We start from the raw sequence: 40854 nt of genomic DNA, 5'->3' as shown, positions 1-40854 counted from the left end.
TCTTTTCTTCTTCATCGGCATATCCATGACGTTTACACCTCATGATATGCCCCGCCCACGAAATCACGGATAGGTCCAAAAAAGCCCGCAATCGCGGGCTTCAGCTTACTCGCGCACCGACTGTTACGCCGGCGTGCAATCCCGCAGCATCGGGCTACCGATCAGGCGGCCATCACCTTCGCAGGTCCACGTCACCTTCTTGCCTTTCTCGAGCGACGCCGCAAGTGCTTCATGTTCTTTGCTCAAGTACGCGTTGACGGGCATGAATTCGTTACTGGACCGCAGCTTCACCACGATATTGTCGAACGCATCCTTATCGATGCTCTGAATCGTTCCGCTCACCGACAGGGCCTTGCCCTTGTATTTTTGGTCTGCGGCAACTTCGTTTTTCTCGTATGCAGTGAAGAGCGCTCCAGCGGTCACACCGACTTTCTCAACCGGCTTGGATGCCTCGCTTACCGAGTTCGAGGCAGTCGAACCGGTTGCTGCGTTCGACGCTGTCGACGTTCCCGTGGTCGGCTTCTCGCCAAAAATGGCTCCCACGATCCCGATAGCGAAAACGACACCGACGACGATGCCAAGCACTTTGAGCAGTTTCTTCATAGGTCCCTCGGATAGGTAGCGCGTTGCGCCTGTTGGAAATTGGTATAGGAGGTCATCGGCGAGTCGCATCGGCTTTCTGCCATGCTGCCCCGCCCTCGACGGCGACGCACTGCCGGCGAACACCGGCCTGCATGACGACGCTGCCTGGTGAATAGCGATCGCCGCCGTACTCGCAATGCTGCGCAGGCTCTGCGGCCTGGGCTTGCGAGGGCGTATTAGGTTGGTGCGCCCCGACATACTGCACGGCCGCAATGACAGCAGCTGCAGTTGCCACGATCGACACGGCAGGCCAAACCCATCGGTGCTGTTGTTGAGTTGGTACCGGTGCGGGCCGTGGTGCGGGTGATGGCGCTAGCGCGGAAGTCGGAGCCTGCGCCGCCACATCCACCCGAGACGGTTCGGGCGCTCGAGCCGATGCAGTGACAGCCGGCGGTACCGGAAGCTCTTGACGTGACTCGCTCGGCACGACTGATTGCGACGAGGCGGCCGTCGCCGCTTTGTCTTCCCGGTGTCCAGGCGCAGTAGGTGCCTGACCTAGCGTGCCGTTCCGTATCCAGCCGTCGAGGTACTTGATTGCCCGCTCGTACACATTGCGCGGCATCTCATCCATTCGCTCGAAGTCGAACACCGTCATGAGCCGGCGGTACACCATCAACTTATCGGTGCCCGTCTTCTCTTCGATCTCGAATGCTTTTCGCGCGATCGCATTGCGCTGCTTGTCGCTGATGAATTTCGGCACGAGCGGCTTCGATTCACTGCCGTGGAAGTGCACATTGACGTTCGTTTGCGCGCTGTTGCTCTTCACATCCCCGCCGGCGACTTGCCCGACATCACCACTGAACTTCTGATTCATTGACTTCTTTTTCTCCTACGGCTGGCCCTGCCGTGTAGTGCACTTTCGCTACAGTCAACTCTCTCGCTTCTTCTTCCGCCCTGCGCCGCTCATGTTGATTGAGAAGGGGCCTGTCACATCACCAGTGACGTGCTGCCCGACGCTAGCGCCCTGAAAATTCTGATGAACCGTCGTGGCCTTCTTGGCAGACGGTGCAGCGGTGACTGGCTGCGTCATTCCCCCGATCATGCCCAGCACGCCGGCGCGCCCCTGCGCGTCGAGCGAGCGGTATCCCGCCAACAAGACATGTTCGTCCGCCGATAGCTCCAACGTGCTGTGTTGCCCTGTCAGGACATAGAGCACGTCGACCCCAGCTTGGGCTACGGCAGACAAATACCCCCAATCAGGCGAACGATCGCCGCTCTCGTAGCGGCTTTGGGCGACGTTGGTCGTCCCTGCTCGGTCGGCAAGCTCGGCCTGTTTAAGGCCGAGCCGCTTTCGTTCCGCTTTTAAACGCTCACCAAAAATTTCCATACGGGCAAGTTTTCCGTTGCAATTTGCCAAATTGGCAATTACACTTAGCTTGTGCAAGGTTAACGAAGGGAAAGTATACCGCCATGCTTCGCAAGAAAGCTCCCATCACACGCTCTCCGCGCGGCGTCCTATCCAGCAAGCCCGTCTACATGCGGCTTATGCCGGATGAACGCCGCGCGCTAGAAGAACTGTCCACGTTTCTGAACCGGTCGACGTCGAGCGTCGCCCGTCTCATCTACCTCGAGGGCGTTGAACGGTACCGCGCCAAAGTTACCGGCTCCACGGCTCAACCGCACTCAACCTCTTTTGCCAGGCGTTGAGTCATGCAACCACCCGCCCTAATCGAACCTGCGTTGCGCCATGCGTTGCATGGTCCTAAACGTCACGAAGTACAAACAGCGCTCGGATGGGACGACTCCGAAGTCAGCCGCTTTTTGAGCGGCGGCAAGGGCATCGTCATCGACAAGATTGACACGCTAGTTGCCGCCGTTGGCTTCGTTTGTGTGACCCGCAAATATCTCGACGCTGTCGCGACCTTGGGTGAAGTCGGCATGTTCTGCCAATGCGCGCGCCAAGGTCGCGGCGAATGCAGCCGCCCGTAGGAGCATCCCGAATGAAATTGAAGTGCCATCACTGCGGCAGCCGCGCCGTCATTCGAACCAGCCGCACGCTGTCCGCTCTCGTTCGCGAGGCGTACTGCCAGTGCACGAACATCGAATGCGCGACGACCTACAAGATTCACGTCGCGACCGTCCATACGATCGCGCCGAGCCTCAATCCGAATCCGCACGTGTACGTGCCGATCGGCAAGGTTGATCGGCTTCCGACCGATTCGCGACAGCTCCCGCTGCTCGACGCCTAAGCCCTAACCCCCTTTTCGCTGAACACCCATCGCGCCCGCTCTGCGGGCGTGAGGGACTCCTTTTGCCTGAAATTTCTTGGAGGCCGTATGCAAACGCTGATCCCCGCACCGATCGCCGCACTCGCTCAATCGCTGTCCTACGACGAGCGCGTCGCCTACCTCACGAAGATCTCCGCTGCCGACGTACGCGCCGATGTGTTCGTCGCGTACGCCCGTGCCTTGGGCTTCGTCGTGTCGTGGGACCTGGCGCGCGGCACACCGGTGCTCGACTGGATGCACTGACGCAATGCGCGCGCCCCTCACCGAACTCGACCTGCGCGCGATGTGGCGCCGCCTGCGCATGGTCGGGAATTTCGACGCCCTGTGTCCGGCCGCGCGCCACGCCTTCGAATGCACGGCCAACGTATGGCGTGATCGCGAACCCGCGCCCGAGCGGCCGGCCGTCGACGGGAAACGCCGCGCCGCGAACGACTTCGACTGAACCATTCGCGCCGGCCGCCGGCGCACTCACCTGGAAACCACACCATGAAGCCCTACGTTTTCGGCATCGGCGTGCTGCTGATGCTTTCGCTCTCCCTCACCGGCGTCTACTACCTGGCCGCCGACGTGCTGCGCCTGTTCGACGTTCGGCTCGCGCGGCCGATCGCTTTTGTGATCGGTGTCGTCGCAATGATCGTCTTGGTCGCGGCGCTGGCCTGGACCGTTCCGCCGCGGGGCTGACACGATGACGAACGAGCCCACCATTCGTTACGAGCTGCTGACTTCGGCCGGCCTGCGCACTGTCGCAGGCGATCACGTCGCAATCCCGAACGACGCCGGCGCCACGTTCGGCATTCACATCGAGTCGCACCTGCACGACGGCCACCCCGATAAGTGCATCGTCACGCACCTGATATCGGGCATCCGCATCGGCCACGGCGCGACGCGTACAGCAGCCCTCGCGAACGCGACGTCGAATCTCGAACGCAACCGCAAGCGCCTGCGCACCATGCTCGACCAGGCGATCACCTCGCGCTACGAGCTGCAGCACGCCGTTCAACGCCTGCAACAGAACCATCACGACATCCTCGGAGGCGCAGCAGCATGACGCACACGACTACCCCTCACGACGCCGCACTCGCCGCTTCCATCGCGGCGGCCGCCGACGTTCTTCGCTTCGACCACGAGCCCGGCGGGCTGCAGCGCGTCGCGGTGCTCGCGCTGTTCGTCAGCATCCTCGGCGATCGCCTGGCGCTTGCCTTCCCCGCGTCGGCCGGCGCGCTCCGCGCGCTCGTCGACAGCCCCGCGACACCCGGCAATCCTGCCGCCCTCTCCCTGCATCAACCGCAACAGCAATAACGATGGCCTCGATCGACGAACTGAAACAACGCATCGACCTGCACGACCTCGCCGATCGCCTCGGCTTGAAGCGCGGTCGCGGCGGCGACCGCGCGCTGTACCACTCGCCGCAGCACGACGACAAGAGCCCGTCCCTGTCGATCTACGTGGACCACCCGAAGCACGGCACCGGCTGGCGCGACCACAGCGCCGACGTCGGCGGCTCGTGTATCGACCTAGTCATTCACACGCGCGGCGGCACGGTCGCCGACGCGGTGCGCTACCTGCACGACGCGTACGGCATCCCGCTCGACCGCCAGGCGCCGGCCGAGCGCCGTGAGAAAACGACCGTCGAATACATCGCCGATCGGTGCTTCGCCGAGCGCGACCACGTGCGCGATTACCTCATCGGCCGGGGCATTTCCGCAGCCGCGATCGACGCGGCGATCGCCGCGCGCTCGCTCGGCTTCAACACGTGGACCAGCTCGAAGATCGCCGCCGGCGAAGTCGGCCACGCCGGCCCGGCCGCCGCGTTCATCGTGCGCGCGCCTGGCGACGCGCGCGTCGTCGCCGTCGACATGCGCTACGTCGACCCCGCGCTCAACGGTGGCGTCAAAACGCAGACCCAGGGCGACAAGGCCGGCTACGGCTGGACCGCCGATCCTCGCCGGCTCGACAAGGCGAAGCGCGTGTTCATCGTCGAAAGCGCGATCAATGCGCTGTCGATCGACACGTGCGCGATGCCTGGCGCGGGCGCGCTCGCGCTGCGCGGCCTGGCGAACGTCGACGGCATCGACTTCACGTTCCTGCGCGGCAAGCAGGTCGTGATCTGTCTGGACAACGACGAGCCGTTCGCTGAGGGCCACCCGCGCGCCGGCCGCCGCCCTGGGCCGGAAGCCGCCTGGGCGCTCTACGAACGGCTCACGGCGCTGAACATCAGCGCCGTGCTCGTCGACCAGGCGAATTGGTTCGCGGACCTCGCGGACGGTGAGAAGGCCGTCAAGCCGATCAACGACGTGAACGACTACCTGCAACTGCGCGGCCCGGCCGATCTGCAGCGCGCACTCGACCAGCTCGAGCCGTGGCTTATCGCCGGCCTCGCCGGCGACGCCACACGTCGTGGCCGGCCGCGCATCTTCCTGCCGTCGCACGACTTCGCGCAGTACTGGCGTTTCCGCGTCCGGCCGGACTTCACCAGCTACATCACGAAGATGGACAAGAACGAGGAAAGCGGCGTCGAGACGCCCGTCATGACGGACCTGTGCGGCTTCCGCATCGCCGGCATCAGCCGCGTGTCCGTGGCGAGCGCGACGTCGACGATGACGGGCGACGCTGACCAGGCACCGACCGTCTATTTCGCCGTGTCCGTGCAGGCGCCGCGCCACGGCGCGCAGCTCGTGCGCCGCGTGATGCTCGACGACCAGCTCCACAACGTCGACCAGTGGGGCAAGTTCGGCCCGATCTGGGCGCCGGCGCCGTTCAAGCGTATGGTCAACATCCTCGAGCGCGGTGCCGACCTCGGCGCGCGCCAGGCCGCAAACTTCGTCGGGCTCGCCTGGCGCGACGGCCGCCTGATCGTCAACGAAGGCCCGGACTGCTACTTCACCGAAGCCGACAAGCAGTGCCCGTATCACAACCTGACGTTCCCGACCGGCCCGGCCAGTGACGCGCGCCGCGTCATCGCCGCGTACCAGGCCACGTTCAAACAGAACGCCGCGACGATTCCGCTCGTATGGGCGCTCGGTGGCCACCTGAAGGCGTTGCTCGGTTTCTGGCCGCACATCACGATCCAGGCGAACAAAGGCGCCGGCAAGTCGACGCTCATCAAGCGCCTCGAGCGCTCGCTCGCGTTCACGATGTTTTCCGGACAGTCGCTGCAGACCGAGTTCCGCCTGCTGACCAGCATCAGCCATACGAGCCATCCGGTCGGATGGGAAGAGCTGTCCGCGCGCCGGCAGGACGTGATCGACAAGGCCGTCGGCCTGCTGCAGGAGAACTACCAGTACACCGTGACACGTCGCGGCACCGACATGACGGAATACCTGTTGTGCGCGCCCGTGATGCTGGCCGGCGAAGACGTGCCCGTGCGCAGCCTGCTCGGCAAACTCGTGCGCACGACGCTGACCGGCAAGCGCGGCCCGCTGATGCCGGACGATCTGCCGCGCTTCCCGGTTCGGCAGTGGCTCGAATTCCTCGCCGGCCTGGACAAGCGCGCCGTGTCCGACCAGTACGCGACGCTGCGCGACAAGGCGCTGGCCAACTGCCGCGCGAGCGGCGAGGACGACGGCGCGAAGCGGATGGCCGGCAACTATGCGGCCGTCGCGCTCGCCTGGCGCTACCTGTGCGAGTTCGCCGGCATGGATCCGAGCGAAGGAGACTTCCCGCGCGACCTGCTCGCCGAAATGAACGGTCACATCGCCGAGACGAGCGCCGATCGCGAGCCGTGGGTCTGGATCATGGAAACCGTGCTGTCGGAGATCGACGGCGGCAATTACAAGCACCCGTACACGTTCGACATGGTCGACGGCGAGTTCTGCCTGCTGATGCGCACGGGCCACGTGATGGACCACATCGCCCACACGAGCGCGCTGCGCGACAAATGGAACGGCCTACCGGTGAAATCCGACCGCGTGTTCAAGGCGCAGCTTAAGCACGCCGGCGTCGTCGTCGGCGAGAAGGAAGTCGAACGTCGCATCTACACGCGCCGCGTGCCGTACCTCACGCCGATTTCGCTCGAACGCCTGGCCGGCTTCGGTCTGCACGTATCCGTCCGCGAAGACCTGGCCACCGACGCGACCGAGCAGCGGGGTCGAGCATGACCCGCTCTCAGCCGATGCGGCCGCCGTGCGGCCGTACCCCTTCCCTCATTCTTTCCGGCCGCGCAGCGGCCCTGTATTCGGGTTTCCGGTGCGTGCGTCGATGCGCGCAGCAATCGGCGCACGTCGTCACGCGGCCGCCGTGCTGTCCGGTTCCCCCCGTACCCCCGCAAGTCGAAACGGCCGAGCAACTACGCGGGCCTTGAGGGAGAGGGGGCGCGCGGGCCGGTTTTTCCACCGGGAACGGGCAGGCAGCGCACGCGAATCGTGGTTTTCGGGGCTGTCCGCTCGTAAGTCTTTGATTGTTGAGAAGAGTGCCACCATGAATCGCATTGGAATTGCCACTAGTCGGGGCGTTTTTGCCACTAGTCCGGTTTTTGCGCCGGCCGCCGCCGTCCCATTTTCTCTTCTCTCTAATTCATTGAAAAAGAAGAAGAAAGAATACGTAGAAGGGGCGGAAATTGACCGAAAAGCCATGCCACGAGTCGCGCGCGTTTTGCCACGAGTCGCGGGCGCTGCCTATTTATTAGGCCACGAGTCGGAAGGGGGTGCCACGGGTTTTTCATGGCAACTAGTGGCGCGCACAACCATTAAAAATCAAAGACTTATGAGAATTTTTCGCATGAACCACGAGTCCACGAGTTGCGCTGCGTGTCCCCTCTTTACGCACTGAAAATCACCATGCAAGAATATTCAGGCCGTGGCCCGCAGCGCGGCGCCGGCGCGTATCTGGGCCGACAAGAACTGCGCGAACTCACCGGCACGCCGCAGCGCGCGCGCCAGATCCTGTGGCTCGCTCAACAGGGATGGCCGCATGTCGTCGACGTGCACGGCCGCGTGTTGGTCGCACGCGCTTATCACGACAAGCAGATGGGCATCATCGAATCGAAACACGCACGCGCTCCGCAACCTGCGACGCCGGCATCGCTTAACCTCGGCGCCGTGTGATGGGTCGCAAGGCACAAACCTCGGGGGCAATCCCGCGCTTGCGGTCGCGCAAAAACGCAGATGGGAGACTGCGCTACTACTACGACCACGGCGTGGTCGACGGTCGGCGGTTTCTCGAGCCTCTCGGCACCGACCGCGTCGTCGCGCTTCAACGATGGGCCGAGTTGGAAGGCCGGCGCGCGCCGGCGTCCGAAGCAACGCGGCACACGTTCGCGATGCTCGAGCAGGCATACCGCCAGCGCGAGCTGTCGCAGAAATCAGCGGCAACGCAACGCATGTATGACCTGTTCCTGTCGAGACTGGCAGCCGTCATCGGTGATCGCGAACTCGACACGCTCACGCCGGCCGACGTGGCAGCAATCTGGCGAGCGACGTCGGAAAAGCGCGGCGTCGTGACAGCGAACCGCACGAAGGCTGTGCTGTCGCTCGTCCTAAACTGCGGCCGGCTGTGGGACATGATGACGATCGCGAATCCATGCGCAGGGGTACGCGGGAAGAAGGAGGCGGGCCGCCAGGACATCCTCATCGACGACGAGCTGTATGCATCGGTCTATGCGGTCGCCGACCAGCCGCTTCGCAATGCGATGGACCTGGCCGATCTCTGTGCACAACGCCCGTCCGATATCCTGGGTGTTTTGCGATCGAACATCGTGAAAGGCAACCTGATCTTCCGCACCCGCAAGACCGGCGCTTTCGTGACCATCCAGATCACGGGCGAGCTCGCGGCCCTGATCGACCGACTGCTCGCATGGCGTGGCTCAAAGGTCGACGTCTCGCCGTATCTGCTGCGCGATGAAGAAGGCTATCCGCTCACGAAGGGCAAGCTGCGGTCGCGCTTCGACAAGGCGCGCGAACTGGCCGGCATCGAGAAGGCGAAATTTCAGTTCCGCGACCTTCGCGCGCGCGGCGTAACGCACAAGACGATCGACGAAGGGCTCGAAGCAGGGCAACGCTTGGCAGGCCACAGCGGACCAGGCATGACAGCGCGCTACGTGCGCGGTGCTCGCCCCGTAAAGCCGTCGCGCTGATCAGCTTGTTGCCGGCGCCGACGTCCTGGCAGCATCGGTGCGCGGCGTTGTAGCGCGTCGAGCAGGAACAACAGCCCGCGCTTCAGTGGGCTCGCGACAGGCTTCTCGACGGCGATGTGCACCAGCAGCGCAGCCCCGATCGCCGCAACGATCATCGCCCAAAACATCACCCCCTGGTCGACGGCCTGGCCGACTTGATTGAACAGCATGTAGCCGACGTTCTGGTGGATCAAGTACAGCGGATAGCTGACCGCACCGAACCAGACCCATCGAGGGCTGGCAAGAATTGGCACGCAGCGCAATGCGAGCGCGAGCATCACAACGAAGAACGAGGTCATCACGACCGCCACGATAGCTGGATTCAGCCCCTTCCCGAAGTTCTCGCCGAAGAACGGCAGAAGCTGGAATTCGTGGTACAGCGAAAGCGCCCAGGCAGCGCAAACGAGCGCGACACGCGATCGCGACAGACCCCGCGCACGGATGAGAAAGCACGCGGCGCCGGCGATGAAGAAGCCGGCGTAGTCGGTCACCAGGAAGCTCTTGAGCTTGATGAATGGGAACAACTCCACCAGCACCGTAGCAATCAGCCAGGCAAACAGCCAGCGTTCTGCCCGATGGATCTGGCCGATGATGAGCAAAATTCCGACAAGGCGATAGAACCGCAGCTCCGCGCCGAGTGACCAGTACGCGCCGTCGATAGGATCGGCGCCGAATCCGCCGCCGAGCGTGACCATGTTCACGATGTATTGCGGCCACGTCGCGACGAATCGATCGCCGCCGATCGCGAGCGTCACGAGAAACGTGATCGTGCAGCAGACCCAGAAGGCGGGCAGCAAGCGCGACGCGCGCGACGCAATGAACCGTTTGATACTCCCGTCGCCCGCCGTCATCAGGATCACGAAGCCGCTGATCATAAAAAACAGGTGCACGCCAAGGAAACCATACTGAGCGACCGGCTCGAGCATCGGATAGTGCATCGTCGTCAGATCGTCACCCGCATGGCCTCGGAACGCGTAGTGAAAGAACACGACGGCGACCGCGGCAACAAAGCGGAGTAGGTCAAGCTCGGGAATACGGGAAAACTTCACGGTCTGGTGTTGTTGGATTTGTCGTTGTGGACTGCGCCGGCCCGGCAACAGTTTGACCTCGCACGCCGGTCTATTCGTGCGCGCCCGCTATGTTAAACGAGCTGGTCTGCGAGCACCGCCGCACCGTTTTGGAAACGTGAGGGGTGTTTTGGAAACGCGAAGGGGCTACGCAAACATCGCGTAACCCCTTGCTGGATATGGTGCCGGCTGCAGGACTCGAACCCGCCACCTGATGATTACAAATCAACTGCTCTACCAGATGAGCTAAGCCGGCGTAAGCGCGAGATTCTACCTCATTTCACGATCTTGAGGCGAGGTCTGCTGCCACCTTTCGAGCCGTCGCCGTCGGTTTTCGGCGGTTCGTCGGCCCCTTCGGACGGCTCCTCGTTCGCGCCGACATCGACGACAGGCGTCAACACGGCAGGCGAGTCGTCACGCGGCGCCTCATCGGCCGGCGCGGCATCGTCTTCGAACGCACCCGAATCCTCGCCCTCACCCGCCACAGCATCGACCTGAAACGCCATCCCTTGCCCGTTCTCCCGCGCGTAGATCGCGAGCACGTTGGCCACCGGAATCTCGATCTTGTGCGCCTTCCCGGAGAACCGGGCGGTGAACTCGATCCACTCGTTACCCATCTGCAGCTGGCTCGTCGCCTCGAAGCTGATGTTGAGCACGATCTCGCCGTCACGCACGAACTGACGCGGCACGCGCGTCGAGTTGTCGACCCTCACCGCGATGTGCGGCGTGTAACCGTTATCGGTGCACCACTCGTACAGCGCGCGCAGCAGATAGGGCTTCGTTGAAATCTCTTGCATCACAATCCTCGAACCCGGAGCGGGCACGCGGCACGCCGCGCCGCCCGCTCCGTCATGCCTTCATTGCATCATCAACGACGCATGACCTTTTCGGACGGCGTCAGTGCTTCGATATAGGCCGGGCGGCTGAAGATCCGCTCGGCATACTTCATCAGCGGCGCGGCGTTCTTCGACAGCTCGATGCCGTAGTGATCCAGACGCCACAGAAGCGGCGCGATCGCGACGTCGAGCATCGAGAACTCCTCGCCGAGCATGTACTTGTTCTTCACGAAGATCGGCGCGAGCTGCGTCAGGCGATCGCGGATCGCGAGGCGTGCCTTCTCGTGATTCTTCTCCGCTGCCTTGCCCTTCTCGTTCTCGAGCGTGCTGACGTGAACGAACAGCTCCTTCTCGAAGTTGAGCAGGAACAGGCGTGCACGTGCGCGCTGCACCGGGTCGGCCGGCATCAGTTGCGGGTGCGGGAAGCGCTCGTCGATGTATTCGTTGATGATGTTCGATTCGTACAGAATCAGGTCGCGCTCGACCAGAATCGGCACCTGACCGTACGGGTTCATCACCGAGATGTCTTCCGGCTTGTTGAACAGGTCGACGTCACGGATCTCGAAATCCATGCCCTTCTCGAACAGCACCAGCCGGCAACGCTGGGAGAACGGGCAAGTTGTGCCGGAATACAGAACCATCATATTTGCGTTTCCTCAAAAAAGCCGAGGGCCGGCACGCGGCGCAACCCCTTTCACGGGTTCCGCCTTGCGCCGGCCCCACGCCGGTCAGGCGTGTTTACTTGATATCTTTCCAGTACGCGGCATTGAGCCGCCAGGCCAGGAAAGTCAGGACACCGAGAAAGATCAGCACCCACACGCCGAGGCGTTTGCGGGTCTGCTGGGCCGGCTCGGACATCCATGTCATATAGGCCACCAGGTCGGCCACCGCAGCGTCATAGTCCGGCGGCGACAACGTCCCCGGCGTGACCTGCTGGAAGCCGACGAGCGTGTGGACCTTCTCGCCCGTCTCCTCGTCCGTCTTGTCTTCGAATTTGGCAGTGCGCTGCCCCTGCAGTTGCCACAATACATGAGGCATGCCGACGTTCTCGAACACCGCGTTGTTCCAGCCGGTCGGCCGCGTATCGTCGCGGTAGAAACTCCGCAGATACGTGTACAGCCAGTCGCGGCTGCGCGCCCGCTCCTCGACCGACAGGTCGGGTGGCATGGTGCCGAGCCAGTTCTTCGCGTCTTCGGGCCGCATCGCGACGGACATCGTGTTCCCAACCTTGTCGGTCGTGAACAGGAGATTCGTTTCGATCTCCTTCTGGGATATGCCCAGATCCGTCAGACGGTTGTAGCGCATCAGGTTCGCGCTGTGGCAGTTCAGGCAATAGTTTACAAACAATTGCGCGCCGTGCTGAAGCGAAACGAGATTTTCCGTGTTATCGGGCGCCCGGTCGAGCGGAAAATTACCTTCCGCGCGCACGGCCGGCGCCCCCAGCAGCGCGACGGCCGTCGCCCCGATCAGCGCGAGCGTCGAAAGCAGTTTCTTCATGTCGTTCTCTCCTCGCTCACATTAATGGGGCTTGAAGCGCACCCGCTCCGGCGGCTGCTTGAACGTGCCAAGCGGCGTCCAGACGGGCATGCCGAGGAAGAACGCGAAGTAGATCAGCGCGCAGCCCTGCGCAATCAGCGTCGAGACCGGCGATGGCGGCCGTGTGCCGAGGAACGCGAGGGTGAGGAACGCCACGACGAAGATCCCGAGGAACACCTTGTGGAACAGCGGCCGGTAGCGGATCGACTTCACCGGGCTGCGGTCGAGCCACGGCAGGAAGAACAGCGTGATCACCGCCGAGCCCATCACGACGACGCCCCAGAACTTCGACTCCGTCAGGAACATGAACACGACGATGGCCGCGGCCAGTACCGGCAGGCCGACCTTCCACTTGCCGCGCGCGCGGATCAGCGCGAGCACGCCCAGCAGTGCGATCACGATCATCAGCACGATCTTGAACGGGTCGGTGGTCGCGCGCAGCATCGCGTAGAACGCAGTGAAGTACCAGACCGGCGCGATCTCGGGCGGCGTCTGCAGCGGGTTCGCCGGGACGAAGTTGTTCGACTCGAGGAAGTAACCGCCCATCTCCGGCGAGAAGAACACGATCAGCGCGAACACCATCAAGAACACGCAGACCCCGAAGAAGTCGTGCACCGAGTAGTACGGATGGAACGGGATGCCGTCGAGCGGAACACCGTTCGCATCCTTCTTCGCCTTGATCTCGATGCCGTCCGGGTTATTCGACCCCACTTCGTGCAGCGCGACGAGGTGCGCGATCACGAGACCGACCAGCACGAGCGGAATCGCGATCACGTGGAACGCGAAGAAGCGGTTCAGCGTGACGTCGGACACGACGTAGTCGCCGCGGATCCACAGCGACAGGTCCGGGCCGACGAACGGAATCGCCGAGAACAGGTTCACGATCACCTGCGCGCCCCAGAACGACATCTGGCCCCACGGCAGCAGGTAGCCGAAGAACGCCTCGGCCATCAGACATAGGAAGATCGCGCAGCCGAAGATCCACACAAGCTCGCGCGGCTTGCGATACGACCCGTACATCAGCCCGCGGAACATGTGCAGGTACACGACGACGAAGAACATCGATGCACCGGTCGAGTGCATGTAGCGGATCAGCCAGCCCCACGGCACCTCGCGCATGATGTACTCGACCGACGCGAACGCGAGCGTCGAGTCGGGCTTGTAGTTCATCGTCAGGAAGATGCCCGTGACGATCTGGTTGACGAGCACCAGCAGCGCGAGGGAGCCGAAGAAGTACCAGAAGTTGAAGTTCTTCGGCGCGTAGTACTCGGAAACGTGCTTCTTCCAGGTGGACGTGAGCGGGAAGCGCTGGTCGATCCAGCCGGTGAGACCTGTGGTGGAGACTTCCTTGTTGTCGACGGCCATCACGCTTCTCCTTTCTCGTCCTTGCCGATCACGAGGGTCGTCGCCGACGTGAACATGTAGGGCGGGATGTCGAGATTCTGAGGCGCCGGCTTGTTCTTGAATACGCGACCGGCGAGGTCGTAGGTCGAACCGTGGCACGGGCACAGGAAACCGCCCGGCCAGTCGTCCGGCAGGTTCGGCTGCGGACCGGGCGTGAAGCGTTGGCTAGGCGTGCAGCCGAGGTGCGTGCAGACGGCCATCACGACGAGAATGTTCTTGCGATCGGTGCGCGCGCGATATTCGTTCGCGCAATACGCGGGCAACGGCATCGAATACGGGGATTTCGTGGTCGGATCGGCCACTTCCTTGTCGGCCTTGACCACATCGGCCAGCATCGAATCGGTGCGATTCAGGATCCAGACGGGCTTGCCGCGCCACGGCACCGTGACCATCTCGCCGGGCTTCAGGCCGCTGATGTCGACCTCGACCGGCGCACCGGCCGCTTTCGCTCTCGCGGACGGCGCAAGCGACGCCGCGAAAGGTACAACGGTGGCTACACCTCCCACGCCACCTGCTACGGATGTCGCAATCAGCCAGGTACGGCGGCCGCTGTCGACGCGTTTCTCTTCCTTGTCTCGCATCACACGCCCCACTTCTGAGTTGGATTTTCCGTCACGACTTTCCATTCCGCCGCTAGTTTGCGCGAATGGAGTCGTCATTTACAAGGCCCGGAGATGAAAATCCCTTCGAAGTGGTTGATAGTTAAGGGTTTTCCCGCACTATCGGAGCAATTAAATCATTTCTCTTTTAAGCGTTCGCTACATTGTGGAATTTCGATGCGCTGCCGCAAATCCGTCGTTCAGACCGGATTATGAATATCGATAAAAAGGTGTTCGATATCGAATTCCTCGGACAAGTGACGCCCCAGCGCCTGGATTCCGTAGCGCTCGGTTGCGTGGTGCCCTGCCGCAACGAACGCGACGCCGCTCTCGGCGGCCGCGTGCGTGACGGATTCCGACACCTCCCCCGTCAGGAACACGTCGGCGCCAGCATCGATCGCGGCATCGAAATAGCTTTGCGCGGCGCCGGTGCACCACGCGATGCGGCGCAGCTGCATGTCCGCATCGCCGAGCACGAGCGGCGTGCGGCCGAGCGTGCGCTCGACCTTCGCGACGAAGTGCTCGAGCGTGACGGGCATCGGCAGCGTCGCCATCCAGCCGAGGTCGCCGTCGCCGAAACGCTGCTCGCCGATTAGACCGAGCTTCTGGCCGAGTTGCGCATTGTTGCCGAGCTCGGGATGCGCGTCGAGCGGCAGGTGGAACGCGAACAGGTTCAGGTCGTTCGCGAGCAGCAGCTTCAGGCGCTGATACTTGCGGCCCGTGATCTGCGGCGCCTCGTTGCGCCAGAAATAGCCGTGATGGACGAGCACCGCATCCGCCCCCCATTCGAGCGCGGCTTCGAGGAACGCGACCGACGCCGTCACCCCGGTGGCGATCTTCCCGATCTTGCGGCGCCCCTCGACCTGGAGGCCGTTCGGGCAATAGTCCTTGAAGCGCGCGGTTTCAAGGGTATTGTTCAAGTACAATTCAAGTTCGATCCGATCCATATAAACCTCTAATCCATTCAGATGCTTAGACGCTTCTGGCTGTTCTTCGCGCAGGCGGTGACCGTACTGCTCGCGCTGATGTTCATCGTCGTGACGCTCAAGCCGCAATGGCTGCAACGGCAAGGACAGCTCGGCAAGCAGCTCGCCACGCCGATCGTTGCGTTGCGGGAAGTGGCGCCGGGCATCGGCGGCGCGCCGGCGACCACCTCGTACGCCGAGGCCGCGCAAAAGGCGATGCCCGCCGTCGTCAACGTATTCTCCAGCAAGGACGGCTCGCTGCCGCCCGATCCGCGGGCGAAGGATCCGCTGTTTCGCTACTTCTTCGGCGACCGCAACGCACGCAAGCAGCAGGACGAACCGGCCGCCAACCTCGGCTCCGGCGTCATCGTGAGCCCTGAAGGTTACATTCTAACGAACCAGCACGTCGTGGACGGCGCCGACCAGATCGAAGTCGCGCTCGCCGACGGCCGCACCGCCACCGCGAAGGTGATCGGCAGCGACCCCGAAACCGATCTCGCCGTACTGAAGATCAACATGACGAACCTGCCGACGATCACGCTCGGCCGTTCCGACCAATCGCGGGTCGGCGACGTCGTCCTCGCGATCGGCAACCCGTTCGGCGTCGGCCAGACGGTCACGATGGGGATCATCAGCGCGCTCGGCCGCAATCACCTCGGCATCAACACGTTCGAAAACTTCATCCAGACCGACGCGCCGATCAACCCCGGCAACTCGGGCGGCGCGCTGGTCGACGTGAACGGCAACCTGCTCGGCATCAACACGGCGATCTATTCGCGCTCGGGCGGCTCGCTGGGCATCGGCTTCGCAATCCCTGTATCGACCGCGCGCACCGTGCTCGAAAGCATCATCACGACGGGCTCGGTCACGCGCGGCTGGATCGGCGTCGAGCCGCAGGACGTCACGCCGGAAATCGCCGAGTCGTTCGGGCTCCAGCAGAAGTCGGGCGCGATCGTCGCGGGCGTGCTGCAGGGCGGCCCGGCCGACAAGGCCGGCATCAAGCCGGGCGACATCCTCGTGAGCGTGAATGGCGACGAAATCACCGACACAACAAAACTGCTGAACACCGTCGCGCAGATCAAGCCGGGCACGTCGACCAAGGTGCACGTCGTGCGCAAGGGCAAGGAGTTCGACCTGAACGTCGTGATCGGCAAGCGCCCGCCGCCGCCGAAGCAGGCGCTCGACGAACAGGACGGCGACAACGAGTGACATCCGGCCGGCGGCGCGTCTGCGCCGCTTGCACGCAGCAGGGGGAAACGAAAAACCCCCAAGGGCTGGAATGATGTCCAACGCTTGGGGGTCGACTCGATTCGGCTGCCCTTCCGCTTTGCAGCGAAACGCTTTCGTCGCGGTGAAGCCATGTTCCCGCCCGCACCGCCTGCCCTTCCGGCCGCTCGCCGGCTTCGATGTTTTGCCTAAAGGCCGCATCGACGGTGGCCAGCGTGCCGGCCACCGCGCACCGTTTTCCTGCTCAACTGGCGGTGCCGTTCTCCGGCTCGGGTGCTTCCGTCGGCTTCGGCACGAAGAACCGCGCGGCCAGCAGCCCGACCTCGAACAGCACGATGAGCGGCAGCGCGAGCATCAGCTGCGAGAATACGTCCGGCGGCGTGACGACCGCCGCGACGACGAACGCGCCGACGATCACGTACGGCCGCATCTCCTTCAGCTTCTTCAGTGTCAGCACGCCCATCCGGACGAGCAGCACGACGATGATCGGCACCTCGAACGTGACCCCGAATGCGATGAACATCCCGAGCACGAAGCTCAGGTAGTTGTCGATGTCGGTCGACATCTCCGCGCCGAGCGGCGCGTTGTAGTGCGCCATCACGCGGAAGATCGTCGGGAACACGAGGAAGTATGCGAACGCCATCCCGCAGAGGAACAGGAAGTAGCTGCTGCCGACAAGCGGCATGACGAGCCTCTTCTCGTGCTGGTACAGGCCCGGTGCGACGAACGCCCAGATCTGGTACAGCACGATCGGCAACGCGATCACGAGCGCGACGAGCATCGTGACCTTCATCGGCACGAAGAACGACCCGGTGACGTCGGTCACGATCATCCTGCCGCCCTTCGGCAGGTTTTCCATCAGCGGCCGCGCGAGCAGCCGGAAGATGTCGGGCGCCCAGTACACGAGCCCGAGGAACACGACGATCACGGCCAGCCCCGCGCGAATGATGCGATCGCGAAGCTCGACGAGATGGGAAATGAAGGTTTCTTCCGGGGCGTCGCCCGGGTTCTGCTGCGGGTCGCTCACACCGGCCCTCGGTAGGATTGACGAGCGAGCATGCGCTCGGCTCAGAGAAAGCGCGTCGGCCGGCGCAGGCTGGCCGGCTGGTGGCGCGCGACACGCGCGGCGCCCGACTGCACGTGCGTGCGGCGGGTCGTCGCGCGCTTGTACCAGACAGGCATCGCCGCCTGCTTCACACGCCAGTTGCGGCGCTTGCGCGCAAGCGCGGCCGTACTGCCGCGCCACGACGGCGCCGCGGGCGTGTCGGAGCCGTAGGTGCCGGCATCGACCGAGCCTTCGTTAAGACCGCCGACCGCGGAATGCCACGTGTCGTTCAGTTCCTTCTCGTGCTCGCGCAGATTGTCGTGAATCGTCGTCTCGACATTACGCGCGGCCGACTCGAAATCGGTCTTCATCGTCCGCAGCGCGTCGAGTTCGATTTCGCGCGAGACCTCGGACTTCACGTCGTTGATGTACCGCTGCGCGCGGCCGAACAATGCGCCGGCCGTACGCGCGACGCGCGGCAGGCGCTCGGGGCCGAGCACCACGAGCGCGACGACGCCGATCAGCGCCATCTTCGAAAGACCGAGATCCAGCATCGCGTATGCCTGTCAGCTTGCCGGCGTTACGCCTTGTTCGAGTCGGAACGCGTCGTTTCCTTCGCGTTGACGTCGACCGTGCCCGTGCGCGGCAGTTGCTGCGCATCCGCCGGTGTCTCGCCTTCCTTCATGCCGTCCTTGAAGCCCTTCACGGCGCTGCCGAGGTCGTTGCCGATGTTGCGCAGCTTCTTCGTACCGAAAACCAGCGCGACGATCAGCAGCACGATCAGCCAGTGCCAAATGCTCAATCCACCCATGATGAAACCTCTCCTCAACCATGCCGCGTGGCGGCGCAAATCGCCGGCGGCACGCCGGCTTCGACTATCGATGCGGGGAAACGCCCCGCTACGTCAACCCATCCGCAGCCACGGCCGCGGACCGGCCAGGATATGCGCGTGCAGGTGGTAAACCTCCTGCCCGCCGCCGGGGCCCGTGTTGATCACCGTGCGAAAACCGGTTTCGCCGCCCGTGTAGGCCACGCCGAGCTGGTCGGCCAGACGCGCGACGAGCAGCATCAGCCGGCCGAGCATCGGCGCATCGGCCTCGCTCGCCGCCGACAGCGTCGGCAGGTGCCGGCGCGGAATCACCAGCACGTGCGTGTCGGCCGCCGGGCGGATGTCGCGGAACGCGACGAATTCGTCGTCCTCGTGCACCTTCTCGCTCGGGATCTCGCCCGCCGCGATCTTGCAGAACAGGCAATTCGGATCGTGACTCATGTTGCTCCTGCGAAACGCCCCGCGCGCCGGTCAGAACCAGGCCTGCGGATCGAGCGTCTTGTTGTCGTTCAGGTACAGCCAACCCTTGATGATACGGTACAGCGTCCAGATCCACGTGACAAACATGATCGCGAATCCCACCACCACGAACATCAGCGCGAAGCCGATCACGTACGCGATCAGCGCGCGCCAGAACGTGCGGATCTGCCACTCGAAATGGTCGGCGTACGGCGTGCCGGCCACGTCGCCGCGCTTCACGTAGTTGATGATGATCGCGATGATGCCGGTTACGCCGCCCGTCAGCCAATGAATCGCGTAGAGGCCGTACAGCACGTGCGTCAGCGTGCGCAAGCCGTTCAGCCGCTCGGCGTCCGCTGCGCCCGGCAACGACGGCGTCGGAAACTCGCTCGGCGTATCGGTCATGATGCTACCCCCGTTAGATGACAATTCTTACAGCTTACCGCACTGTCGCCGGCGCGGCAGGCCGCGAGCCGTCACCCCCCGTTTTCCTCGCGCTCGCGGCGCTTGCGCAGCGCCTTTTCCTCGATGCCCGACAGCCCTTCGCGGCGCTCGAGCTCGGCGATCACGTCGGCCGGGCTCAGGTCGAAATGCGACAGCATCACGAGGCAGTGGAACCACAGATCGGCCACTTCGCCGACCAGCGCCGCGGGCGCGCCGCCCTGGCGCACGTCCTTCGCGGCCAGCACGACTTCGGTCGCCTCTTCGCCGATTTTCTTCAGCACCGCGTCGTCGCCCTTGTGAAACAGGCGCGATACGTACGATTGATCGGGGTCGCCGCCCTTGCGGCTATCGATCACGGCCGCGAGGCGCAGCAGCGTGTCTTCGGTCGATTGCGTCATTTGTAGATGTGTTCGGGATCTTTCAGCACCGGATCGACCGCGACCCAGTCGCCGCCGTCCACCGTGCCTTCGAATTTCTGGAAGAAGCACGAATGCCGGCCGGTGTGGCATGCGATGCCCGACACCTGCTCGACCTTCAGCAGCACGACGTCCTCGTCGCAGTCGAGCCGCACCTCGTGCACGTGCTGCACGTGGCCCGACTCCTCGCCCTTGAACCACAGGCGCTTGCGCGAGCGCGAATAATAAACCGCGCGCTGCGTCTCGATCGTCTTCGCGAGTGCCTCGCGATTCATCCACGCGAACATCAGCACGTCGTTCGTCGACGCTTCCTGCGCGATCACCGGCACGAGGCCGTTGTCGTCCCAGCGGACCTTGTCGAGCCACGCGGGCAGCGCTTTCGTTTCCGTATTCATCACAGCCTCACCGGGATGCCCTGGTCGGACATGAAGCGCTTCGCCTCGCCGACCGTGTGCTCGCCGTAGTGGAAGATGCTCGCGGCCAGCACCGCGTCGGCGCGGCCGTCCTTGATGCCGTCGGCCAGGTGCTGCAGCGAGCCGACGCCGCCCGACGCGATCACCGGCACCGGCACCGCGTCCGACACGCCGCGCGTGAGCGCGAGGTCGAAGCCCGATTTCGTACCGTCGCGGTCCATGCTCGTGAGCAGGATCTCGCCCGCGCCGAGCTCGGCCATCTTGCGCGCCCATTCGATCGCGTCGAGGCCCGTGTTCTTGCGGCCGCCGTGCGTGAACACTTCCCAGCGCGGCGTCTCGCCGTCGGCCGATACGCGCTTCGCGTCGATCGCGACGACGATGCACTGCGAGCCGTACTTGTCGGCCGCGTCGCGCACGAGCTGCGGGTTCGCGACCGCCGACGAATTCATGCTGACCTTGTCCGCGCCCGCATTCAGCAGGCGCCGCACGTCCTCGACGGCGCGCACGCCGCCGCCAACGGTCAGCGGAATGAACACCTGCGACGCGACGGCTTCGATGATCGGCAGGATCAGGTCGCGCTGGTCGGAGGTCGCGGTGATGTCGAGGAACGTCAGTTCGTCGGCGCCCTGGTCGTCATAGCGGCGGGCGATTTCGACGGGGTCGCCGGCATCGCGCAGCTCGACGAAGTTGACGCCCTTGACGACGCGCCCGGCGGTCACGTCCAGGCAGGGGATGATGCGTTTAGCTAGAGCCATGATGTTGCGCCAAAGGCCGCGATGGGACGGCCGGTTACGGAAGCCTCGCGCGAGGCTTCCGGTCGGGGCCGCCCGCAGGCGGCCCCGGCGAACGGGACAACCGCGCTTACGCGTTGTCGAGTTCGCCGTTCAGTTCGTCCGCGCGCTTTTGCGCGGCCGCGAAATCGAGATCGCCGGAGTAGATCGCACGGCCGCAGATCACGCCTTCGACGCCGTGCTCTTCCACTTCGCACAGGCCATCGATGTCCGAGAGGTTCGACAGCCCGCCGCTGGCGATCACCGGAATGCCGACCGCCTGAGCGAGCTTCACGGTCGCCTCGATATTGATGCCTTGCAGCATCCCGTCGCGGCCGATGTCGGTGTAGACGATCGATTCGACGCCGTAGTCCTCGAACTTCAGCGCGAGATCGATCACTTCGTGGCCCGTCAGCTTGCTCCAGCCGTCGGTAGCGACCTTGCCGTCCTTCGCATCGAGGCCGACGATGATGCTGCCCGCGAACGCGGTGCACGCATCCCGCAGGAAACCCGGGTCCCTCACGGCCGCCGTGCCGATGATCACGTAGGACAGGCCGGCGTCGAGATACTTCTCGACCGTCTCGAGGCTGCGGATGCCGCCGCCGAGCTGTACGGGGATTTCGTCGCCGACCTCGTCGAGGATCGCTTCGATCGCCTCGAGGTTCTTCGGCTTGCCGGCGAATGCGCCGTTCAGGTCGACCAGATGCAGCCGCCGGGCGCCGAGATCGACCCACTTGCGGGCCATCGCCGCCGGGTCCTCGGAGAAAATCGTGGCCTGGTCCATATCGCCCTGTTTGAGGCGCACACACTGACCGTCTTTGAGATCGATGGCCGGAATCAGCAGCATAGCAATCGGGTGTCGTCGTGGAAGAAGAAAAGAATCCGGCGCGCACCGGTCGATCCGGTACCGCGCCGCCTCGCTAGTTTAGTACAACTCTTTCGGCGCTTTCGTGTGCGCGCGTCGTCCGACAGGCCGTTTCGGCCCGCCGACTGTGGCACGCACGCGACGCTCACGGCTTCCAGTGTACGAAGTTGCGATACAGACGCAACCCGACTTCCGCGCTTTTCTCGGGGTGGAATTGGGTCGCGAAGAGGTTGTCCCGCGCGACCGCGGACGTAAACGGCGCGCCGTATGCCGTTTCGCCGACCGTGTGTGCCGGGTTGTCCGGCCTCACGTAATAGCTGTGTACGAAGTAAAAGTACGCGTCGTCGGGCACGCCGTCCCACAGCGGGTGCGGCTGCGACTGGCGCACGCGGTTCCAGCCCATCTGCGGCACCTTGAAGCGCGAGCCGTCATCCTGCAGCCGGCCGTCGAGCTCGAAGCGCACGACCTTGCCGGGCAACAGGCCCAGGCCCTTCGTGTCGCCTTCCGCGCTCCAGTCGAACAGCATCTGCTCGCCGACGCACACGCCGAGCAGCGGCTTCGTGCGCGAGGCCTCGATCACCGCGTCCTGCAGCCCCGATTCGCCGAGGCAGCGCATGCAGTCCGGCATCGCGCCCTGGCCGGGCAGCACGACGCGGTCGGCCGCGCGAATCGCGGCCGGCGTGTCGACGATCGCCACGTCGGCGGCCGGTTCGGCCTTCTTGAGCGCCTGCGCGACCGAGCGCAGGTTGCCCATCCCATAATCCACAATCGCAATCGAAGTTTTCATCTCAGTGCAGGCAGTAGCGCCCTCAGTCCGTTGACGATGAATTCCACCGCCAGCGCCGACAGCATCAAACCCATCAGCCGCGTGGCGATGTTGATGCCGGTGCGGCCGATCCAGTTCGCGATCGGCTCGGCGAGCCGCATCGCGACGAAACACAGAAAAGCCAGGGCCGCGCCGATCGCGACCAGCCCGGCCCGCTCATACCAGTGATGCGAGTTCGCCGCATAGATGATCACCGTGCTGATCGAGCCGGGGCCCGTGAGCAGCGGAATCGCCAGCGGCACGACCGCGATGTTGTCCTTCGACTCGGCCTCGTAGCGCTCCTCCGGCGTCGATCGCGTGTTGCCGATCTGCGCGTTCAGCATGTTGATCGCCATCAGCAGCATGATGATCCCGCCGCCCACTTCGAGCGAGCCGACCGAAATGCCGAAGAAGTCGATGATCTGCTGGCCGAGCAGCGTCGTCACCGTCATCACGCAGAACACCGACACCGACGCGATCCGGATCGTGCGGCGCCGCTCGCCGTCCGTTTGCTGCGCGGTCAGGCTCAGGAAGAACGGCACCGCGCCGACCGGGTTGATCAGCGCCAGCAGCGAAATGAACGATTTGAGCAGATCCATCGCAAGCCGGCGCGTCGCGCCGAAGCCGTGAGGTTGTCCTGGGCGTGCGCCCGTCCGGAAGGTTAGAGGCTGCCCTTCGTCGACGGAATCTGCCCCGCCGCGCGCTCGTCGAGCTCCACCGCCGCACGCAGCGCCCGGCCGAAGGCCTTGAACACCGTTTCGAGCTGATGGTGCGCGTTGATCCCGCGCAGGTTGTCGATATGCAGCGTGACGCCCGCGTGGTTCACGAACCCGCGGAAGAATTCGATCGACAGGTCGACGTCGAACGTACCGATGCGCGCACGCGTGAACGGCACGTGGAATTCGAGACCCGGCCGGCCCGAGAAGTCGATCACGACGCGCGACAGCGCCTCGTCGAGCGGCACGTACGAATGGCCGTAGCGGCGAATGCCCTTCTTGTCGCCGATCGCCTTCGCGACGGCCTGGCCGAGCGTGATACCGACGTCCTCGACCGTGTGGTGGTCGTCGATATGCGTATCGCCATGCGCTTCGACCTCGAGATCGATCAGACCATGGCGCGCGATCTGATCGAGCATATGGTCGAGAAACGGCACGCCGGTGGCCAGCTTCTGCCGGCCCGTACCGTCGAGATCGAGCTTCACACGGATCTGCGTTTCGCTGGTATTGCGAACGACTTCCGCCACACGCATGGCAATTCCTTGATTGAGTCTGATGTAAATGGGGATTGATCGTCGCGCGCCGCCGCGCCCTGGGCTCAACCGGGCAGCGCGAGTTTCAAGGCAGCCAGCAGGCGTGCGTTTTCGTCGGGAGAACCGACGGTCAACCGCACGCATTCGGCCAGCAACGGATGCATTTTACTCACGTTTTTGATCAGCACCCGCTCGGTGAGCAGCGCATCGAACACCGCCGCCGCGTCCGGCACGCGCACCAGCAGGAAATTGCCGGCGCTCGGGAACACCGTCGTGCCCGGCAGCGCGGCCACGGCCTGCGCGAGGCGCGTGCGTTCCGCACGCAGTTCGGCCGCCTGCGCATCGAGCACGTCGAGGTGGTCGAGCAGGAAATCGGCGCTCGCCTGGGTCAGCACGTTGATGTTGTACGGCGGGCGCACCTTGTCGAACTCGGTCAGCCAGGTGGGCAGCCCGGCAAGATAGCCGAGGCGGATGCCGGCCAGGCCGAGCTTCGACACCGTGCGCATCACGACGACGTTGTCGAACTCGGCGGCGCGCGGCAGCCACGAGCGCTCCGCGAACGGCTGATACGCCTCGTCGATCACGATCAGGCTGTGTTGCGCGGCCGCGATGATCCGCTCGACGTCGGCTTCGTCGTACAGCGTGCCGGTCGGGTTGTTCGGGTACGCGAGATAGACGAGCGCGGGCCGGTGCTCGGCGATTGCCGCGATCATCGCGTCGGCGTCGAGCGTCAGGTCTTCCTTGAGCGGCACGCCGACGAATTCGAGCTGCGCGAACTTCGCGGACAACTCGTACATCACGAAGCCCGGCACCGGCGCGAGCACCTTCGCGCCCGGCTTCGCGCATGCCACCGACATCATGCTGATGATTTCGTCCGAGCCGTTGCCGAGCAGCACGTCGCACGCGGCCGGCACGCCCATCGCGCGGCGCAGCTTGTCGAGCAGCGCACCGGGGCGCGGCGCCGGGTAGCGGTTCAGCGCGACCTGCGCGAGGCGCTCGCCGAGCGCGGCCGCCAGCGGCGCGGGCAGCGAATACGGGTTCTCCATCGCGTCGAGCTTCACGAAGCCGCTCGCGTCGGGCACCGGGTAGCTCGTCATCGCGAGCACGTCGCGGCGGATGATATCTTGGGGCGTCGTCATGGTGTCAAGCCGGCGTGCTTCGCGCCGGCGTCAAATGGTCTCGGCACGGCGGCGGCTGCCGCCCTGCGCGCAGGTCTCCTCGTCGACCGCGGCCGGTGCGTCGGCGCCGGCCGCGGCGCGGGTCATCCCTTCATCCGGAGCTCGGCGCTGCGCGCGTGCGCCTGCAGCCCTTCCCCGTACGCGAGCTCGGATGCGATTTCGCCGAGCGTCTGCGCGCCTTCGGCGCTGACTTCGATCAGGCTCGAGCGCTTGATGAAGTCGTACACGCCGAGCGGCGACGAGAAGCGCGCGGTGCGCGACGTCGGCAGCACGTGGTTCGGGCCCGCGCAGTAGTCGCCGAGGCTTTCGCTCGTGTAGCGGCCGAGGAAGATCGCGCCGGCGTGGCGGATCTGCTGGCCCCATTGCTGCGGCTCCAGCGCGGAAATCTCGAGGTGCTCGGGCGCGATGTCGTTCGCGATCCGGCACGCTTCGGTCATGTCGCGCACCTTGATCAGCGCGCCGCGGCCTTCGAGCGACGCACGGATCACCTCCCGGCGCGGCATCGACGGCAGCAGCTCGTCGATCGCCTTCTCGACGCGCTCGAGGAACGCGGCGTCCGGGCACAGCAGGATCGACTGCGCGAGCTCGTCGTGTTCGGCCTGCGAGAACAGGTCCATCGCGACCCAGCTCGGATCGGTCGTGCCGTCGCACAGCACGAGGATTTCCGACGGGCCGGCGATCATGTCGATGCCGACCGTGCCGAACACGCGGCGCTTCGCCGATGCGACGTACGCATTGCCCGGCCCGCAGATCTTGTCGACCGCCGGCACCGTGGCCGTGCCGTACGCGAGTGCGCCGACCGCCTGCGCGCCGCCGATCGTGAACACGCGATCGACGCCGCCGAGCAGCGCCGCGGCGAGCACGAGATCGTTCTTCACGCCGTCCGGGGTCGGCACGACCATCACGATCTCGCCGACACCCGCGACACGCGCGGGAATCGCGTTCATCAGCACCGACGACGGATAGGCGGCCTTGCCGCCCGGCACGTACAGGCCGACGCGGTCGAGCGGCATGACCTTCTGGCCGAGCACCGTGCCGTCGCTTTCCGTGTATTGCCAGCTATGCGTGCCGCACTCGATCTTCTGCTTCTCGTGGTACGCACGCACGCGTGCGGCGGCCGCTTCCAGCGCCGCGCGCGCCTTCGGCGCGAGGCCGTCGAGCGCCGTCTGCAGCGCGTCCTGCGGCAGTTCGAGCGCGGCGACGCTGCTCGCGTCCAGCCGGTCGAAGCGGTTCGTGTACTCGAGCACCGCGGCGTCGCCGCGCGACTTCACGTCGGCGAGGATCTTCGCGACCGATTGCTCGATCGCTTCGTCCTCGCTCGCCTCGAACGCGAGCACCGCGCGCAGCGCGGCGCCGAAGCCGTCGCTGGTCGAATCGAGTTTGCGGATGGTGATGGCCATGGGAGTTCCGTTACGGTGATGCGCTCAATTGCCATTCTGCGACGCGCGTTCGAACGCGTCGAGAATCGGCTTGAGCGCCGCGCGCTTCAACTTCAGCGCAGCCTGGTTCACGACGAGGCGCGACGAGATCGCCATGATCTCCTCGACCTCGACCAGATTGTTCGCCCTCAGCGTGCCGCCCGAGCTGACGAGGTCGACGATCGCGTCGGCCAGCCCGACCAGCGGCGCCAGCTCCATCGAGCCGTACAGCTTGATCAGGTCGACGTGCACGCCCTTCGCGGCGAAGTGTTCGCGCGCCGTTTCGACGTACTTGGTCGCGACCCGCAGGCGCGCGCCCTGGCGCACCGCGTTCGCGTAGTCGAAGCCGGCCGGCACGGCCACCGACATCCGGCAGCGTGCAATGTTCAGATCGATCGGCTGGTACAGGCCCGAGCCGCCGTGCTCGACCAGCACGTCCTTGCCGGCCACGCCGAAATCGGCCGCGCCGTATTCGACATAGGTCGGCACGTCGCTCGCGCGCACGATGATCACGCGCAGGTTCGGATCGGTCGTCGGCAGGATCAGCTTGCGCGACGTTTCCGGATCCTCGGCCACCTGCACGCCGGCGGCGGCCAGCAGCGGCAGGGTTTCCTCGAAAATCCGGCCCTTCGACAGGGCGAGGGTCAGCGGCGCGGTCATGCTTGGCTCCCGGAGAGGCGGCGCACGTTCGCGCCGACGGCGGTCAGTTTGGATTCCATGCGGTCGTAGCCGCGGTCCAGGTGATAGATGCGGTCGACGAGCGTTTCGCCTTCGGCGCGCAGGCCGGCGATCACGAGGCTCGCCGATGCGCGCAGGTCGGTCGCCATCACGTTCGCGCCGGACAGCTTGTCGACACCCGTCACGAGCGCCGTGTTGCCGTCGATCGTGATGTTCGCGCCGAGCCGGTTCAGCTCCTGCACGTGCATGAAGCGGTTCTCGAAGATGGTCTCGACGATCTGCGCGGTGCCCGTCGCGACCGAATTGAGGGCCATGAACTGCGCCTGCATGTCGGTCGGGAACGCCGGATATTCCGACGTGCGGATCGTCACCGCCGACGGCCGGCGGTCCATCCGCACGCGCAGCCAGCTGTCGCCTTCCTCGATCGACACGCCGGCCTCGCGCAGCTTGTCGATCACCGCGTCGAGGATGTGCGGGCGCACGCCCGTCAGCAGCACGTCGCCGCCGGCCGCCGCGACCGCGCACAGGAACGTGCCGGCCTCGATGCGGTCGGGAATCACCGAATGGCGCGCGCCGTGCAGCCGCTCGACGCCCTGGACCACCAGGCGATCGGTGCCGATGCCGGCGATTTTCGCGCCCATCGCGACCAGCAAGTGGGCGAGATCGCTCACTTCCGGCTCGCGCGCCGCGTTCTCGATCACCGTCTCGCCGTCGGCCAGCGTCGCGGCCATCAGCAGGTTTTCCGTGCCCGTCACAGTGATCATGTCGGTCACGATGCGCGCGCCCTTCAGGCGCTTCGCGCGCGCTTCGATGAAACCGTGCTCGATGCTGATCTCGGCGCCCATCGCCTGCAGGCCCTTGATGTGCTGGTCGACCGGACGCGCGCCGATCGCGCAGCCGCCCGGCAGCGACACCTTCGCCTCGCCGAAGCGCGCGAGCAGCGGCCCGAGCACGAGAATCGACGCGCGCATCGTCTTGACGAGCTCGTACGGCGCGACGAGGTTGTCGACGCGCGACGCGTCGAGCTGCACGCGGCAGCCGTCGGTTTCGCTCTTCACGCCCATCTGGTTCAGCACCTTCAGCGTGGTGCGCACGTCCTTCAGGTTCGGCACGTTGTCGAGCTCGACCGGCTCGGCGCTGAGCAGCCCCGCGCACAGGATCGGCAGCGCCGCATTCTTCGCGCCCGACACGACGATCTCGCCCGAGAGGCGGCGACCGCCCTCGACCACCAGCTTGTCCATCCCGTGTCCCTGCGATTCCCCGTTGGCGGCCGGGTGTGCCGTGGCGACGCTCTGGACGGCGTCGCGCTCGTTGACGGTGACTTGCACTCAGTGATTCCGGTTATGCGTTCTGCCATTCGGCGGGCGTCAGCGTCTTCATGCTGAGCGCGTGAATTTCCTGTTTCATGCGATCGCCGAGCGCCGCATAGACGAGCTGGTGCCGCTGGATCGGCCGCTTGCCTTCGAAGGCCGCCGACACGATCGTCGCGAAGAAATGCTGGCCGTCGCCTTCGACTTCCAGATGAGTGCAGGCGAGACCGCCGGCGATGTATTGCTTGACCTGTTCGGGAGTCGGCAACATGAGGGGCTCCTGTGGGCGCGCGCCGCCCGTGGGCGGCCGCTGCCCGTCGATATCAATGACGCAGTTTGTAGCCGGTCGCGAGCAGCCGCATCGCGAAGATCGCGAGCAGCACGAAGAAACCGGTGACGATCGCGAGGCTCGCGAGCGGGTTGATGTCGGACGCGCCGAAGAACCCGTAACGGAAGCCGTCGATCATGTAGAAAAACGGGTTGAGACGCGAGATCTCGCGCCACACGGGCGGCAGCGAGTGCGTCGAATAGAACACGCCGGACAGGAACGTCAGCGGCATGATCAGGAAGTTCTGGAACGCGGCGAGCTGGTCGAACTTCTCGGCCCAGATGCCGGCGATCAGCCCCAGCGTGCCGAGGATCGCCGAGCCGAGGAGCGCGAACGCGATGATGAACAACGGCGCCGCGAAATGCATCGGGACAAACCAGATCGTCACGACGAACACGCCCGCGCCGACCGCGAGGCCGCGCACGACGGACGCGAGCACGTAGGCGCCGAAGATGTCGCGGTACGACAGCGGCGGCAGCAGCATGAACACGAGGTTGCCGGTGATCTTCGACTGGATCAGCGATGACGAGCTGTTCGCGAACGCGTTCTGCAACACGCTCATCATCACGAGGCCGGGCACGAGAAAGCTCACGTACTCGACGCCCGGATACACCTCGACGCGGCCCGACAGCGCGTGGCCGAAGATCGTCAGATACAGCAGCGCCGTCACGATCGGCGCGCACACCGTCTGGAACGACACCTTCCAGAACCGCAGCAGTTCCTTGTAGAACAGCGTCCGAAACCCGCTTCCCGCCACGACGGCAGGCTCGGGCGTTTGCACGGAACGGGGAGGCCGCGCCTCCCCGGGCGAACGCAGTTCGCGTGTGGGTTGTTGATTCATGCCAGCCCCTCGATCACCTCGGCCCCGTTCATCACCTGGACGAACACATCTTCGAGGTCGGCCTTGCGGACCTCGATCTCGTCGAACGTGCAGCCCGCCGCGCGACACTGCGCGAGGATGCGCTCGACATCGTCGTAGTTCGTCAAACGCAGCAGGTGCTCGCCCGGCGCGCGCGCGGCCGGATCGGTCTCCAGCCCTCGCAGCTCGGCCGGCAGCGCGCCGGTCGCGAACCGCAGGTACAGCTGCAGCCCCGCGAAGCGGCGCAGCAGCGCGTCGGTGCGGTCGAGCGCGACGACTTCACCGCGACGCAGCATCGCGATGCGGTCGCACAGCGACTCGGCTTCCTCGAGGTAATGGGTGGTCAGGACGATCGTGTGGCCCTCGCGGTTCAGCCGCGAGATGAATTTCCACAGTGTCTGGCGCAGTTCGACGTCGACGCCGGCGGTCGGCTCGTCGAGCACGATCACGGGCGGCCGGTGCACGAGCGCCTGCGCGACCAGCACGCGGCGCTTCATCCCGCCCGACAGCGCGCGCATGTTCGCGTCGGCCTTCTCGGTGAGGTCGAGATTGGCCATCACTTCGTCGATCCAGTCGTCGTTGCGGCGCAGCCCGAAATAGCCGGACTGGATCCGCAGCGTCTCGCGAACGGTGAAGAACGGGTCGAACACGAGTTCCTGCGGCACGACGCCGAGCGCGCGGCGCGCGCCCCGGAAGTCCTTGACGACGTCGTGGCCGAGCACCGAGATACTGCCTTCATCGGCCCGGGCGAGCCCGGCGAGGATACTGATGAGCGTGGTCTTGCCTGCGCCGTTCGGGCCGAGCAGACCGAAAAACTCGCCTTCCTCGACCGACAGGCTGACGCCCTTGAGCGCCTGAAGCGATTTGTAGCGCTTCTTGACGTGACGGATTTCTATGGCTGACATGACTGTGCGCGACGCCAGGGCCGCGACGCCTATTCTGTGCTTGCTGGGATGAAAATGGGGGCCGGACGCCGATTGGCTGCCCCGCAAAACGCTTGATTATAGGGCAAACCGGCTGGTGGGGCCGGCGCTGAAGGCGCGCGGCCTGAAGCGTGCGCGCGCCGGCTGGCGCGGCAGGCTTCGGTCGGACAGGGTCAATGTCGCCCGGTGCCTTCGATGAGCGCGTCGACGCCGTAGGCGTTCGCGAGGCTGGCGAGCTTCGGGGGGAGATTGAGGATGTCGAGGGTCGCGCCGCGCGCTTTCGCGGCGCGTTGCCATGCGAGCAGCACGGCGAGCGCGGACGAGTCGAACTGCGTCAGCGCCGCGCAATCGACGGCGGTGGCCCCCGCATCGATGCGCGCGAGACCGTCCGCGAGCGCGGACTTCGCGCTCGCGACGGTCAGCGAGGAGCCGGCTGCGAAGCCGCTCACGAAGCTTGCTTGCCCGCGGCAAGTTCCTGGTTGCGCTGCGTGAGGAACTTGATCAGGCCGTCCACGCCGCTTTGCTGGATCTTCTCGTTGAACTGCTGCTGGTACGTCTGGATCAGCCACGCGCCGAGCACGTTCAGGTCATACACCTTCCAGCCGTTGGCCGTCTTGTACAGGCGGTAGTCGATCTGGACCGGCTGGCCGTTGTTCAGCGCGACCGTCTTCACGACGACGTCGGTGTCGGCCGGATCGGCGCGGAACGGCGGGTACTGGATCTGCTGGTCCGGCTTCAGCTGCGCGAGCGCGCCCGAATACGTGCGGATCAGCAGCAGCTTGAACTGCTCCTGAACCTGCTGCTGCTGCTCGGCCGACGCCGCGCGCCAGTTGCGGCCCATCGCGAGCTGCGTGGTGCGACGGAAATCGGTGTACGGCAGGATGTCCTTGTTGACGATCGTGATGATGCGGTTGGTGTCGCCCTGCTTGATCGTCTGCTGCTTGACCTCGTCGAGCACCTGCTGGGTCGCCGTCTTGATCAGCGCCTGCGGGTTCGACTGGTCGACTTGCGCGTGAACTGCGCTGCCGAACGAGAACAGCGCCGCGAAAACGGGAATCAGGAACAGTTTTTTCATCATAGTGACCTGCATGAAGAGTCGATCCGGAGGTTGGAGCCGGTAGCTTACGCGCAAGTTCGCGAACGCTACCGACTGAATCGTTTCCGGCTGTAACGAATGTAAGTTGATCAGCGCAGCCGGATGCTCGGGAAGCGGAACCCGCCCGGCGACGGCGGCGCCACCTGCATCGGCGGCACGTGCGTTTCGCTGGCCGGGTTCGGCGATTCGGCCGTGCCCGAAGCCGGTGCGGCCACCGCCGCGCCCGATGCGCCCGCCGGCGCCGTCCCACCACCCACCGCTGCCGCGCCCGCCGTGCCGGCCGCGCCCGCCGCCGGTGCCGCGCCGTCGTCCGGCAGCTCGTACTTCGGCAGCGCGTCGTTGCTCGTCGTCGCGGCGGCCTCGCCGCGCGCGTTGCTGATCAGCATCTGGCGGCGTTGCAGGTACGCGTTACGTACGAACGAATACTTGTCGAGCGCCGCGGCGTCCAGCACGTCGCCCGCGCCCAGCAGGTTCGCACGCGTGTTGACGAGATTCACGCCGAACAGGCCCCAGCTCAGGCCGTCCGGCTTCACGTACGTGAGCGGGTTGCCGACGTAGTCGACGCCCAGGCCTGCCGTGTCGCGCAGCGTGCTCGGCCCGAGCAGCGGCAGCACGAGGTACGGGCCCGACGGCACGCCGTAGCGGCCCATCGTGATCCCGAAGTCGGCCGTGTGCTTCGGCAGTTTCGCGATCGTCGCGACGTCGAACAGGCCGCCGACGCCGAACACCGTGTTGATCACGACGCGCATGATGTCGCCGACGCCGTCCGCGATCCGCAGCTGGACGATGTTGTTCGCCGCGATGTAGACGTCGCCGATGTTCGAAAAGAAGTTCGTCACGCTGTCGCGCACCGGCTGCGGCACCACGTACTGGTAGCCCTTCGCGACCGGCTTCAGCGCATACGTGTCGACCGTGTCGTTGAACGTGTACATCGACCGGTTGAAACCTTCGAGCGGATCGCCCTTGGTCGGCGTCTGCACGGTCGCGCAACCGCTCAACGCGGCGACTGTCGCCACCGCGAGCGCGGCGTGCCTGATGCGGATCGTCTGCATGGTCATTCCCTCTTGTCTTTCTCTCGTGTGGTTATTGGGCAGCCGAGCCGGACACCGCGGACGCCGGCACCGCGACCGGTGCGGGCGCGGCCGGTGCTGCCGGTGCAGCGGACGCGCCGGATGCCGGCTTCGCGCCGCCCGCGTCGGCCGCCTTGCTGTACAGGAACTGGCCGATCAGATTCTCGAGCACGATCGCCGACTGCGTCATCGTGATCGTATCGCCCGACTTCAGCATTTCGGTGTCACCGCCCGGATCGAGGCCGATGTATTGCTCGCCGAGCAGGCCGGACGTCAGGATCTTCGCCGACGAATCCTTCGGGAACGGGTATTGGCCGTCGACGTCGATCGTCACGAGCGCCTGATACGTATTGCTGTCGAAGCCGATCGCCTTCACGCGGCCGACCACGACGCCCGCGCTCTTCACGGCCGCGCGCGGCTTCAGCCCGCCGATGTTGTCGAATTTCATCCTCACCGAGTAGGTGGGCTGAAACGACAGCGAGCTCATGTTGCCGACCTTGAGCGCCAGGAACAGCACCGCAAGGAAGCCCACCACCACGAACAGGCCGACCCAGAAGTCGAGAGCAGTCTTTTTCATCGTCATCCCAAAATTTGGCTTAGCTGAACATCAGCGCGGTCAGCAGGAAATCGAGGCCGAGTACGGCGAGCGACGCGAATACGACCGTCTTGGTCGTCGCGCGCGACACGCCCTCGGGCGTGGGCTTCGCTTCATACCCTTGAAACAGTGCAATGAAGGTCACGGCGAACCCGAACACGATGCTCTTGATCACGCCGTTGCCGACGTCGGCCCACACCTGGACCCCGCCCTGCATCTGCGACCAGAACGCGCCCGGATCGACGCCGATCAGCACGACGCCGACGAAATACCCGCCGAGCACGCCGACCGCGTTGAAGATCGCGGCGAGCAGCGGCATCGCGATGATGCCGGCCCACAGGCGCGGCGCGATCACCGTCTTGACCGGGTCGACGGCCATCATTTCGAGCGCGGTGAGCTGCTCGCCGGCCTTCATCAGGCCGATCTCGGCCGTGAGCGACGTGCCCGCGCGGCCAGCGAACAGCAGCGCGGTCACGACCGGGCCGAGCTCGCGCACGAGCGACAGCGCGACCAGCAGGCCGAGCGCCTGCTCGGACCCGTAGCGGTTCAGCGTGTAGTAGCCCTGCAGGCCGAGCACGAAGCCGACGAACAGGCCCGACACGGCAATGATCACGAACGAATAGTTGCCGAGGAAGTGGATCTGCTTCGTGACCAGCCGCGGCCGGCGCAGCAGCGGGAAGAATTCCAGCACGAGGCGCACGAACAGCCGCGTGCCGTAGCCCGCGCGCTCGAGGCCGCCGATGACGTAACGTCCGATCGCGCTGATCATGCGCGCCCTCCGCCGAGCCCGAAATCCGCTGCCAGCGGCGGGCTCGTGTAATGAAATTTGAACGGGCCGTCCGGCGCGCCGTCGATGAACTGCCGCACGCTCGGCTCGGTCGACGCGCGCAGCTCCGCGGGCGTACCCTGCGCGAGCACGCCGCCGTTGGCCAGAAAATACACGTAATCGGCGATCGCGAAGGATTCCGGCACATCGTGCGTGACGAGGATCGACGTTGCGCCGAGCGCCTGGTTCAGCGTGCGGATCAGATTCGCCGTGATGCCGAGCGAGATCGGATCGAGGCCCGCGAACGGCTCGTCGTACATGATGAGCTGCGGATCGAGCGCGATCGCGCGCGCGAGCGCGATGCGGCGCGCCATCCCGCCCGACACCTCGGAGGGCATCAGGTCGCGCGCGCCACGCAGCCCGACCGCGTTGAGCTTCATCAGCACGAGGTCGCGGATCAGGTCTTCGGGCAGGTCGGTGTGTTCGCGCAGCGCGAACGCGACGTTCTCGAACACCGACATGTCGGTGAACAGCGCGCCGAACTGGAACAGCATGCCCATCTTGCGGCGCAGCGCGTACAGGCCGTCGCGCGTCTGCGCGCCAACATCGGCGCCGTCGAACAGCACCTGGCCGCGGCGCGCGCGCACCAGGCCGCCGATCAGGCGCAGCACGGTCGTCTTGCCGCAACCCGACCCGCCCATGACGGCGACGACCTGGCCGCGCCCGAAGCGCAGGTTCAGGTTCGACAGGACGAGGCGCTCGCCATAGCCAAAGTCGACGTCGCGAAGTTCCAGCAGAGTCTCGGTAGGAGGGGGGCTCACGGAGCTGACAGTCCTTTAAGCAGAACGCCGAATTATAGGGCCTGCATTGGAATGATGTCGTGACGCCGTTCCGGGCCCTGCGGTCAATGATTGTCAAATTGTCGGGCAAAACATTGCTGCAACGCAACAACCGCCGCTCGGCAATCGATGGCGTCCGTGATCGCACTGACGACCGCGACGCTGCCGACGCCCGTCGCGAGCACGTCAGGCAACGCGTCGAGGCCCACGCCGCCGATCGCGACGAGCGGCGCCCGCGCCCCCGCGAAGCGCGCATAGCGGGCGATCCGCGCGAGCCCCTGCGGCGGCGCCGCGACCGCCTTGGTCGCGGTCGCATACACGGGACCGAGCGCGAGATAGCTCGGGCGCTCGTGCAACGCGCGCAACATCTCGTAATAGCCGTGGCTCGACAGCCCGAGCCGCAGGCCGGCGCGCGCGATCGCGGCCAGCTCGGCCGTCTCCAGGTCTTCCTGTCCCAGATGTACGCCGTACGCCCCCTCTTCTACCGCGATCTGCCAGTGATCGTTGATGAACACGCGCGCATCGGGATAGCCGCGCCCAGTCGCCACCGCGCGCGCGATTTCGCGGCGCAATGCGGCGGGGTCGGCGCCTTTCACGCGCAGCTGCACGGTCCGCGCGCCGCAATCGAGCACGCGCTCGACCCATTCGGCGTTTGGGACGACCGGATAGAGGCCGAGTTGCGCGGGGCACGGCGGGAATGCGGGCTCCGGCGCGGCGGCCAGGCCGGCGACGCGGGGAAATCGCGCGGCATCGACCGGCCACGCATCCGCGCCGCGCATTTCGTCGCCGTCACGCCACGCCAGCGCGAGCACCAGTGCGTCGATCGGCGCGAAACCGCAATCGACGAACGCGGCCAGTGCCGCGATCCAGTCGTCGGCGAGCGGATGCGCGGCTTCCAGCGCGTGGCGCACGCCCGCGGCATGCAGCGTCGCGCCGTGCTCGTCGAACTCGATCGCGACCGCATGCGGCGCTGCAGGGCGCGATGCGGCCGACGCGCGCGCCTGCGCGGCACGGTCGCCGGCCGACACGATCAGCACGTCGCCGTCGACCGGCACGTCGGGCGCCGCGACGCACAGCCGCCACGGTGTCGTGCCGGCCGGCCAGTCGCCCAGGCGGGCGCGAATCCGCTCGGCCGCTTCGGCCAGTTCGTCGGCCGGCGGCCAGAACGCATCGGCGAAGCGCGCGCTCATGCGCCGCCCCCGTCCTGGTGCCAGAACGGCATCCCGACGACCGGCGTGCTCGCGTGCGCGGTCTCGCGCGCATCCATCGGCCCGGCGAGGTAAGCCGCACGGCCGGCCTCGACACCCTGCGCGAATGCACGCGCCATGATCTCCGGATGCGTGGCCTGCGACACGGCGGTGTTCAGCAGCACGCCGTCGAAGCCCCACTCCATCACCTGGCACGCATGCGACGGCACGCCGAGCCCCGCGTCGACGATCAGCGGCACGTCCGGCAGCCGCTCGCGCAGCACGCGCAGCCCGTACGGGTTCACCACGCCCTTGCCGGTGCCGATCGGCGCGCCCCACGGCATCAGCGCCTCGCAGCCGACGTCGAGCAGGCGCCGGCCGATCACGAGATCCTCGGTGCAGTACGGCAGCACCTTGAAGCCGTCCTTGACCAGTTGCGCGGCCGCCTCGATCAGCCCGACCGGGTCGGGCTGCAGCGTGTAGTCGTCGCCGATCAGCTCGAGCTTGATCCAGTCGGTCTCGAAGACCTCGCGCGCCATGTGCGCGGTCGTCACCGCCTCGGCGACGGTCTGGCAACCGGCCGTGTTCGGCAGCAGCGGCACCGCGTGACGCTTGAGCAGATCGAAGAAGCCGGCTTCGGCGGTGCCGCCCGTCATCTGGCGGCGCAGCGCGACCGTCACCATGCCGGGACGCGACGCCGCGATCGAATCGGACAGCGACTGCAGCGACGGATAGCGCGACGTGCCGAGCAGCACGCGGCTTGCGAAGGTTTCGCCGTACAGCGTCAGCGCGTCGGCGGAAGTGAGGGACGTCATGTCGTTTTCCTGGAAGAGCGGGGGCGAACCGGCGGCGCTCAGCCGCCCGCGACGGGGTGCACCACGTCGAGCTTGTCGCCCGTCGCGAGCGCGCGCGCCGCATGCTGGGTGCGCGCGACGAAATTGCCGTTCAGCGCGACCGCGTACGGCGGACGCGCGCCGAACGCGACGAGCGCGTCGGCCACCGTCGCGTCGTCGGGCAGCGTCAGGGTCTGTTGGTTGATCTGGATGTCCATGAGGCTTGATCGAATTCGGTCGGCGGCGCGCATCAGGCCGGCTGGCGCGCGTCGTCGCGGTGATGAAGGAGCGCCGGCCAGCGCGCGGCATCGCGCCACGCGGTGAACGCATCGGCATCGGCGAATGCGCCGCCGAGCGCGGCCTGCGCGAACGCGACCGCCGCATGCGCGACTTCCGGCGCGATCATGAAGCCGTGCCGGTACAGGCCGTTGACGGCGAGCGTCGTCGCGCCGTCCCAGATCACCGCCGGGCGGTGGTCGGGCAGCGTCGGGCGGCACTGCGCATTGAGTTCGAGGATGCGCGCCTCGCCGAACGCCGGGTGCACGGAGAAGGCCGCGCTCAGCAGTTCGAGCGCGGAGCGCACGCTGACGGGCGACATGTCCTCGCCCTCCACCTCGGTCGCGCCGATCACGTACAGGTCGTCCTGTTTCGGCGCGATGTACAGCGGATAGCGCGGATGCAGCAGCCGCACGGGCCGCGTGAGCCCGATGCCCGGCGCGTGCACCCGCGCGACTTCGCCGCGGATGCCGCGCAGCGCGGGCAGCGCGGCTTTCGCGCCGAGGCCGCGGCAATCGATCGTGAAATGTGCGTCGGGCCGGTTCGCGTCGTCGATCGTCGCGTGCCAGTGCAGCTCGACGCCGCGCTGCGCGAGGCCCGCCGCCAGCGCGCGCAGCGCCTGCCGGTTGTCGAGCTGCCCTTCGCGCGGCAGCAGCAGGCCGCGCGCGAAGCGCCCCGCGAGCGCGGGCTCGGCCGCGTCGACCTGCGCGCCGGCCAGCGTGACGAAGCCGCCGTCGAACAGTTCGACCGGCGCGTTCGCGCGCACGCGTCGCTCGAACAGCGGCGCCTCCGCCCGATCCGCGTGATGCCAGACGACGAGCGTGCCGTGATGCTGGAAGAACACCGGTTCGGGCAGTTCCGCGAGCCACTGCGGCCAGCGCGCGAGCGACGCGGCGCCGAGCTCGGTGATCAGCAGCTCGGCACTCGCCGCCTCGGCGAGCGGCGCGAGCATCGCGGCCGCGATCCACGCGGCCGACTGCTCGCCGTCCGGGCCACCACGCTCGTACAGCGCGACGCGATGCCCGTCGCCCGCGAGCCGCCAGGCGATCAGACGGCCGACGAGGCCGCCGCCGAGCACCGCGAAATCCGGCCGTGAAGTATGGACGTTCATCGCGCGCCCTCCCCGCGAACTGCGCGGGGCCGTGCGACGAACGTCGACGCGCGCGCGCCGTCCCGTGCCAACGCACGCGACAGCGGATCGGGAACAGCGCAAAAGACTGAAGATTGAGCGGTCATCATTCCTTCCGTAACGCGCAACGCGCGTACCCAAAAGGACGAAACCGGCAGCAAAGGCCGGCCGGGCGGGACTCGGGCGCTGACCATGTGGGATGGCGGCCAGCGCGGCCCGGCGGGATCAGAAACTTCCCTCGCCGGTATTACCCGGATCGGGTGCGAAGGGTCTTTCTCAGCCTCGCCGCGTCGCCCGGAATTAACCGTCGGCCGCGCTCGAAGCACCCCTGTTTCGTCGTCGGCCATTAGACCATAAAAGCGGAAAGCGCCGCAAACTGTCCCCCTTGCGGCAAATTCGCCGTCGCGCTGCGCCGCTCTGGCACAATGCCCGCAGGCCGGCCGCGCGAGCGGCCGGTTGCCGCGTCACCGCCGGCCCTTAAGCGCCGTTTAAGACGCGCGGGCGACCATCCGTGCGCCCGCCGTCAGTCGGCGCCGCGCCCCGGCATGCCGTATCGCGGCGCGCGCCCGGCTTCGCCCGGCCCGCGCGCCGGCTACTCATCAGGAAGCACATGACCCAATCGATCGATCCCGTCCGCTCCGCCTCCGACGCGCCGCAGGACGAGCGCCCGGTATCCGCATGGAGCCTCATCAAGCCCTACTGGGTGTCGTCCGAATGGAAAACCGCGTGGGGATTGCTCGTCACGATCATCGTGATCAATCTCTGCGTCGTCTGGATCAACGTCAAGCTCAACAAGTGGAACGCGCAGTTCTACAACGCACTGCAGTCGAAGAACGTCCACGACTTCCCGAACCTGCTGATGCAGTTCTCGGCACTCGCGTTCGGCTTCATCATCCTCGCGGTGTACGGCCGCTACCTGCGGCAGATGCTCGGGTTCCGCTGGCGCCAGTGGCTCACCGACCGGTTTCTCGGCCAGTGGCTCGGCGATCGCGCGTTCTACCGGATCGAACGCGACCGCCTCGCCGACAACCCCGACCAGCGGATCACCGACGACCTCCAGTCGTTCGCGACGACGACGCTCGCGCTGTCGCTCGATCTGCTGTCGACGGTCGTCACGCTCGTGTCGTTCATTACGATCCTGTGGTCGCTCGCCGGCGCGCTGACGCTCTCGCTCGGCGCGACGCCGATCACGATCCCCGGCTACATGGTGTGGGCGGCCGCGCTGTACGCGGTGGTCGGCTCGCTGATCATCCAGAAGGTCGGCCACCCGCTCGTGTCGATCAACTACCAGCAGCAGCGCGTCGAGGCCGATTTCCGCTTCGGGCTGATCCGCGTGCGCGAGAATGCCGAGCAGATCGCGTTCTACGACGGCGAGAAAACCGAGACCCACAACGCGCAGAGCCTGTTCATGCGCATTCGCGACAACTGGTGGCGCGTGATGAAGTACACGAAGCGCCTCACGTTCGTGCTGAGCTTCTACGGGCAGATCGCGATCATCTTCCCGCTCGTCGTCGCCGCGCCGCGCTATTTCGCGGGCGCGTTCTCGTTCGGCGTGCTGATGCAGATCTCGTCCGCGTTCGGCACCGTCAGCGATTCGTTCTCGTGGTTCATCAACAGTTACTCGACCCTCGTCGAATGGCGCGCCACCGTCAACCGTCTGCGCGAATTCAAGCGCGTGATGGGAACGTCGCACCTGAAGGAAAGCCTGTCGCCGGCAACCGAGCACGGCGGCATCAACCTGCACTACGTCGATGCCGCGAAGCTGTCGACGTCGTCGCTGAAGCTCGCGCTGCCGAACGGCACCGCGCTCGCGAACATCGGCAACCTGACGATCGAACCCGGCTCGCGCTGGCTCGTGATCGGCAAGTCGGGTTCCGGCAAGAGCACGTTCATGCGCGCGCTGGCGGGCCTGTGGCCGTTCGGCGACGGCGCGATCGATGCGCCGGTCGGCGCGCGGATGATGTTCGTGCCGCAGACGAGCTATTTGCCGATCGGCACGCTGAAGGCCGCGCTCACCTATCCGGCCGCGCCCGACGCGTTCACCGACGACGCGTGCCGCGACGCGCTGCGCGCGTGCCGCCTCGAAGACTACGTCGGGCGCCTCGACGAGACCGGCCACTGGACGCGCGTGCTGTCGCCCGGTGAGCAGCAGCGTCTCGCCGGCGCGCGTGTGCTGTTGCACAAGCCGGACTTCCTGTTCCTCGACGAAGCGACGAGCGCGCTCGACGCAGACAACGAAGCGCGGCTCTATCACCTGTTCGCCGAACGGCTGCCGAAGGCCGCGATCGTCAGCATCGCCCATCGCGAGTCGCTGGCCGCGTTCCACGTCGGCATGATCAACGTCGAACGCGCGACCGACACCGACAAGGTCGCCGCGTAACCGCAAATCGGGATAGGGGCGGTCAGATAAACTGACCGATCCCCTCCCACACCACCCGGCATGCGGGTCCGCACCGGGCGG

General features: G+C 65.8%; 52 protein-coding genes, 1 tRNA gene and 1 riboswitch. Of the genes, 13 read left to right on the top strand and 40 right to left on the bottom strand.

Going from position 1 to position 40854, the window contains the following annotated elements; all coding sequences use genetic code 11:
• Window positions 1-123 precede the first annotated feature (123 nt).
• Genes SB786_RS33560 through SB786_RS33550 form a run of 3 tightly spaced genes read right to left on the bottom strand, consistent with a single transcriptional unit; the run spans window position 124 to window position 1969 of the window.
• Window positions 124-603 carry an OB-fold protein gene (locus SB786_RS33560; RefSeq protein ID WP_410731198.1) on the bottom strand — a complete coding sequence of 160 codons (480 nt, stop codon included), beginning with the start codon at window positions 601-603 and terminating at the stop codon, window positions 124-126.
• A gap of 52 nt (window positions 604-655) precedes the next feature.
• The gene (locus SB786_RS33555) at window positions 656-1456 is read right to left on the bottom strand and encodes an alpha/beta hydrolase (protein ID WP_410731197.1); all 801 of its coding nucleotides are present in this window, start codon (window positions 1454-1456) and stop codon (window positions 656-658) included.
• 54 nt (window positions 1457-1510) lie between these two features.
• Complete coding sequence (locus tag SB786_RS33550; RefSeq protein ID WP_006757083.1) at window positions 1511-1969, bottom strand: helix-turn-helix domain-containing protein; 459 nt, start codon at window positions 1967-1969, stop codon at window positions 1511-1513.
• Window positions 1970-2052: 83 nt separating this feature from the next.
• On the opposite strand from SB786_RS33550, the gene SB786_RS33545 reads away from it, so the two are divergent.
• The 11 genes from SB786_RS33545 to SB786_RS33495 all read left to right on the top strand — a co-directional run bounded on the left by SB786_RS33545 (window position 2053) and on the right by SB786_RS33495 (window position 8940).
• Entirely contained in the window at window positions 2053-2289 is a 237-nt protein-coding gene (locus tag SB786_RS33545) for a hypothetical protein (protein ID WP_081472749.1), read from the top strand.
• A gap of 3 nt (window positions 2290-2292) precedes the next feature.
• Window positions 2293-2571, top strand: a complete 279-nt coding sequence (locus tag SB786_RS33540) for a hypothetical protein (protein ID WP_006757082.1) — start codon at window positions 2293-2295, stop codon at window positions 2569-2571.
• Window positions 2572-2582: 11 nt separating this feature from the next.
• The gene (locus SB786_RS33535; RefSeq protein ID WP_006757081.1) at window positions 2583-2831 is read left to right on the top strand and encodes an ogr/Delta-like zinc finger family protein; all 249 of its coding nucleotides are present in this window, start codon (window positions 2583-2585) and stop codon (window positions 2829-2831) included.
• A gap of 87 nt (window positions 2832-2918) precedes the next feature.
• Entirely contained in the window at window positions 2919-3113 is a 195-nt protein-coding gene (locus tag SB786_RS33530) for a hypothetical protein (RefSeq protein WP_006757080.1), read from the top strand.
• Window positions 3114-3117: 4 nt separating this feature from the next.
• Window positions 3118-3312, top strand: a complete 195-nt coding sequence (locus tag SB786_RS33525) for a hypothetical protein (protein ID WP_410731196.1) — start codon at window positions 3118-3120, stop codon at window positions 3310-3312.
• A gap of 44 nt (window positions 3313-3356) precedes the next feature.
• Window positions 3357-3551 carry a hypothetical protein gene (locus SB786_RS33520; RefSeq protein WP_410731195.1) on the top strand — a complete coding sequence of 65 codons (195 nt, stop codon included), beginning with the start codon at window positions 3357-3359 and terminating at the stop codon, window positions 3549-3551.
• A 4-nt stretch (window positions 3552-3555) separates the two neighbouring features.
• Entirely contained in the window at window positions 3556-3918 is a 363-nt protein-coding gene (locus SB786_RS33515) for a hypothetical protein (protein ID WP_410731194.1), read from the top strand.
• Entirely contained in the window at window positions 3915-4169 is a 255-nt protein-coding gene (locus SB786_RS33510) for a hypothetical protein (RefSeq protein ID WP_410731193.1), read from the top strand. Before SB786_RS33515 ends, SB786_RS33510 begins: the two co-directional genes overlap by 4 nt.
• Before the next feature lie 2 nt (window positions 4170-4171).
• Window positions 4172-6967: a toprim domain-containing protein gene (locus SB786_RS33505; protein WP_410731192.1), complete on the top strand. Its 2796-nt coding sequence runs from the start codon at window positions 4172-4174 to the stop codon at window positions 6965-6967.
• Window positions 6968-7645: 678 nt separating this feature from the next.
• Window positions 7646-7912: a DUF4224 domain-containing protein gene (locus SB786_RS33500; protein ID WP_410731191.1), complete on the top strand. Its 267-nt coding sequence runs from the start codon at window positions 7646-7648 to the stop codon at window positions 7910-7912.
• A gap of 38 nt (window positions 7913-7950) precedes the next feature.
• On the top strand, window positions 7951-8940 hold the full coding sequence (locus SB786_RS33495) for a tyrosine-type recombinase/integrase (protein WP_410731190.1): 990 nt from the start codon (window positions 7951-7953) through the stop codon (window positions 8938-8940).
• On the opposite strand, the gene SB786_RS33490 is transcribed toward SB786_RS33495, so the two are convergent.
• From SB786_RS33490 to SB786_RS33455, 8 genes are all read right to left on the bottom strand, one after another.
• Window positions 8901-10028, bottom strand: coding sequence for an acyltransferase family protein (locus SB786_RS33490; RefSeq protein WP_410731189.1), 1128 nt, complete (start codon window positions 10026-10028; stop codon window positions 8901-8903). The two genes, SB786_RS33495 and SB786_RS33490, sit on opposite strands and share 40 nt — an antisense overlap.
• A gap of 198 nt (window positions 10029-10226) precedes the next feature.
• Window positions 10227-10302 (bottom strand) — tRNA-Thr (locus SB786_RS33485).
• A 19-nt stretch (window positions 10303-10321) separates the two neighbouring features.
• The gene (locus tag SB786_RS33480) at window positions 10322-10843 is read right to left on the bottom strand and encodes a ClpXP protease specificity-enhancing factor (protein ID WP_410731188.1); all 522 of its coding nucleotides are present in this window, start codon (window positions 10841-10843) and stop codon (window positions 10322-10324) included.
• Window positions 10844-10914: 71 nt separating this feature from the next.
• Window positions 10915-11526, bottom strand: coding sequence for a glutathione S-transferase N-terminal domain-containing protein (locus tag SB786_RS33475; protein WP_006400565.1), 612 nt, complete (start codon window positions 11524-11526; stop codon window positions 10915-10917).
• 94 nt (window positions 11527-11620) lie between these two features.
• The gene (locus SB786_RS33470; protein WP_410731187.1) at window positions 11621-12379 is read right to left on the bottom strand and encodes a cytochrome c1; all 759 of its coding nucleotides are present in this window, start codon (window positions 12377-12379) and stop codon (window positions 11621-11623) included.
• 21 nt (window positions 12380-12400) lie between these two features.
• Window positions 12401-13783 carry a cytochrome b gene (locus tag SB786_RS33465; protein ID WP_410731186.1) on the bottom strand — a complete coding sequence of 461 codons (1383 nt, stop codon included), beginning with the start codon at window positions 13781-13783 and terminating at the stop codon, window positions 12401-12403.
• A complete protein-coding gene (petA, locus tag SB786_RS33460) occupies window positions 13783-14403 on the bottom strand; it encodes a ubiquinol-cytochrome c reductase iron-sulfur subunit (protein WP_175758682.1) in 621 nt (206 codons plus the stop codon). Before petA ends, SB786_RS33465 begins: the two co-directional genes overlap by 1 nt.
• 218 nt (window positions 14404-14621) lie before the next feature.
• Window positions 14622-15368 carry a Nif3-like dinuclear metal center hexameric protein gene (locus tag SB786_RS33455; protein WP_410731185.1) on the bottom strand — a complete coding sequence of 249 codons (747 nt, stop codon included), beginning with the start codon at window positions 15366-15368 and terminating at the stop codon, window positions 14622-14624.
• A 21-nt stretch (window positions 15369-15389) separates the two neighbouring features.
• On the opposite strand from SB786_RS33455, the gene SB786_RS33450 reads away from it, so the two are divergent.
• Entirely contained in the window at window positions 15390-16595 is a 1206-nt protein-coding gene (locus SB786_RS33450; RefSeq protein WP_410731184.1) for a Do family serine endopeptidase, read from the top strand.
• A gap of 262 nt (window positions 16596-16857) precedes the next feature.
• Here SB786_RS33450 and tatC read toward each other — a convergent pair whose 3' ends face one another.
• The 29 genes from tatC to SB786_RS33305 all read right to left on the bottom strand — a co-directional run bounded on the left by tatC (window position 16858) and on the right by SB786_RS33305 (window position 38375).
• Entirely contained in the window at window positions 16858-17640 is a 783-nt protein-coding gene (gene tatC, locus SB786_RS33445) for a twin-arginine translocase subunit TatC (protein WP_410731183.1), read from the bottom strand.
• A gap of 41 nt (window positions 17641-17681) precedes the next feature.
• A complete protein-coding gene (gene tatB / locus SB786_RS33440) occupies window positions 17682-18212 on the bottom strand; it encodes a Sec-independent protein translocase protein TatB (RefSeq protein WP_006751794.1) in 531 nt (176 codons plus the stop codon).
• Window positions 18213-18238: 26 nt separating this feature from the next.
• Window positions 18239-18469: a Sec-independent protein translocase subunit TatA gene (gene tatA / locus SB786_RS33435; RefSeq protein WP_006751795.1), complete on the bottom strand. Its 231-nt coding sequence runs from the start codon at window positions 18467-18469 to the stop codon at window positions 18239-18241.
• A 93-nt stretch (window positions 18470-18562) separates the two neighbouring features.
• On the bottom strand, window positions 18563-18928 hold the full coding sequence (locus SB786_RS33430) for a histidine triad nucleotide-binding protein (protein ID WP_410731182.1): 366 nt from the start codon (window positions 18926-18928) through the stop codon (window positions 18563-18565).
• Window positions 18929-18958: 30 nt separating this feature from the next.
• On the bottom strand, window positions 18959-19351 hold the full coding sequence (locus SB786_RS33425; RefSeq protein WP_410731181.1) for a DUF4870 family protein: 393 nt from the start codon (window positions 19349-19351) through the stop codon (window positions 18959-18961).
• A gap of 71 nt (window positions 19352-19422) precedes the next feature.
• The gene (locus tag SB786_RS33420; protein ID WP_059499734.1) at window positions 19423-19788 is read right to left on the bottom strand and encodes a phosphoribosyl-ATP diphosphatase; all 366 of its coding nucleotides are present in this window, start codon (window positions 19786-19788) and stop codon (window positions 19423-19425) included.
• A complete protein-coding gene (hisI, locus tag SB786_RS33415; RefSeq protein ID WP_006751799.1) occupies window positions 19785-20201 on the bottom strand; it encodes a phosphoribosyl-AMP cyclohydrolase in 417 nt (138 codons plus the stop codon). Before hisI ends, SB786_RS33420 begins: the two co-directional genes overlap by 4 nt.
• The gene (gene hisF / locus SB786_RS33410) at window positions 20201-20974 is read right to left on the bottom strand and encodes an imidazole glycerol phosphate synthase subunit HisF (protein WP_006751800.1); all 774 of its coding nucleotides are present in this window, start codon (window positions 20972-20974) and stop codon (window positions 20201-20203) included. Before hisF ends, hisI begins: the two co-directional genes overlap by 1 nt.
• A gap of 106 nt (window positions 20975-21080) precedes the next feature.
• Window positions 21081-21836: a 1-(5-phosphoribosyl)-5-[(5-phosphoribosylamino)methylideneamino]imidazole-4-carboxamide isomerase gene (hisA, locus tag SB786_RS33405; RefSeq protein WP_410731180.1), complete on the bottom strand. Its 756-nt coding sequence runs from the start codon at window positions 21834-21836 to the stop codon at window positions 21081-21083.
• A 163-nt stretch (window positions 21837-21999) separates the two neighbouring features.
• Window positions 22000-22641, bottom strand: a complete 642-nt coding sequence (hisH, locus tag SB786_RS33400; protein ID WP_006757059.1) for an imidazole glycerol phosphate synthase subunit HisH — start codon at window positions 22639-22641, stop codon at window positions 22000-22002.
• Entirely contained in the window at window positions 22638-23258 is a 621-nt protein-coding gene (locus SB786_RS33395; RefSeq protein ID WP_006751803.1) for a YchE family NAAT transporter, read from the bottom strand. The genes hisH and SB786_RS33395 overlap by 4 nt, the downstream gene beginning before the upstream one ends.
• A 62-nt stretch (window positions 23259-23320) precedes the next feature.
• Window positions 23321-23908 carry an imidazoleglycerol-phosphate dehydratase HisB gene (gene hisB / locus SB786_RS33390; protein ID WP_006751804.1) on the bottom strand — a complete coding sequence of 196 codons (588 nt, stop codon included), beginning with the start codon at window positions 23906-23908 and terminating at the stop codon, window positions 23321-23323.
• 65 nt (window positions 23909-23973) lie between these two features.
• Window positions 23974-25047: a histidinol-phosphate transaminase gene (hisC, locus tag SB786_RS33385; RefSeq protein WP_175741628.1), complete on the bottom strand. Its 1074-nt coding sequence runs from the start codon at window positions 25045-25047 to the stop codon at window positions 23974-23976.
• Window positions 25048-25169: 122 nt separating this feature from the next.
• Window positions 25170-26486 (bottom strand): histidinol dehydrogenase, encoded by a 1317-nt coding sequence (gene hisD, locus SB786_RS33380; RefSeq protein WP_006757056.1) that lies wholly within the window; start codon window positions 26484-26486, stop codon window positions 25170-25172.
• A gap of 24 nt (window positions 26487-26510) precedes the next feature.
• Window positions 26511-27164 (bottom strand): ATP phosphoribosyltransferase, encoded by a 654-nt coding sequence (gene hisG / locus SB786_RS33375; protein ID WP_410731179.1) that lies wholly within the window; start codon window positions 27162-27164, stop codon window positions 26511-26513.
• Window positions 27161-28510: a UDP-N-acetylglucosamine 1-carboxyvinyltransferase gene (murA, locus tag SB786_RS33370; protein ID WP_410731178.1), complete on the bottom strand. Its 1350-nt coding sequence runs from the start codon at window positions 28508-28510 to the stop codon at window positions 27161-27163. Before murA ends, hisG begins: the two co-directional genes overlap by 4 nt.
• 13 nt (window positions 28511-28523) lie before the next feature.
• Window positions 28524-28763 (bottom strand): BolA family protein, encoded by a 240-nt coding sequence (locus SB786_RS33365; RefSeq protein ID WP_006477131.1) that lies wholly within the window; start codon window positions 28761-28763, stop codon window positions 28524-28526.
• 52 nt (window positions 28764-28815) lie between these two features.
• Window positions 28816-29661: an ABC transporter permease gene (locus tag SB786_RS33360; protein ID WP_410731177.1), complete on the bottom strand. Its 846-nt coding sequence runs from the start codon at window positions 29659-29661 to the stop codon at window positions 28816-28818.
• On the bottom strand, window positions 29658-30584 hold the full coding sequence (locus tag SB786_RS33355; protein ID WP_410731176.1) for an ABC transporter ATP-binding protein: 927 nt from the start codon (window positions 30582-30584) through the stop codon (window positions 29658-29660). The genes SB786_RS33360 and SB786_RS33355 overlap by 4 nt, the downstream gene beginning before the upstream one ends.
• A gap of 191 nt (window positions 30585-30775) precedes the next feature.
• Window positions 30776-31051 (bottom strand): lipid asymmetry maintenance protein MlaB, encoded by a 276-nt coding sequence (locus SB786_RS33350; protein WP_006751811.1) that lies wholly within the window; start codon window positions 31049-31051, stop codon window positions 30776-30778.
• On the bottom strand, window positions 31048-31677 hold the full coding sequence (locus SB786_RS33345) for a phospholipid-binding protein MlaC (RefSeq protein ID WP_126228776.1): 630 nt from the start codon (window positions 31675-31677) through the stop codon (window positions 31048-31050). Before SB786_RS33345 ends, SB786_RS33350 begins: the two co-directional genes overlap by 4 nt.
• A gap of 110 nt (window positions 31678-31787) precedes the next feature.
• On the bottom strand, window positions 31788-32750 hold the full coding sequence (locus tag SB786_RS33340) for a VacJ family lipoprotein (RefSeq protein WP_410731199.1): 963 nt from the start codon (window positions 32748-32750) through the stop codon (window positions 31788-31790).
• A gap of 31 nt (window positions 32751-32781) precedes the next feature.
• Window positions 32782-33351 (bottom strand): outer membrane lipid asymmetry maintenance protein MlaD, encoded by a 570-nt coding sequence (mlaD, locus tag SB786_RS33335; protein ID WP_228906615.1) that lies wholly within the window; start codon window positions 33349-33351, stop codon window positions 32782-32784.
• 13 nt (window positions 33352-33364) lie between these two features.
• Window positions 33365-34132 (bottom strand): lipid asymmetry maintenance ABC transporter permease subunit MlaE, encoded by a 768-nt coding sequence (gene mlaE / locus SB786_RS33330; protein WP_006762098.1) that lies wholly within the window; start codon window positions 34130-34132, stop codon window positions 33365-33367.
• Window positions 34129-34950, bottom strand: a complete 822-nt coding sequence (locus tag SB786_RS33325) for an ABC transporter ATP-binding protein (protein WP_410731175.1) — start codon at window positions 34948-34950, stop codon at window positions 34129-34131. Before SB786_RS33325 ends, mlaE begins: the two co-directional genes overlap by 4 nt.
• Before the next feature lie 83 nt (window positions 34951-35033).
• Window positions 35034-36158: a thiamine phosphate synthase gene (thiE, locus tag SB786_RS33320; RefSeq protein ID WP_410731173.1), complete on the bottom strand. Its 1125-nt coding sequence runs from the start codon at window positions 36156-36158 to the stop codon at window positions 35034-35036.
• Window positions 36155-36970 (bottom strand): thiazole synthase, encoded by an 816-nt coding sequence (locus SB786_RS33315; protein WP_006755423.1) that lies wholly within the window; start codon window positions 36968-36970, stop codon window positions 36155-36157. The genes thiE and SB786_RS33315 overlap by 4 nt, the downstream gene beginning before the upstream one ends.
• A 38-nt stretch (window positions 36971-37008) precedes the next feature.
• Entirely contained in the window at window positions 37009-37206 is a 198-nt protein-coding gene (gene thiS, locus SB786_RS33310; protein WP_410731172.1) for a sulfur carrier protein ThiS, read from the bottom strand.
• A 32-nt stretch (window positions 37207-37238) separates the two neighbouring features.
• Window positions 37239-38375 carry an FAD-dependent oxidoreductase gene (locus SB786_RS33305; RefSeq protein ID WP_410731171.1) on the bottom strand — a complete coding sequence of 379 codons (1137 nt, stop codon included), beginning with the start codon at window positions 38373-38375 and terminating at the stop codon, window positions 37239-37241.
• 234 nt (window positions 38376-38609) lie between these two features.
• Window positions 38610-38733: riboswitch (TPP riboswitch) on the bottom strand.
• Between the two features lie 270 nt (window positions 38734-39003).
• On the opposite strand from SB786_RS33305, the gene SB786_RS33300 reads away from it, so the two are divergent.
• The gene (locus tag SB786_RS33300; protein WP_410731170.1) at window positions 39004-40773 is read left to right on the top strand and encodes an ABC transporter ATP-binding protein/permease; all 1770 of its coding nucleotides are present in this window, start codon (window positions 39004-39006) and stop codon (window positions 40771-40773) included.
• Window positions 40774-40854: the final 81 nt, after the last annotated feature.

Origin of the sequence: Burkholderia sp. SIMBA_062 (assembly GCF_046534765.1) — a bacterium.
Classification (GTDB): Bacteria; Pseudomonadota; Gammaproteobacteria; order Burkholderiales; family Burkholderiaceae; genus Burkholderia; species Burkholderia ambifaria.
Note: the sequence above shows the minus strand (reverse complement) of the source record. Positions and strands in the feature narration are given on the sequence as shown.

Coding starts and splice junctions, on each gene's coding strand:
- thiS (WP_410731172.1), bottom strand. CDS start 37,206: ATGGACATCCAGATCAACCAACAGACCCTGACGCTGCCCGACGACGCG.
- hisF (WP_006751800.1), bottom strand. CDS start 20,974: ATGGCTCTAGCTAAACGCATCATCCCCTGCCTGGACGTGACCGCCGGG.
- hisB (WP_006751804.1), bottom strand. CDS start 23,908: ATGCGTGTGGCGGAAGTCGTTCGCAATACCAGCGAAACGCAGATCCGT.
- petA (WP_175758682.1), bottom strand. CDS start 14,403: ATGCGAGACAAGGAAGAGAAACGCGTCGACAGCGGCCGCCGTACCTGG.
- SB786_RS33455 (WP_410731185.1), bottom strand. CDS start 15,368: ATGGATCGGATCGAACTTGAATTGTACTTGAACAATACCCTTGAAACC.
- SB786_RS33500 (WP_410731191.1), top strand. CDS start 7,646: ATGCAAGAATATTCAGGCCGTGGCCCGCAGCGCGGCGCCGGCGCGTAT.
- SB786_RS33480 (WP_410731188.1), bottom strand. CDS start 10,843: ATGCAAGAGATTTCAACGAAGCCCTATCTGCTGCGCGCGCTGTACGAG.
- SB786_RS33425 (WP_410731181.1), bottom strand. CDS start 19,351: ATGACCGATACGCCGAGCGAGTTTCCGACGCCGTCGTTGCCGGGCGCA.
- mlaD (WP_228906615.1), bottom strand. CDS start 33,351: ATGACGATGAAAAAGACTGCTCTCGACTTCTGGGTCGGCCTGTTCGTG.
- SB786_RS33305 (WP_410731171.1), bottom strand. CDS start 38,375: ATGAACGTCCATACTTCACGGCCGGATTTCGCGGTGCTCGGCGGCGGC.
- SB786_RS33345 (WP_126228776.1), bottom strand. CDS start 31,677: ATGAAAAAACTGTTCCTGATTCCCGTTTTCGCGGCGCTGTTCTCGTTC.
- SB786_RS33475 (WP_006400565.1), bottom strand. CDS start 11,526: ATGATGGTTCTGTATTCCGGCACAACTTGCCCGTTCTCCCAGCGTTGC.
- hisD (WP_006757056.1), bottom strand. CDS start 26,486: ATGGCCATCACCATCCGCAAACTCGATTCGACCAGCGACGGCTTCGGC.
- tatB (WP_006751794.1), bottom strand. CDS start 18,212: ATGCTGGATCTCGGTCTTTCGAAGATGGCGCTGATCGGCGTCGTCGCG.
- SB786_RS33545 (WP_081472749.1), top strand. CDS start 2,053: ATGCTTCGCAAGAAAGCTCCCATCACACGCTCTCCGCGCGGCGTCCTA.
- SB786_RS33470 (WP_410731187.1), bottom strand. CDS start 12,379: ATGAAGAAACTGCTTTCGACGCTCGCGCTGATCGGGGCGACGGCCGTC.
- SB786_RS33300 (WP_410731170.1), top strand. CDS start 39,004: ATGACCCAATCGATCGATCCCGTCCGCTCCGCCTCCGACGCGCCGCAG.
- SB786_RS33550 (WP_006757083.1), bottom strand. CDS start 1,969: ATGGAAATTTTTGGTGAGCGTTTAAAAGCGGAACGAAAGCGGCTCGGC.
- mlaE (WP_006762098.1), bottom strand. CDS start 34,132: ATGATCAGCGCGATCGGACGTTACGTCATCGGCGGCCTCGAGCGCGCG.
- SB786_RS33525 (WP_410731196.1), top strand. CDS start 3,118: ATGCGCGCGCCCCTCACCGAACTCGACCTGCGCGCGATGTGGCGCCGC.
- SB786_RS33535 (WP_006757081.1), top strand. CDS start 2,583: ATGAAATTGAAGTGCCATCACTGCGGCAGCCGCGCCGTCATTCGAACC.
- tatA (WP_006751795.1), bottom strand. CDS start 18,469: ATGGGTGGATTGAGCATTTGGCACTGGCTGATCGTGCTGCTGATCGTC.
- SB786_RS33505 (WP_410731192.1), top strand. CDS start 4,172: ATGGCCTCGATCGACGAACTGAAACAACGCATCGACCTGCACGACCTC.
- hisA (WP_410731180.1), bottom strand. CDS start 21,836: ATGCTGCTGATTCCGGCCATCGATCTCAAAGACGGTCAGTGTGTGCGC.
- SB786_RS33560 (WP_410731198.1), bottom strand. CDS start 603: ATGAAGAAACTGCTCAAAGTGCTTGGCATCGTCGTCGGTGTCGTTTTC.
- hisH (WP_006757059.1), bottom strand. CDS start 22,641: ATGAAAACTTCGATTGCGATTGTGGATTATGGGATGGGCAACCTGCGC.
- SB786_RS33540 (WP_006757082.1), top strand. CDS start 2,293: ATGCAACCACCCGCCCTAATCGAACCTGCGTTGCGCCATGCGTTGCAT.
- SB786_RS33555 (WP_410731197.1), bottom strand. CDS start 1,456: ATGAATCAGAAGTTCAGTGGTGATGTCGGGCAAGTCGCCGGCGGGGAT.
- SB786_RS33450 (WP_410731184.1), top strand. CDS start 15,390: ATGCTTAGACGCTTCTGGCTGTTCTTCGCGCAGGCGGTGACCGTACTG.
- SB786_RS33420 (WP_059499734.1), bottom strand. CDS start 19,788: ATGACGCAATCGACCGAAGACACGCTGCTGCGCCTCGCGGCCGTGATC.
- SB786_RS33520 (WP_410731195.1), top strand. CDS start 3,357: ATGAAGCCCTACGTTTTCGGCATCGGCGTGCTGCTGATGCTTTCGCTC.
- hisG (WP_410731179.1), bottom strand. CDS start 27,164: ATGACCGCGCCGCTGACCCTCGCCCTGTCGAAGGGCCGGATTTTCGAG.
- SB786_RS33365 (WP_006477131.1), bottom strand. CDS start 28,763: ATGTTGCCGACTCCCGAACAGGTCAAGCAATACATCGCCGGCGGTCTC.
- SB786_RS33430 (WP_410731182.1), bottom strand. CDS start 18,928: ATGAGTCACGATCCGAATTGCCTGTTCTGCAAGATCGCGGCGGGCGAG.
- SB786_RS33395 (WP_006751803.1), bottom strand. CDS start 23,258: ATGGATCTGCTCAAATCGTTCATTTCGCTGCTGGCGCTGATCAACCCG.
- hisI (WP_006751799.1), bottom strand. CDS start 20,201: ATGAATACGGAAACGAAAGCGCTGCCCGCGTGGCTCGACAAGGTCCGC.
- SB786_RS33515 (WP_410731194.1), top strand. CDS start 3,556: ATGACGAACGAGCCCACCATTCGTTACGAGCTGCTGACTTCGGCCGGC.
- hisC (WP_175741628.1), bottom strand. CDS start 25,047: ATGACGACGCCCCAAGATATCATCCGCCGCGACGTGCTCGCGATGACG.
- SB786_RS33510 (WP_410731193.1), top strand. CDS start 3,915: ATGACGCACACGACTACCCCTCACGACGCCGCACTCGCCGCTTCCATC.
- SB786_RS33360 (WP_410731177.1), bottom strand. CDS start 29,661: ATGAATCAACAACCCACACGCGAACTGCGTTCGCCCGGGGAGGCGCGG.
- SB786_RS33355 (WP_410731176.1), bottom strand. CDS start 30,584: ATGTCAGCCATAGAAATCCGTCACGTCAAGAAGCGCTACAAATCGCTT.
- SB786_RS33465 (WP_410731186.1), bottom strand. CDS start 13,783: ATGGCCGTCGACAACAAGGAAGTCTCCACCACAGGTCTCACCGGCTGG.
- SB786_RS33530 (WP_006757080.1), top strand. CDS start 2,919: ATGCAAACGCTGATCCCCGCACCGATCGCCGCACTCGCTCAATCGCTG.
- thiE (WP_410731173.1), bottom strand. CDS start 36,158: ATGAGCGCGCGCTTCGCCGATGCGTTCTGGCCGCCGGCCGACGAACTG.
- SB786_RS33315 (WP_006755423.1), bottom strand. CDS start 36,970: ATGACGTCCCTCACTTCCGCCGACGCGCTGACGCTGTACGGCGAAACC.
- SB786_RS33340 (WP_410731199.1), bottom strand. CDS start 32,750: ATGCAGACGATCCGCATCAGGCACGCCGCGCTCGCGGTGGCGACAGTC.